Raw genomic sequence first — 40,404 nt, forward strand, 5'->3', positions numbered from 1 at the left:
TCGGTCACTCCGTACATCATCGCCGGGGCGATGGCGACGAGGGTAACGCCGGCGACGGTGCGCAGCCGGCGGGGAGTGGGCAGCGCGACCAGGGCGGCCAGGGCGGCACCGGCGGCGTAGCTCGGGCCGACGTCGAGCACGTGCAGCGCGCTGGACGGCAGGTCGCCGGTCACGACCCGAAGCCCCAGGATCCCCTCGGAGATCAGCGTCGCCGCGGTATGACCGCCGAACGCGACCGCGAGCGCCGCCACGCTCCCGACCGTGGCCTCCAAGCCGCCGACGGCCAGGGNGGCGAACGCCAGCCACGGCGCCACCGGCCCGTCGGTCACCCAGGGGATGCTGCCGGCGAGGACTCCGAGGGGGTGGTGCAGCATCTGGTGCAGCGTCGTGCTCGTCGCCCACTGCCAGCGGGTGGCGCGATCCGGGTCAACCCCGCGTAGCACGCGCGCCGCGAGGAGCACTGCGAGCAGGACGGTCGTCACCGGGAAGCGCCGCAGCTCCGAATGCAGCCACGACGTCGCCCTCGCCGCAGTCCGGCGGGCAGCCGACCCATGGCGCGATGCCGGTCGCGGTGGCGATGCCGGTCGCGGTGGCAGGGCGGTGCTGCGCAGCGCAGCGACTCTCAGGTGCTGAGCGCCATGGCATCCACCCGGCAGCATCACGGAACACCCCCGCCCCACGAGGATCACTGTCACCTTCATGACATCGTGACCTGCCACGGCATTCCCCGCCACGTGTTGCGGCCGCGTGGATGTGCCCACCGCCACACCTCGCCCGCGGCAGACGACGGGCGACAGACCGCGCCGTCCGCCTGGCCGGTCCGCGCCGACGACGCCCGCGCGCCAGTCCAGTCCGCCGGCCGCGTCCGAGGTCAGGCCGCCGTGGCGACCCGGATGCCCGGGCGGAGTGCCGTGGGGCGACGAATCGTCGACCGCCGTCCGGGTTCGACCGCCGTCCGAGTCTGCTCGCCAGCTGCGGTCAGGGCGCGCCCGGCGCCTGCGTCCGGTCCTCCTCAGGCAGGTGGCACTCACGGCGGGGGCGGCGGGCGGCGGCGAGCAGCGCGCCGGGGCGAGGAAGATGATCGCGCCAGCGGGGCCAGACGAGGAACGCCTCGGCCTCGAGCATCGCCAGGGCGATCCGCGGCAGTTCGGCCGTCGCCGGATAGCAGACGAAGCGGGGCTGCCAGGTGGGCTGGAACTTGGCGTTGAACCGGTAGAGGCTGTCGATCTGGAACCAGCGCGACAGGAACAGCAGCATGCCGCGCCAGGAGCGGACCACCGGCCCCGCGCCCAGGCGCTCGCCGCGTTCGAGGGCGGAACGGAAGAACGCGAAGTTCAACGACACCCGCGTCACGCCGAGCTGCGGCGCCTGGCGCAGGGTGCTGACGATGAGGAACTCGTTCAGACCGTTGTCGGCCGAACGGTCGCGCTGCATGGCGTCGAGGGACAGCCCGTCGCGCCCCCACGGCACGAAGTGCAGCAGCGCACGCAGCCGCGACTCGGCGTCGGACGGGAGCCCCCCGCCGGACGACGCCGACCCGTCGGGCGAAGCCGCGGCGCCGCTGTCCTGCGCCGTGTTCTCGTAGGCGAGGACGACGACGCAGTCACCGTCCTCGGCATCGCCCAGCCGGCCGAGTGCCATCGAGAAGCCGCGTTCGGTCTCGCTGCCGCGCCACGCCGCCGCCTGCGCCTTCAGCCGCGCGACGTCGGGCGGGGCAAGATCGCGGACCCGGCGGGCGACGGCCGTGTACCCGGCGCGTTCCACCCGCGCGACGGCCTGCCGGACGTTGCGCATCGCCCGGCCGTCCAGGGTGAAGGTGGCCGCGTCGACCACAGCCTCGTCGCCGAACTCCAGCGCGCTCAGTCCGGCGCGGGTCCACGCCGTGCCGCCGGCCTCCGAGCAGCCGATCACCGCCGGAGTCCAGGCATGATCGGCGGCCTCGCGCAGGAACTCGCGGATCGCCCCCGGCCACGCCTCCCGGTCCCCGAGCGGATCGCCGCTGGCGAGCATCACGCCGGAGACCACCCGGTAGGCCACGCACGCCTTGCCGGACGGCGACCAGATCACCGACTTGTCGGAACGCAGCACGAAGTAGCCGAGCGAGTCGGCGTCGCCGTGCCGGCCGAGCAGCGTCCGCACCCGCGCCCGGTCCTCCTCGGTCAGCCGCGGCTGCGGCCGGGGTGGACGCAGCGCCAGGTAGCCGGTGGTCCCGATGGTCACCACGCCCAGGGTGAGCAAGACCCGGTCGGCAAGGTCGGCGAACCGGTCGGAGGTGAAGTGCAACGGGCCGGGGACGCCGACGAGCCCCAGCACGATCTGTTCGAGCTGGGCCGACCAGGCGTGCGGGCCGGCGATGCGGTGCTCGCGCAGGTGCAGCAGCAGGAAGCCGATCGCGATCGAGACGACAGTGAGCAGCAGGCCGGCGCCGAGTGNCCGCCAGCGGGTCGTCGGGTCGCCTTTGGCTCGAAACTCCCCGCGCACCAGCACGAGCGCGCCGAGCAGGGCGGCCGACGCCGCCGCCTCGTCGTAGTCGAGCCCCTTGGCGACGTGCAGCAGGACGCCCAGCCCGAGCAGGACGACGACGGCTCGCCACGCCCGCCGCTTGCGCCGACGCAGCCCGGCGGCGAGCAGGACGAGCAGCATGCCGACGACGACGGTGAAGGCCGCCGCCTGCCGGGAGGCCGCCGCCGGCAGCAGAACCCGCAGATCCGCCAGTCGGCTCCGCCATTCGGGGGTCAGCGCGGACACCACGTCGCCCAGCCCGACGGTCAGGGTGAGCAGCGCCGCGACCCGCGGCACCCACGGCCGGCCCCACGCCGGCAGACCCGGACGCCGGCGCCTGCGGGCGTCCCGCGGACCCGGCCGGACGGCGCCGGGGAGCCCGCCGGTGTCGCCGGCGGCGTCCGGGCCCGGCTGGGCCGCACGGGCCACGGCCGACCCGGGCACCCGGGCGGTGAGCGGCGTGCGCCCCCGCGCACGCCGTCGGCCGAGTTCCGTGCCGGGTCCGGCCCCGCTGGAGCTACTCATGTATGGCATCGTCCCCCGAGGTGGTGACAGTAACGGCACATGGTCGCCGAGACGATAAACCGCCGCTCGATTGCTCCCGCGACGAACCACCCGAACGTGACCGTCCGGTACTGGAAAGCGGGCAGGACGACGCTGGAGACCTGCGACTTCCGCGACGGTGGTAGCGCCAACATCACCCACCGTGCCCCCAATACGGGGTGGAACGCACCACTACCGGTCAAGGTGTACGCATCGCGGCCACCCGGCACGGATCCACGCTCAGGCCGCCCGAGCATCTCGTGATGTGCTGTCCGGCATCCCCGCCGGCACGGGTCACGCAGGGCGCGGGAACGGGTGGCACCGCAGCGACGGGGGAGACGGATGGCCCGGTCAACGACGGAGCACGGGAGCGGATCGCCGTGCGGGTGATCTCGGTCGTGAACTACAAGGGCGGCGTCGGGAAGACCACGCTGACCGCGAACATCGGCGCACAGATCGCCGCCTGGGGGAAGCGGGTCCTGCTCCTCGACCTGGATCCGCAGGCCAGCCTGACCTTCTCGTTCTACCGACCCGAACAGTGGCGGGCTGGGCTCGCCGACAACCGGACGATCAAGCAGTGGTTCGAGGCGTGGCGGATGGACGGCCCGGTGCCGCCGCTCGCCCCGCTGATCACGTCGCCGGCGGTGGTGAACTCCCGGATCGCGCAGGGCAGCGGGGCGCTCGATCTGATCGCCTCCCATCTCTCCCTCGGCGACGTCGAGATGAACCTCGCCGCGCGCCTCGGCGGCGCGGAGGTGCACCGTTCGACCCGCCACTACTTCGACGTCTACCTGCGGCTCGCCGCCGGGCTGGCGACCCTCCCCCCGACCACCTACGACCTGGTCCTGCTGGACTGCCCGCCGAACTTCGGCGTCATCACCCGCGCGGCGGTCGCGGCCAGCGACCAGTTGCTGATCCCCGCCCGCCCGGACGAGCTGTCGACCCTGGGCATCGAGCACCTGCAGTCCCGGCTGCGCCGGTTCATCTGGGAGTTCAACCGGATCGTCGACCTGCAGTCGGATCTGCATCCGGCGGTGAAGAAGCTGGAGCCGATCATCCTCGGGGTCGTCTTCACGATGGTGCAGTACTACTCGGGCAAGCCGATCGCGGCCCTGCGCCCCTACATCGCGCAGACCCGGCAGCTCGGGCTGCCGGTCTTCGAGGCGATGGTCCGCGAGAGCAATCACCACTTCGCCGGCGCGGCGCGCACCCAGCTTCCCGTCATCCTCTCCGACCAGGTCACCCCCGCTCTCGCCTGGGAGCTGCACCGCCTCGTCGAGGAGTTCCTCAAGCGGATCAGGACGCCTCAGCCATGACCGACGCCCGCAACGCCCCCGAAACCCCCGAAACCCCCCACGCCCCCGAAACCCCCGGAGCCCCGGAGGCCCCCGAAGCCGCCCGACTGAGCACACTGCTCCTGCGCCAACTCGCCGACCTGGTGGCCGGACTCGACGAGCAGCAGATCGGCGAACTGCTGGCCGGGCGGGCGCGGCTGACCGTCACGGCCGCGCCCGGTCGCCCGGCGAGATCGACGCCGACACGGGCGACGCCAACGCAGCAGACGCCGGCGAGGCAGACGCCGGCGTCGAAAGCAACACCGGCGACGCGGCGGCGGACGACTCGCCCGGAGGCGGGCTCGAAGACGGAGACGGGCCCGAAGACGGGGGCGGCGCCTCCGGCCTCGGTGGACGTCGAGGCTCTGCGGGCGGCGCTGCTCGGCGCGGCGAGTCGGGAGGAGGCCGCCGAGCGCCTGGCCGCCCTCGGCCGGGTGTCGGTGCCGCAGTTGCGGGCGCTGGCCGGCGCCCTCGGAGTCGACGGGGTCGGCGGAAAGGACCCGAAGGCGACCGTCATCCGCAAGATCGTCGACGGGACCGTCGGCTTCCGGCTCAGCTCACAGGCGATGCTGAGTGAGGAGGCCGACCTCTGAACGAGAGGAGACCGGCCTCAGCGCGAGCAGGCCACTCGGAGGTCACGCCGGACCGGTGCGAGCCCGTCCGGGGGCCCGCACCGGCGACCGGCGGGATCAGCCGACGTGTGCCGGGGCACCCTCCACGTTCACCGCGGACTCCCGCCCGGCGCGGATGAACACGAAGATCACCACCGCGGCGATCGCGATGAGGATCGCGCCCCAGAGGAACGCCGTGGTGTATCCCTCGATCTGCGACTGCGCGAGGGCGGCCGGACCGTGGCCGTGGCCGTCGAGGTAGCTGCCGACAGCGGTCGCGTAGACCGTGTTGAGCAGGGCGGTGCCCAGCGAGCCGCCGATCTGCTGGGTGGTGTTGACCAGGGCGCTCGCGACCCCGGCGTCGTGCGCGGCGACGCCGACGAGGGCCAGGTTCGACAGCGGGACGAACGAGAAACCCATGCCGAAGCTGATGAGCAGCTCCGACGGCAGCACGTGGGCGACGTAGCTGGAGTCGACCCCGATGGACATGAGCAGCGCCATGCCGACCGCGGCCATCGCCGTCCCGACGCCGGCGAGCACCCGCGGACCGATCCGCGGCAGGAGCTGGCTGGCCGTGCCCGCGGAGAAGATGATCCCGGCACTGAACGGCAGGAAGGCGAACCCGGTCTTCAACGCACTGTAACGCAGGGTCTGCTGGAAGTAGTAGGTCAGGAACAGGAACATCGCGAACAGCCCGGCGCCGATCAGCAGCGAGGCCAGGAACGACCCGCCGCGGTTACGTTCCCAGGCGACCCGCAGCGGCAGCAGCGGCGCGGTGGAGCGCGCCTCGATGACGACGAACGCGGCGAGCAGCGCCACCGAGCCGATGAGCAGCCCGAGGGTGCGGACGTCGCTCCAGCCGTCCTCGGCGGCCACCGTGAAGCCGTAGACGAGGGCGACGAGGCCGGCGGTGACCGTCACCGCGCCGGGAAGGTCGTAGCGGGCCTCGCCCTGCGCGCGGCTCTCCCGCACCACAGGCACCGCGAAGGACGCGGCCACGAGCGCGATCGGCACGTTCACCAGCAGGCACCAACGCCAGGAGGTGTACTCGGTGAGCAGGCCGCCGACGATGAGCCCGATCGCCGCACCGCCGCCGGAGATCGCGCCATACACCCCGAACGCCTTGGCCCGCTCGCGGCTCTCCGTGAACGCGACGGTGATCAGGGACAACGCGGCCGGCGCGAGCAGCGCGGCGAACGCCCCCTGCAGGGCCCGGGCGGCGAACAGCATGGCGGCGTTCGGCGCCAGCCCGCCGAGCGCCGAGGCGAGCGCGAAGCCGATCAGCCCCCAGACGAAGGCCCGCTTGCGGCCCAGGTAGTCGGCGATGCGCCCGCCCAGCAGCAGCAGGCCGCCGAAGGCGAGGGTGTACGCGGTGACCATCCACTGCCGGTTGGCGGTGGAGATGCCCAGGTCTGCCTGGGCGTGCGGCATCGCGATGTTCACGATCGAGGCGTCGAGCACGACCATGAGCTGCGCGACGGCGATGATGCACAGCGCCAGCCACCGCCGGGGATCGGGCTCGCCGTCGGCCACGCCCACCGGGGGATCCCCAGCCTTGCGGTCGACAGTTGTGGTCACAGGAGGCTCCTTGCCGAGGAAGACGAGCTGCCGGGACATCGAGCGAGACATTCACATCAAGCGGGGCGTTCACATCGAGCGGGCGTTGACGAGCGGGACGTCAGTCCCGCGCGGGCAGGGGCGACCGGCGCGCGGGACAGCGACGCGGCGGCGAGCGGACGCGGATGCAGGCCGCCCACATCGGGCCGGCAGCAGGTGATGGAACCCGCACAGGGTGGGACGCGGCGGGGTGGGGCGGGTGTGACACGCGGGCTGGGTCGGCGCCATCTTCGCCGCCCCTGGTCGATCTCTCCACTCGTTTTCAGGTCCGCTGGGCGGCACGCCCAGACCACTCCACCTTCGCTCGGGTGTTCGAGACAATATTAGCTCAGACGTTCGATCCCCATCGCGGGCNGGGTCGATCGACCGGCGAGCAGCGGAAGCACCACGTCATCGACGACGTGGNCGGCGAACGCCTCGTCCAGCGGCTCCCCCGTGACGAGCAGACGGGTGAAGATCATGGCGAGGATGACCTCGACGAGCACCTCGGGTTCGGTCTTCGCGAGCAGTTCTCCCCGCTGCGCCGCCCGCTCGAGCAGGCAGCGGCCGAGCTCCACCTTGCGTTGCAGGATGTTGGCCTGGATCACCGCGGCCAGCCGAGGGGACTCGCTGGCCGCCCGCAGGACGCCGACGAGCAGCGCCCCGTCCTGACCCGAAACGGTATCGATCATGAGGCGGACCTCGGCGGCCACGTCGTCTCGCAGGCAGCCGGTATCCGCGGGGACGTGATCGGCGGGACCATGCCGACGCAGCGCCTCCACGACCATCTCGTCCTTACAGGACCACCGACGATAGATCGTCGCCTTGCTGGCCCGGGCCCGGGCCGCGACAGCAACCATGCTCATCCGCTCGTAGCCGACCTCGATGAGCAGCTCCAGCGCCGCGTCCAGGATCGCCTGCTCGCGGGACTCGTCCCGGGGCCGACCCCGACCGGCGGCGGCCGGCGGCGAAATAACTCGCCACCCCCTTCCTTCGGATCAACGCCCGGCGGACACTCCGGGGCGGGTCGCAGGCCCCACCAGGGACTTCCGCGCGACCATGAAAACAGTACCGTACTGTACCGAAAAAGTCGTCCCACGAACTCGCATGGCGTCGCTCACATCCCGCCGGNACCTCGAGCTCTCATCCCGGGTCGGACTGGCGGCAATCGCGCATATCCGGGCAGGCATGATGGCACGCGACCAGCCAGTCGCCGGGACCGCCAGCCGCCGCCCGGCCCCCGAGAGGACCGCCGCCATCCACCACGTCCCGCACCGCCTCATGGCCGCGGCCACGGGCGGCCTGCTCGTCCTGGGCCTCGCCGTCGCTGCCTGCTCCCGGTCTGACACCACCCAACCGGCAACGTCGACGCCGACCAGCGGCCCCGTCCGGCTGGACGGCCCGGCGGGGACGCCCGACAAGGTTGACGGGATGTGGGTGCTGCGGGATGTGCCCTACGCGCCGGTCTCGCCCGCCCAGCGTCTGGATCTCTACCTGCCCGAGGAACCACCCGCCACCGACGCACCGTCCGCCGCCGACGCATCCCGCGCCGGGACGGGGCTGCCGGTGGTCATCACCATCCACGGCGGCGCGTTCGCGCTCGGCGACAAGCACGACGACCTGCCCGTGGTTCGCGCTCTGGTGCGCGCCGGCTATGCCGTCGCCAGCCTGAACTACCGGCTCTCCGGTGAGGCCCGTTTCCCCGCCGCGGTCCAGGACGTCAAGGCCGCGGTGCGCTGGGTGCGCGCGCACGCCGCCGACCACGGTCTCGACCCGGACCGGATCGCGGCGAGCGGGGCGTCGGCCGGGGCGTACCTCGCGGTCATGCTGGGGACGACGCCGGGGGTCACGATGTACGACGACCCGGCGCTGGGCAACCCCGGCGTCTCCAGCGCCGTGCAGGCCGTCGTCGACTTCTACGGCCCGGTCAACTTCAGCTCCATGGACGACCAGCTCCGCGCGAACGAGCGCTGCGCCGCGTCCGACGCCGGGCACGGCCGCCCCGACTCGCCGGAGTCCCGTTTCCTCGGCCGCACGGTGGCCGCCGTGCCCCAGCTCGTCCGGGTCGCGAGCCCCCTGAACTACCTCGGCCGCGCCCCCCTGCCGCCGTTCCTCATCGAGCACGGCGACGCCGACTGCACCGTGCCGCACCGCCAGTCCCTCGAGCTCGCCGACGCGCTGCGGGCCGCCGGCGCGCCGGCCGTCGAGGTCACGATCGTGCCCGGCGCCGGCCACGGCGGCGCGTTTCCGACCGCCGAGCGGATGCCCGCCGTCCTCGCCTTCCTCTCCCGCGCTCTCGGTCACTGACCTGCCCCTGCTCACCACCTCACGCCCTCGGTCACCGGCCACCACCCGTGGTCCCCGCTGTCCTTCCCCAGCAAGGCAAGGACCGGGACCGGGTCAAGGGCCCTCCGGNCCTGTCCGGCCCGGCCACCCGGCCGTCCCTCGGATGGCGTTCGGCGTGTCGCCGCAGGTCACCGCACGGGCATGGTGGACGGTGTCGGGAATCACGGTGGCGAGAAGGGTGACAACGATGGCGCAGACCACAGGCCGCACGGACGGGGCGGACCAGTCGAACGTCACCGGCCAGTCGGACACTGCGGGCCAGTCGGGCACCGCCGCGGCTCAGCCGGGCGTGGTTCGGTCAGACGCGGTTCAGCCGGACGCGGCCGGCACGGGCGGCATCGTGGTGGGGGTCGACGGCTCCCCGGAGTCGATCGCCGCCCTGCGCTGGGCCGTCGACGAGGGTGCGCGGCGCCGGCTGCCGGTGACGGCGGCGCTGGTCTGGGACGCCGTCGGGGAACCTCGCGCGGTCTTCGACAGGGCGGCCGGCGCCGACCGCGCGGGGCTGGAGCAGGCGGCACGGCGGGTCCTGGCGGACACGGTGGCGGCGGTGCGCGTCCACGACCCGGCGGTCACGGTGACCGAACGCGTCGAGGAGGGCAGCCCGGTGCCCGAGCTCCTGGGGATCGCGACCGGCGCGCAGCTCGTCGTCGTCGGCGAGCGCGGGCCCGGCGCGCTGCACCGGCTGGTGGCCGGGTCGGTGTGCCAGGGAGTCGTCCACCACGCGCCACTGCCGGTCGTCGTGGTGCGCGGCGGCGCCGACCGGTCCGGCGGGGCAACAGGGGCGACAGACGCGGTGGGCGCGGACACGACGTCGGTGGACGAACGCCCGGTCGTCGTCGGCGTCGACGGGTCGGCCGGCTCGCTGCGGGCACTGCGCTGGGCGGTGGAGGCCGCCGCCGCGCGCAAGACCGCCCTGCGCGCCGTGCATGCCTGGCATCTCGACGTGCCGGTGTACCCGGGGATCTACGCGGACTTCGGCTCCGCGCTCGCCGAGCAGGCGCAACGCACCCTCGACGACGCCGTGAACACGATCATCGCCGAGCATGGCGGCGGGCTGCCGGTCCCGGTGGTCAAGGAGGCCGTCGCCGACGGCGCCGCCCGGGCACTGCTGCGCAGCGCCACGGACGCGCAGTTGCTCGTCGTCGGCAGCCGCGGCCACGGCGGGTTCGCCGAGCTGCTGCTGGGCTCGGTCAGCCACCAGTGCGTGGCGCACGCCCCCTGCCCGGTGGCCGTGATCCGCTAGCAGCCGGCTACGTCACTCGCGCCAGCAGGATCGTTCTGATACAGATATTCTCTGTACCAGAACTAATTTTCTGACCTGTGAGGCGCCGTGAGCCCGTTGGCCGAGATCGTCGCCATCACCGCCGTCTGCGTGGCGTCCGGCTGCCTGGGCAGCCTGCTGGGACTCGGCGGCGGCACCTTCGTCGTCCCGATCCTGACGCTGGCCTTCGGTCTCGACGTGCGGCTGGCGATCGGCGCCTCGGTGATCTCGGTGGTCGCCGGCAGCGCCGCGGCGTCACCGCGCTACCTCGACGAGGGCTTCGCGAACCTGCGCGTCGCGGTCACCCTGGAGGTGGCGACGGTGATCGGTGCCGTCGCCGGGGCGCTGCTCGCCGGGCACCTCAGCGCCCGCACGCTCTACACGGTGTTCGGTGTCGTGCTGGTGTTCAGCGCGGTGCAGATGCTGCGCAACCGGCAGGACCGCGCCGGCACGGCCGTGCCGGCCGACCGCATCGCCGACACCCTGAGCCTGCACGGCACCGGCACCCACACAGCCGCCGGCACGGCCGTCCGCGACGTCCGGCCCTACCGAGTCACTCGCACCGCGACCGGCCTGACCATGATGACCGCCGCCGGGGCGGTCAGTGGCCTGCTCGGCATCGGCTCGGGGGCGATGAAGGTGCCGGCCATGGACCTCGCGATGCGGCTACCACTCAAGGTGTCGACGGCGACGAGCAACCTCATGATCGGGGTGACCGGCGCGGCGAGCGCCGTCGTCTACCTGCAGCGGGGCGACGTCGTGCCGGCTCTGGCCGGCGCGGTGGCGCTCGGGACCGTCGTGGGCGCGCGCCTCGGGTCGCGGCTGCTGGCCGTGGTGCCCGTGGGGGCGCTGCGGGTGATCTTCCTCGTCGTCCTGCTCGTCATCAGCGTCCAGATGCTGCTGCGGGGCCTCGCGTGAGGGCGGTCCGGTGGCCCGGCCGGCGGTCCGGCCAACGGTTCACCGCCCCCGGGCCCCACCCCCCGGGCCGCGGCCCCTCGCCGGCAGTTCCCGGAGAGGCAGTTCCCGGAGAGGCAGTTCCCGCCATGGTCCCGGCGCCGACATCCCCGACGTCGACATCCCCGACAGGGGCATCCGAGACGGGGGCATCCGAGACGGGGGCCCGTCAGGTCGCGCTGGTGCTGCGGATCGGTGGGGCGCTCGGTGCCGCCCTGGTGCTCGCCGGGCTCGCGGTCGCCGTCGCCCAGGGCGGCGCGGGCTGGCTGCACGGCGCGGGCGGGGATCCGCTCGGCGGCGGCGCGGCGATGCGGCTGTCCGACCTGGGTGGCGGGCTGCGCCACGGGCGGGCCGGCGCCGTCATCCTGCTCGGCATGCTCGTCCTGGCGGCGACGCCGGCCGCCGGCGTCGCCGCGGCCGGATGCGCCTGGCTGCGAGCGCGCCGGGCGTGGCTGGCGGGTGTGGCCGTTATCGTGCTGCTGCTGCTCGTCCTCGCCAGCGTCCTCGGCGCCGCCGAGTAGCGCGACATCACCGAGCGCCCTGAGCCGACCGAGCACCCTGACCCGACGNAGCGCCCTGACCCGACGGAGCACCCTGAGCCGACCGGGGACGCAGGGCACGTAGCAGATCGAGGGCACGCTCGGTGAACTCCTCGGAGCGCCACGTCAACCCGCCGCCTGCCCCGGCCTGCGTCGTCCCCCGGACGAACGACGGCTCCAGCCGGACGTAGAGCTGGACCGCGGTGACGCCCGGCTGAACGAAGGCGGCGATCTGGTCGCGGCACTGCTGCGGCGTGCCGTGGATGAACAGCCGATCGATGACGTCGTCGGGCAGGGCCGCGGCTGCGCCGTGCTGGTCGCCGGCGCGCCAGCGTTCGTGGGAGGCGGCGAGCAGGTCCCCGTTGCCGAGCCATGCGTGGAAGGCGTGGTACGGCGTCTGGTTGAGGATCCAGGCGAGGAACGGGCGGCTGCCGCGGCGGGCCGCGTCGGCGTCCGCGGTCGGGCTGACGAACACCTTGACGACCAGTTCCTTGCCGGCCGGCTGCGGGCCCACGGTGGCGCGCACCGTGGCCAGGTCCTCGGCGGACAGGAGGTTGGTGACCGCACCATCTCCCTCGGTGAAGCCGAGACGGAGCATNCCCGGCCGCAGCGCACCGAGGATGACCTTGGGGGTTTCGGCCGGCGGTTCGGGCAGCGCGAAGCCGCGAACGGTGAACGTGTCGAACGCGCCCGACACCACCTCCCCCCGCAGGGCTCGGGTGAGGAAACGCAGCGTGTCCCGGGTCCGGCGGAACGGCTCGTCGAACGGGATGCCATTGAGGTCGGTCACGTGGGCGGGCACGGACGAGCCGATGCCGAGGACCAGCCCGCCGGCGGTGAGATCGGCCAGCGTCGTCGCGGTCTGGGCGAGCACCGCCGGCCCGCGGGTGTGCACGGGCACGATGGCACTGGCCAGGCGCAGCCGAGGATCCCACGCCGCGGCGGCCGCGAGCGGGGTGAAGGCGTCCGCTCCCCCGCCCTCGGCCGTCCACACGTCGCTGTAGCCGGCGTCGACGAGTCCGGTGACGATGCGGCGGTGCTCCCGCAACGGAATGCCGGGCAACGGCAGGGTGACGCCGAAACGAACCTCGGTCATGGAGACACCTCGTGGATGCTGGTCGGAACCCGGCGGCACCGCCGGGGGCGGGTGGTGGGGGTCGCGGATGGGGGCCGACGCAACGGCCACCCCGGACCGCGTTACGCTCATCATCGACTTCCCTGCGCTCGTGCCTGAGGACCATTCCAGGCGGCTCGCCGCGGACCGTCCAGAGGCATCCCGATGCTGCTACCGGCGCCTACCGGATGATGACGCCCGACGGGTAACACCGTCTTGACCGTCGTCGAACATGACACCCAATCTGAGCATGAGTTCTTTCTCGCCGCATTCCAGCCGGCGCCGACGCCAGCCGGCCAATCCCACCCGCATGAATTCCCGGACGGCCCCATTCCCCGGGGCACATCCAGCCCGCGATACGCGGGGGCATGGCGACCAGGCAGCCGTCCCCCGATCCCTATCGACCGCCGGGGCCACCAATACCGCCGCACCCGCCAACGGCGGAACCGATTGTCGGCTTGCCGCCGCCCGCGACCACGGCTTCCACCGAGGCGTTACCATGCCATCTCGCCGGTGGTTCCACCGCCGTAGGCGCATTTGGGGCGGTGCAGGTGGCACAGGTTTTCATCAGTCACGCCAGCGTCGATTTCGCCATCGCGGAGCGGCTGTCGGCCTGGTTGCGGGCAGCTGGTCACCGGACGTTTCTCGATCACGACCTGGAAAGCGGTCTCGGAGTCGGTGACATCTGGGCCAGACGACTGTTCGAGGAGCTGTACGAGGCGGACGCGCTCGTCGCCGTCGTCACCGACGCCTTCGGGCAGTCGCCCTGGTGCGCGGCGGAGGTGGGCATCGCCCTGGCCAACCGGCTGCGGCTGCTACCGGTCCGGGTCGACACGCACGTCGACCACCGGCTGATCTCCAACGAGATCCAGTGGACCGATCTCGACGGCGATGGGGAGTCGGCGCGCGCGGCCCTCCTCGAAGCCCTGCGGCGACTCGACGGTGTGGACAGCGGGCCGTGGTCGGCGGACCTGACCGTGTACCCGGGCCTGGCCGCGTTCACGGCGGGCCAGGCTCGGATCTTCTTCGGCCGGGCGGCGGAAAGCCGCCAGCTCGCCGAACGGGTCCGTGCGCAGGCCGGGCCGCGCACGGACGAGCTTGTCCTGGTCATCGGCCCGTCCGGCTGCGGGAAGTCGTCGCTCGTCCGGGCCGGGCTGGCGCCGCACCTGGCCGCGGATCCACAGTGGCTCGTCCTGCCGCCGCTGGTCCCCGCCGCGCGCGAGAAGGCGACGGCACTGTCCTCCCTCGCCAGCCTGCTCGCCGTCGAAGGCCGCCGTGGCCTGGCCTGGCGGACCGACGCCCTCGTCGATGCGCTCGACGACCCGGGGGAGATCACGCGCCTGCTGGAGGTCCTCCTNGACGCCGCCGGGGCGCGCCGGCTGCTGCTCATCGTCGACCAGGCGGAGGAACTGCTGGTCGAGACCAGCGAGGAGCAGCAGATCCTGTTCGCCTCGGTGCTGCGGGAGGCGGTGCGGGGACCGGCTCGGGTGGTCGCAACCGCCCGGTCGGAGTTCGTCCACCCGCTGATGTCGCTGGCCTCCCGTACCCGCCTTCCCGTCGACACCTTCTCGGTCAGGCCGCTGAGCCCGCAGACGCTCCCGCTGATCGTCACCGGACCCGCCCGGCATGCCGGCATCGAGGTCGACGACGAGCTGGTGGCCCGCCTGGTCGCGGACACCGGAAGCGGCGACGCCCTGCCCCTGCTCGCCTTCGTCCTGGGGGAACTCGCCGCCGGCGTGCCCCGCGGCGGGGCCCTGTCCGCCCAGCACTACGAGCGGCTCGGCGGGGTTCGGGGCGCCCTCGTCCAGCAGGCGAACAGGGCGCTGTCCGACGCGGCCCGGGAGGGCGGGCGCACCCGCCGGGAGGTCCTCGACAGCCTGCTGCAGCTCATCACCATCGACGACCACGGCCAGTTCACCCGTCGACGGGTCCCTCTTGACGACCTTCCCCCTCTGATCAGGGCTGACCTGCGATTCTTCGTCAACCGGCGGTTGCTCACCATCCACCGACCGGCCAGCGACCCACCCGGCGGCGAGGCCAGGTCCGGCGGCGAGGCCGGAGAGGACGGCCGGCCCGGCCGAGGCGATGACGGGGGGAGCGCCATCGGCGCCGGGCCCGGTCGAGGGCTGCAAACCGGGACCACGGGGTGGCGTGCTCGGGGCATCCTCGGTCGACGGCGGGCACCCGGGGCCGGCGCGGCGCAGCCGACCGGCGACGCCGCGGACACCGGGCAGGTCATCGCCATCGCCCACGAGCAGATCGTCACGGCGTGGCCGCCGCTGGCCGACGTCATCCAGGCATCCACCGCCCGGCTCCGGCTGGGCGCGCAGGCACTCGACGCCGCCGGTCACTGGGCGCAGGAAGGCCACCCGGCCAGCCACCTGTGGGACGCCGACCGGGCCCGACGAGCCGAACACACCCTCGGCGGCCGCGCGACGTTCCCGAACTCACCCGGATGTTCCTGGCCGCGAGCCGGCGGCGCAGGCGGATTCAACGGCGACGGGTCGCCCTCGTTCTCGCCGCGACACTCCTCGCGGCGGGCCTGATCGCGGCCGAACAGCACGGCGTCGCCCTCGCCCGCGAGCGGTCCGCCATGACCCGCCTGCTGGCCGCTCGCGCCGAGCAGGTGGACGACGGCGACCTGCCTCGAGCGCTGCGCCTGGGACTCGCCGCCATCGCGCTACAGGACACCCCGGAGAACCGACAGAGCCTCGCGGGTACGGTCGCGGGCACGTCCTGGGCAGCCAGCGTCGACGCCGGCATGGGCGACGAGGTGACCGCCACGGCGGCAGTCGTCAGCCCGCACGGCGACGTCCTCGCCACCGGCGGCCGGTACCGCTCCGATCTCAGCGAGCCGCGACGACGCGGGCGGATCTGCTGGATGCCCGCGGCCCGACTGTCCTCCCCCGCCGTTGCCGCACCTGGCGGGTCGATCGGAGTCGACGTCCCGGTCACCGCCGGCTGCGTCGACGATGACCAGGAACCCGCCGCGCTGGCGTTCCGCCCCGACGGCCGGATGCTCGCCGTCCTCAGCCGAAACGTCGACCGGCCCGGCGGCTGGCTGCGGCTGTGGAACCTCGCCCACACCCGCCCGCCCGCCCTCGCCGCCAAGGTCGAGATCCCCAGGGAGACACCCGCCGCCCTGACGTTCGGCCCCGACGGTCGCCTCCTGTCTGCCGGCCAACTCCCCGACGGCGGCGGCAGCCGGCTTCGCCTGTGGTCCTTCACCAGCCCCGGCACCCTGCGCCTGGCAGTCTCCGCCGACGACGGCAGGGAGTTCCTCACCTCGGTCGCCAGCGACCCCGACGGACGCTTCCTCGCCACCACGGGCCGCCGCCGCGACGGCCGGGGCGGACTGCTGCGCCTGTGGGCCATCTCCGGGGCCGACCGCCTCCGTCCCGGCTCCACTGTCCGCCTCGATCCGCTCGCCTCGGTCGACGACGACCAGGCTCTGATCGGCGTCAGCTTCGGCGGCGGCCGGCTCGCCACCGTCGGCCGAGGCGACGCCGCCGGCGGCGGACGGTTACGAATCTGGGACACCACCGGCCAGCGCCGCCCGTCTCTGCTGGCCGAGGTCGACGACGACCAGCCCCCGACCGCGGTCGCGGTCAGCCCCGACGGACAGACCGTCGCGACCGCCGGCGACATCGGCAATGGCACCGGCGGCCGGCTGCGGCTGTGGGACCTCGCCGATCCAGGCCGTCCCAGACCCGTCGCCAGCCTTGACGACGACCAGCTCCTGACCACCCTGACGTTCAGTCAGGACGGCCACCACCTGATCACCGCCGGTGCCTACCCGCCGGGCACGGGCGACGGCGGGCGCTGGCGACGCTGGGATCTCACCGACCTCGGCCGGCCGGGGCGCGTTCTGGACATGGGAACCGACGGCGGCATCAACGCGGTCGCGTACGGCCCCGACGGCTACACCCTGGCCACCGCCGGCCGCACCGGCTGGATCACGCTCTGGAACGCCGCCAACGTCCGCCATCCGGTCCGGACCAGCACCGTCAACGCCGGCGGGGCGACGACAACGACCGTGACGTTCAGCCCGGACGGCCGGCTGCTCGCCACCGTGGCTGTTCAAGGCACGGCCGGAACTCGGGGACGGCTGTGGGACGTCACATCGCCGCGCTCGCCCCGCTGGCTCGTCGACCTGCCCGAAGAGCAGAAGCTCACCGCGCTCGCGTTCAGCCCCGACAGCCGCACCCTCGTCACCGCGAGTGCCATGGCTGACGGTGGCATCGGTGGCCGGGTGCGGCTGTGGGACGTCACCCGTGCCCGGACCCCCCGTCTGCTTGCCGACCTGGCCGACGACCAGCGGGTCGCCGCGGTCGCCGTCAGCCCCGACGGACACACCCTCGCCATCGCCAGCGGCCGGCCGTACCCTGTGCCCGGTCCCACCCCCGCCGCGACGGACGTCAGCGGCCGGCTCCGGCTGCTCGACGTCACGGACCCCGGGCGTCCCGTTCCGCTCGCCGCGGTGCGAGTCGCGGACAACCTCTCTGCGGTCGCGTTCAGCCCCGCCGGTGACACCCTGGCCGCCACCAGCCGTCCCGCCGACGGCGGGGACGGGCACCTACGCCTGTGGAAGATCGCGGACCGCCGGGTTCCCGCCCTGCTCGCCGACGACCGGCATCACGCCAGCCCCCACGACGAGGGCGACACCGTGCCCGCCCCCATCTCCGCGGCGGCGTTCAGCCCCGACGGACGCGTCCTCGCCACCAGCAACTTTGCCGACGACAAGCGCCGACCCGAGGACTGGTTACGACCGGCTCGGCCGGGGTCGGACCCGCGCGTCCGGGCCTGTGCGGCCGCAGGTGGCGGGCTGTCGCGGTCGCAGTGGGCCCGCGAGGTGCCGGGCATCGCGTTCCGGCGAAGCTGCGGCTGAGCCGCGTCAGACGACACCCGCCCGCGGGAATTCGGGTTTTGCTAAAGTTCCTCCCACGTCTTGAGCGCCAGCGTTCAGCCCCGGCTTGCTGGCCGGCAACCCTCCTTATGCAGCGGGGTGCCCCGGGTGGTGACGAGGCCGCGGCAACCCCGCCGACGGCAAGTGCCGACCCTTCGTGGGTCCTACCAGGAGCGATGATGACGTCGATCATCTCTGCCGTGCCCCCGTCCCTCGCCCGGCAGGCCTGCCCCGCCCGGCCGACCGGACGGCAGGCCGGCCGGGCGCCCACCGGCGACGAGGCCGCCGGCGCCGAGCCCACCGGCGACGAGCCCACCGGCGCCGCCGCGCCCGGCCTTCCGAACCCGCACCAGAGGCAGCACCCCGCGCCCGGCGCGCTGCTGGCGGTGCAGGGAGCGGGGCTGGGCGTGCCGCTGGTCGGCGGCGGGTGGGCAGAATACGCCAACCTCGACCACGCGGCGAGCGCACCGTGCCTGACCGCGGTGGCCGAGCACNTCGCCCGCGTGCTGCCCTACTCGGCGAGCGTGCACCGCGGCGCCGGATTCGCCTCCCAGGTGTGCACGACCCTCTACGAGGGCGCCCGGCGCGACGTCGCCCGATTCGTCGGCGCCCGCGACGGTGACCTCACNGTGTTCACCCGCAACACCACCGATGCAGTGAACCTGCTCGCCCGGTGCCTGCCCGCCGCCGACGCGGCCGGCGGGGTCGTCGTGTTCGACGTGGAGCATCACGCGAACCTGTTGCCCTGGCGCGCCCGCGCGGGCTACCGATCCGTCGCCGCCCGATCGACCCTGGCCGAGAGTCTCGCCGCGCTCGAGGCCGAGCTGACCGCGGCACCGACGGCTCTTCTCGCGGTGACCGGTGCCTCCAACGTCACCGGGGAGACGCCCCCGCTGGCCCGGCTGGCCCGGCTGGCACACCGCGCCGGCGCACGGATCTTCGTCGACGCCGCCCAGCTCGCCCCGCACCGCCACCTCGACATGGCCGCCGACGACGTCGACTACCTGGCGTTCTCCGGGCACAAGCTGTACGCGCCGTTCGGCGCGGGAGTGCTGGTCGGCCGGGCCGACTGGCTCGACGCCGCACCCCCCTACCTGGCCGGCGGCGGGGCCGTCCGCGAGGTGAGCACCGACGCCGTCGACTGGGCCACCGGCGCGGCCCGCCACGAGGCCGGCACCCCCAACCTCGCCGGCGCGACCGCGATCGCCGCCGCGTGCCGCACGCTTGCCGCGCTCCCCCCGGGCGCCTGGGAACGCCACGAGTCGGACCTGCGCACGCGGCTGCTGGGCGGGCTCGCCGGGCTGGACGGCGTCGTGATCCACCGCATCTGGTCCGACCCCGAGGCCACCCCGAACAGCGCTGGCGGCCCGAGCACGGACGGCGGCCGGCGTACCCGCGACGGCGCCGGAGCCTGGCAGGACGCGGTCGGCGTCGTCACGTTCTCGCTGCCCGGGCACGACCCGGCCCGGGTGTCGGCGTACCTGTCCGCCGAGCACGGCATCGGGGTGCGCGCCGGCCGGTTCTGCGCGCACCCGCTGCTGGCCCGGCTGGGGGCGCCGGGCGGGGCGCTGCGGGCCAGCATCGGGGTGGGCACGACGGACGATCATGTCGACCGCCTGATCGCCGCGGTGGCGCGATACCTGCGGGTCGGGCCCGGCTGGGACTACGCCCTGCGCGACGGGCAGTGGCAGCCGACCCCGGACGATCGGCGTCTTCCGGACTGGGCCGAACAGTACGCGGCCGCGGCCGCCCACGACCTCCCCGCCGCTCCCTGCGGGACCTGACGATCCCGGTGACCCGGCGGGCGGGCTGCGGCTCGCCCGCCGCCCGCTCCACCGGGTCACGCCAGGGCCGGGCCCGCCGGGTTGCGTTCCTGGGTGACCGCCACCAGCAGCTCCTCTGCGCTGGACGGGGCAAGCCCGTCCGACCTGCCGGCGAAGTAGCGGCGGGCAAGGCTCGTGGCCGACACGTGCCGTGCCGCGCCAAGGCCGGCGTCGCGGGCCAGCGCCAGCATGTCCTGCGGGGCGTAGAAGCTGACGAAGGGCGTGCCGGCGGCCCGCGCGGCGCGTTCGGTCGCCTCCCGTAGGGGGCGCTCCGCCGGTTCGACGAGCTCCAGCGGCAGCATGAACGTCATGGCCAGGGTGGAGCCGGGAGCAAGGGCCGCGACCTGGCCAAGCGTGGCCGCGATGGCGTCCCCGGTGAGGTACATGGAGACGCCGGCGGAGGCGATGACGGCCGGGCGGCCCGCGTCGAAACCGGCGGCCACCAGCCCCTGCCGCCAGGAGCCGCCCGCCTCGAAGTCCACGGGCACGAACCGCAGCCAGGGCGGGGCGCCGAGACCGAGCTCGGTCAGGCGCCGCCGCTTCCACTCCTGCGGACCCGGCTGGTCGACCTCGAACACCCGCATGCCGGCGGCGAGCTGCGGCCGACGCTGGGCGAAGGTGTCCAGGCCGGCGCCGAGGATGACGTACTGGTCGACACCGAGGCCGGCCTGTTCGACGACCAGATCCTCGATGAGGCGTGCACGCGCCACGATGGACGCCCGGATGCGGCTCGTGGCGGAGGGGNCCATGTCCGGACGGCGCAGCCATCCGCCGTCCGGGGCCGCCAGCCGCAGCCCGATCTCGTCCTCGAACACGTGCGGCGGCGGGTCGACCTGGACGTGGACGGCCCGCCACAGCGCGACCCGCACCGCCGTGTTGTCCGGCTCCGCGGTTCGCAGCCCGTTGATCATTTTGCCGTTCCTCTCGACGATTCCATCTGCGGCGGCGCCCGCTTCACCGCTTCACCGCGCGGATGGGCATCGGCGCGCAGGCGCACGTCGATCACTCCGGGCTGCCGCTAGGTAGGATGCTAGCATCCTAGATTGACGTGACGAGTCTTTTCTCGAGACGAGGGGGGCAACCGACCGCCGGAAGGCACCTGGGATGCACGCCGGGCCCGGCACAGGGTGATCAACCGATGACGGAACGTAGCAGTCGCCGGCGATACCTTGACGATCACGACTGAGGGTTACGTAAACCTGGATCCAGGGTCACCATGGTCGAAACTCATCTTTTATCGAGCGGAAATCGCCCGTAGACCGCCGGGCTGGACAGTGTTGGCGTGATGAACATCGGAGCGGCTGCGGACGCCACCTGGCGTNGCGCGGTCGCCCGGTGTCCCAAGTCGCCCGGTGTCCCAACAGGATGGACCACGGCCCCTGTGGAGGAGTCCAGTCCGACGGTCGCTGCGAGGTCCCGGAACTCGGCCCGTGCCCCTTCCTGGACGCCCTCGACGCCTGGCCGTACCTCGACCAGCCCGCCATCGCCGGCCGATCGGTCCGGCCAGCATCGGCCCGCTCCGCGGCGGCCGCGGCGTTCCTCGCGGCCGCGGGGGTACGACCGGTGATCGTGGCCGACCTGCCGGCGGCGGCGATGTCCGCGAACAGCCTGCGCGCGTGCGGCGCGGAGCTCGCACCGGTGGCCGACGCCTGCCTCCTCGGCGATCACGGCGGTGCCCGCGTCCAGTTCCCGCCGTCCTACCGGGCCAGGCTGCTGACCGACGCCGGCGTGTCCGTCCGGGCCGGGGTCAACTGCCGGGACCGCAACCGGGTGGCGATCGAGGGCGAGATCGCCCACCGGATCCTCGGCACGCGGGCGCGGACGTCATGAGCTGGCTTCGGGGCGCGATGACCGCGCACGGCGACGTGGTGGACGTGGAGCTGTCGGACGGCGTCATCGGGCGGGTCGTCCCGAGCGGCGCGGGCGTCGACGTCGCCCGGGTCGGCCCGGGCGACGTCGACCTCACCGGCCAGGTGCTGCTGGCGTCGTTCGTCGAGCCGCACGCGCACCTGGACAAGGCGCTCACCGCGTCACTGGCCCGCAATGTCACCGGCGATCTCGCCGGCGCGATCGAGGCGATCCAGACCCTGCTGCCCGGCTCGACGGTCGAGGACTTCACGACCCGGGCCGAGGCGGCGCTGCGCATCCAGCTCGCGATGGGCACCACCCACATCCGCACGCACGTCAACGTCGGGGTGCAGTCGGGCATGCGGGCGCTGGAGGCACTCGTCGACGTGCGGGAACGCTGGCGCGGCCTGGTCGACCTGCAGCTCGTCGCTNTCNTGTCGAACCCGCTGGACGGCCAACCCGGCCGCGACCTGCGCCGCGCGCTGGCCGAGGGAGCCGACGTGGCCGGCGGCTGCCCACACCTCGACCCCGAGCCGCACCGCGCGGTCGCGATCTGCCTGGACGCGGCCGGCNAGGCCGGCCGCCCGCTGGACCTGCACACCGACGAGACCCTCGACCCGCGGCTGCTCACCCTCGCCACGCTCGCCGACCTGGTCGGCCGCACCGGTTTCCCGCACGGCGTGACGGCCAGCCACTGCGTCAGCCTCGCGATGCAGCCCCCGGACGTGCAGGACAGGGTCAGCGAGCAGGTCGCCGCCGCCGGCATCGCCGTCGTCGCGCTACCCCAGACCAACCTGTTCCTCCAGGGGCGCAACCATGCGGTCGGCACCCCGCGCGGGCTGACCGCCGTCGCGCCGCTGCGCCGCGCCGGGGTGACCGTGGCGGCGGGCGGCGACAACCTGCGTGACCCGTTCAACCTCGTCGGCCGCGGCGACGCGCTGGAGACCGCGTCGCTGATGGTCACCTGCGGGCACCTCGCCCCGGACGAGGCGCTGGTGGCGGTGAGTGGCGCGCCGCGGCGCGCCCTCGGGCTGCCGGCCGTCTCGATCACCTCGGGCAGCCCGGCCGATCTTGTCGCGCTGCCGGCGGCGAACGCCCTCGAGGCGCTGGCCGCGGCCGGCGAGCAGCGGACCGTGTGGCGGGCCGGCCGGGTCGTGGCCCGCACCACGGTGCACTCGGAACTCACCGAACCGCGCCGACCGGCCCCGCGCGCCGAGCCGGTCCGGCGCCCCGGGACCGAGCCGTACGACGCCCAACCGGACCAGTGGGAGGCCGCCTCATGACGATCGCCGACACCGCCGCCGGCGCCACCGCCGACGCCACCGGATCCGGCGCGCCGGCCCTGTCCGGCGCGCCGGCCCTGCACTTCGCGGGGGTGCGCAAGCGGTTCCGGGACGGCACCGTCGCGCTCACCGACACCGACCTGACGATCCGCCCCGGCGAGTTCGTCTCGATCGTNGGACCGTCGGGGTGTGGCAAGAGCACCCTGCTGCGCATCGCCAGCGGGCTGGACGAGGCCACCGACGGAACCGTCGACGTGGCCTCGAAGAACGTCGGCTACGTCTTCCAGGACGCCACTCTGCTGCCCTGGCGCAACGTCCGCGACAACGTGCGGCTGTTCGCGGAGCTGGAGCACCTCGACTCCGTCGAGCGGGGGCGTCGCGTCGCCGACGCGATCAGCCTCGTCGGGCTCGCCGGCTTCGAGGAACATCTGCCCCACGAGCTGTCTGGCGGCATGCGGATGCGCACGTCGCTGGCCCGCTCGCTCGTGCTCGACCCCTCGATCTTCCTGTTCGACGAGCCGTTCGGCGCGCTCGACGAGATCACCCGCGAACGACTCAACGACGAGCTGCTGCGGATGTTCATGCTGCGCCGGTTCGCCGCGCTGTTCATCACCCACTCGGTGGCGGAGGCGGTGTTCCTGTCCACCCGGGTGGTGGTGATGAGCGGTCGGCCGGGACGGGTGAAGGCGGATCTCGCCGTCCCGTTCGACTACCCACGCTCGCCGCACCTGCGTTACAGCGCCGAGTTCGCCGCCCTGTGNGGCGAGGTCTCGCACCATCTCAGGAGCGAGTCTTGAGCGTGACGGTGCCTTCCGCGGTCGAGACGGACGCGACCGGCGACGCGGCCGCGGCGACGCCGGCGATCGGCGCGACACCGCCCCGCCCCCGATCTCGCCGGCGCGGCGCCGGGCTGGTCAGCTTCGTGCTGCTGCCCGGGGCGGTGTTCGCGGTGTTCATCGGCATCTGGTACGCGGTGTCCGACGGGGTGCTCAACGACCAGCAGCGGTTCATGCTGCCGCCGCCGCACGAGGTCGTCCGGGTCGNCTTTCTCGACTGGTCGAACTTCACGACGATGATGAGCGCGCTGCGGTTGACCTGTGAGGTCACCTTCGCCGGCCTGGCCATCTCGATCGTCATCGGGGTCACCGTCGCGGTGGCGATGAGCCAGGCCAGGTGGATAGAGAACTCGCTGTACCCGTGGGCCGTCGTGATCCAGACGGTGCCGATCCTGGCGCTCACTCCGGTGCTGAGCTTCTTCTTCGGTTTCGCCCTGACCAGCCGGATCATCGTCTGTGTCATCATCGCGTTCTTCCCCATCGTGTCGAACACGCTGTTCGGGCTGCAGTCGGTCGACCGGGGCATGCACGAGTTGTTCAGCCTGCACCACACCAGCCGGCTGACCCGGCTGTGGAAGCTGCAGTTGCCAGCGGCGCTGCCGTCGATGTTCACCGGGTTCCGCAACGCGGCCGGACTGTCGGTCATCGGGGCGATCGTCGGCGAGTTCTTCTTCAAGCAGGGTGAGCCGGGGCTCGGCACGAACCTGTCGGTGTTCACCTCCCGGTTGGAGGGCGAGCGCCTGTGGGCGACCACGCTCACCGCGAGCCTGCTCGGCGTCGCGGTCTTCGTCTTCTTCGGCTGGCTGGCGCGGCGCGTGGTCGGCCGCTGGTACCAGCCGAAGCGCGGCTGACCCCCTCGGCGCGACCCACGCGACGGCGCACCCTGCGCGCCGCCGCTCCCTGCCGCCGCGCCCCCACTGCACCGCACCCTCCGGCCCGAACGGCCGATGAACTCGGGGAGACCTAGTTGACCAGATCTCGGCGACGGCCCGCGCGGCTCGTTGCGCTGACCGCGACCGCACTCGCCCTCACCGCCGCCGCCTGCGGCAGCAGCGACGGGGGGGCCACCGGCGCGGCGGCCCCGTCCGCGGCGGGCGCGGCCCCGGCGGCGCTCAACCTCAAGGCCGCCGGCTGCCCGTCGACGATCGTGCTGCAGACCGACTGGAACCCGGAGTCCGAGCACGGCGGCCAGTACAAGCTGCTCGGGCCGAACCCGAAGATCGACGCGGGCAAGAAGTCGGTCACCGGTGAGCTGACGGCCCACGGCGGCGTCGACACCGGGGTGAAGCTGGAGATCCGCGCCGGTGGCCCGGCGATCGGCTTCCAGACGGTGACCTCCCAGCTCTACAAGGATTCCGGGATCACGCTGGGCTACCTGGGCACCGATGAGCAGATCGCCCTGTCCAAGACGCAGCCGACCGTGGCGGTGCTGGCGGGTCTGGAGAAGAGCCCGCAGGTCATTCAGTGGTCGCCGGACAAGCACCCGGGCTGGAAGACGATCGCCGACATCGGCAGGACCGACACAAAGGTCCTGTACTTCCAGGGCGCGTCCTACATGGACTACTTCACCGGCTCCGGCATCCTGAAGAAGGGTCAGGTCGACGGCAGCTACGACGGCACGCCGACCAACTTCGTGGCCTCCGGCGGCGCCGACGCCGTGCAGGGCTTCGCGACGTCGGAGCCCTACACCTGGTCCCACGAGGTGCGCTCCTGGGACAAGCCGTTGAAGTACCAGCTCATCGCGGACGCGGGCTTCGACTTCTACCAGCAGGCGATCGGCGTCCGCAAGGACAAGCTCGACGCGCTCAAGCCCTGCCTGAGCAAGCTCGTCCCGATCATGCAGCAGGGCGTCGTCGACTTCATGGCCGACCCGGCCGCGACCAACACGCTGATCCTCGACCTGGTCGACAAGTACAACAACGGCTGGGTCTACTCCCAGGGCGTCGCGGACTACGCGGTGCAGACGATGAAGTCGCTGGGCATCGTCGGCGACGGCGCCAACAGCACCCTCGGCGACTTCGACGACGCGCGGCTGCGGAAGCTCATCGAGATCCTCGACCCGATCTACCAGTCGCAGGGCAAGCCGGTCCTGTCCGGGCTCAGGCCGGCGGACCTCGTCGACAACAGCTTCCTCGACACCAAGATCGGGCTTGGTACCTGAGCGATGTCGGATTCGACCCTCGCGGCGTCGCACGGCCGGGCCGGGGAACGCGCGCTCCCCGGCTTCGGCCGGGCGGCGCTGCCCGCCGTGACCCCTCTCGACCCGGCTGTGCTCGACGCGCTGACCGCCGAGCTCGCCACCCTGGTCGGCGCCGACGCCGTGCTGCGCGACGAACCGGCCCGCCTGGCGGCCTCGACGGACTGGGCGCACATGAGCCCGGTGCTGGCGCCGCTGCTGCCCGGCGGTGTCGCCGACGTGGTGATCCGCCCGCCCGACGCCGCCGGGATCGCGGCGGCGGTCGGGGCCGCGCACCGCCACCGGGTGCCGGTGACCGTGCGCGGCCAGGGCACCGGCAACTACGGGCAGGGCATCCCGCTGTTCGGCGGGCTCGTCATCGACACCACGGCGGCCGCCCGGATCCTCGCGGTGGAGAACGGCTGGCTGACCGCGGAGGCCGGCGCGTCGTTCGTGCTGATGGAGAAGGCTGCCCTGGCCACCGGGCAGGAGCTGGCAATCCTGCCGTCGACCGTGGGCAGCACGGTCGCCGGATTCATCGCCGGCGGCTCCGGCGGCACCGGCTCGATCGCCAACGGCGCGATCTGGGACGGCTACCTGCGCTCGCTGCTCGTCGTGCCGTGCACCGACGATGCCATCCCGGTGGAGGTGCCCTTCCCGGACGACACCGCGATGGCGCACGCGTTCGGGGTCAACGGGGTGATCGCGCAGGCGACCGTGGCGCTGCGCCCCGCGCGCCGCTGGACCGGGCTGTTCGCGTCCTTCCCGGAGCTGGCCGGCGCGGTCGCCGCGGGCGAGGAGCTGTTCGACCTGGAGCCGACCCCGCGGCTGCTCTCCCTCGACGAGGCCGGGATCATCGCGACCTACCGGCCGGTCGACCCGGCGATGCCCGCCGGCCGGGTCAGCGTGCGCGGGATCGTCACCGAGGACAGCGTCGCCGCGGCGACCGCCGTCGTCGAGCGGCACGGCGGGCGGGTCGACGCCGTGCGCCCCAGGGGCCCGGCGCACATCGCCTCGCTGTCGTACAACCACACCACGTACCGCGTCCGCAAGGTCCGCCCGGAGCTCACCCACCTGCAGTGCATGGGCCCCGGTCTCACTCGGCGCCGCGCCGAGGTCGCCGCACTCGCCCCCGAGTCGCTCATCCACCTGGAGGGCTTCCTCACCGCGAACGGCCGCGACTGGGTCTCGATGCTGTTCCTGCGCTACGACGGGCCCGACGACCTGTACGAGCGGATGGCCCGCCTGGCCGACGTCGAGGTGTACGTCGACGACCCGCACACCTGGGAGCTGCACCACGGCCGCCTGGACCTGGTCCGCGAGGCCGCCGCCCGGCTCGACCCGGACGGCCTGCTCAACCCCGGCAAACTCCCCGCCCCCACCCCCGCCACACCGTCCTGAACCGTCACGCCGACGCACGGCAACGAGCGCCAGGGCGAACAACCACCGTGCGAGGGGCGGCCAAGGACGGGTGGCGAAGGTCATGCATCAACGCTAGAGCCGACACGGCCCGAATGTCGAACGTATGTTCGGATCCGTGACCGGCTGGCCGCGGGATCAGCCGAAGGTGTTGACCTTCGTCGGGGTCACGGCGATGCTGTAGCGGTGCTCACCGGGCGGGGTGAGCTTGCGGATGTCGTCGGCCGTGCGGCCACGGCTCTCGGCGATCTTCGCGGCCCAGGTGTAGTCGTCGTCGAGGATGACCTCGGCGGTGCCGCGAACCTCCACCGTGCGGTAGACGTTGGTGATGTCCAGCAGGAACAGCGAGCACTGCGGCGTGCGCTGCAGGTTCTTCAGCTTCTGCTTGTCCGAGCTGACGGAGATGCGGAAGACGCCGTCGTCGAGCAGGTAGCCCACGGCCGTGGTCTGCGGGGCACCGTCGGGGCCGAGGGTGGTGAGGATCGCGACCTCGGCGTTCTGCGCGAGGTCGCGGTGGGTCTCTGGGATGAGGGTCACCGGAAAATCGTACGCACACCGCGCTTCAGTCCAGGCCTGGATGCACCGCGCGCTATGCCTGCCCGTTGGGGTTCCTGAACGCGAAAGTGCCCTCCGAGCTGGGAGGATGGGAGTTCTCTATGCTTCCGTCCACCGGATCGAGAGGGCACTTCGCAGGTGCGCTTGTTGCATGCGGCCTCGGGGACACACGCGCGGTTCGACAACGCTGATGCGTCGGCGCCTGAACAAGCTGATCACCACACATCTGCGCATCTGCGCATCTGCAGTACACCTTCGGACGCTGGCAAGCGAGATGGGAGCTGGTGCGTTGCGCGGAGTCACAGCATGACGCGCCCTCCCGAACGGCTGATCAGACCGCCCGAGCGAGCCCGGCGACGGCAGCGGGCCCCATCGCGGCCAGTGTCGCTGCGGCGGGACCAGCGCGACCAGCGCCGCTGCGACATGGCCGGCGAGATGGAGGAAGCCCGGCCGGGCCCGACCTACTGGGCGGTGAGCCCGCCGTCGACGATCTGCTCGGTGGCGGTGACGTACGACGACTCGTCGGACGCGAGGAACAGCACGACCTGGGATACCTCGTCGGGCTCGGCCATCCGTGCAAGGGGCACCAGGGCGGCGATGCCGCCACCCTGCTCGTCGGTGGCCGCAGCCATCATCGGCGTCTTGATGTAGCCGGGGTGCACCGAGTTGACGCGGATGTTGTCCTTCCCGTACTGCGCGGCGACGTGCTTCGTCATCCCTCGGGAAGCGAACTTNCTGCCGACGTAGGCGAGGTTCGGCGCGCCGACGATCGAGACGATACCCGCGATCGAGGAGACGTTGATGATCGAACCGCCTCCGGCCTTCTGCATCGCGGGGATGACCGACTTCATCCCGTAGAACTGGGAGTGCTGGTTGATCGCGCAGACCTTCAGGTACGCGTCCTCGTCGAGATCCACCGTGGAGACGATGGGCCCGAGGACGCCCGCGTTGTTCACCAGGACGGTGGGCGGGCCGAAGGTCGCCTCGGTCTCGTCGACGACGCGGCGCCAGTCGGCGAGGGACGCCACGTCGTGGACGACGAAGTGGGCGTTCTCTCCGAGCTCGACGGCGATCTGCTTCCCGCGCTCCTCGTTCAGGTCGGTCAGGACCACCTTGGCGCCCTCGGCCACGAACCGGCGCGCGTGCGCCTCGCCCATGCCCTGTGCAGCACCGGTCACGATCGCGATCTTGCCGTTCAGTCTGCTCATGTGCCCCTCTTCCTCCTCGTTGACCTGGGGGTCCGAGATCGGAAAGTCAGCGTCGAGCTCAGACCGAGCAATATGGTACTCGATACCGAAATTGGTGTGACCGCCGATGCACGGTCGTTTCGCCCTCCCGCGCGGCTGCGGACGACGGGTAGACTTGGCGGATGGCCGGCGCGAGCAACGGCTCACGCGGTGCCGGGCGGCCACGGGTCACGTCTCCCGAGGCCGTCGAGCAGGTGGCCATCCAGCTCCTGCTCCGCGAGGGCTACGCCAACGTCTCGGTCGACCAGATCGCGGCCGCGGCGGGCGTCGGCCGGACGACGTTCTTCCGCTACTTCCCCTCGAAGGCGGCCGTCGTGTGGAGCGCGTTCGACCACACCAACCGCCGCCTCGCCGAGCTGCTGGCCCGAGCCGACGGAGCCTGCCCGCCCATGACGGCTGTGCGAGAGGCGGTCGTGGGTTCCACACGCGACGCCGTGGACACGCGCGGTGTGTGGCTGGAGCGCTTCCAGCTTCTGGACACCTCAAGCGCCCTACGTGCCAGCGCCGCCGAGCACTGGGAGACGTGGCGGGCAACCGTGGCTGCGTTCATCGCGCAGCGAATCGGCGCGGCGTCCCAGGATGTCGTGCCGGCCGCGATCGCCGGTGCCATCCAGGGCGCATACATCGCCGAGCTACGAGGCTGGCTGCTCCTGACAACCACGACCGACGACCTGCTGGAGCGCTTGCGGCGCAGCCTGACCACGGTCGGCGACGCCCTCGAGGCGCTGACGGCACCCCCGCCCATTCCGTCGGCCGGCTGACCGAGGTGCTGACCTGAAAAACCTGGAGCACCGTCAACCGAGCCATCCTGGCCCGCGCTTCAGAGAACCGGGATGAAAAAGGATCAATGATGTGCAGGAGTGGGCATCCCCCGTCTTCAGCAGCAGGCGGGGGAGGACGTCAACGCGTCGATCGCGGGTCGAACCGGGCGATCTCGGCGAGCGACTGGCCCGCCGCGACCACCATCGCCTCGTAGAGTCGTGTGCCGCNCTCCGCGGTGGCCCCGGTCGGGTCGCCGATGGTTCCGTCGGTGCCGAAGTCGTCACTGAGCCACCCGAACGAGACCGCACCGCCGAAACGGACCCGATCGAACGAGGCGAGCTGCTCGGGGACGCTGCGCACCCCCAGATCGAGGCGGACCAGGTCGGGACGCAGATGNAGCAGCAGCGAGGTCTCGTCGATGCCGGCGTGGATGCCCATGCCGAGCTCGGCGGCCGGCGAGGTGCCGCCATGGTCCGCCGGCAGGGACGGGTGCATGACGAACGTGCGCAGCCCGTGCGCAAGACGGATGTCGCGGCTGGCGACCTGCAGCAGCGCGCTGTTGCCGCCGTGGCCGTTGAGGAACACCAGCCGACGCACCGGGGTGGTCGCGAGGCAGCGGGCCAGATCGTCGAGGACCGCGAGCAGCGTCGTCGCCGACAGCCACATCGTGCCCGGCGACCAAGCGTGCTCGTTGGACTTCGTGTAGGCCAGCGCCGGCAGCAGCCACAGGTCACAGGCGTCACCGAAGGCGTCGACGGCGTCCCGGGCGAGCGTCTCGGCGACCACCAGGTCGGTCGACAGCGGCAGGTGGGGGCCGTGCTGCTCGATCGACCCGACGGGCAGCACGGCGACCGCGTCCGGCGAGAGCCCGGCGGCCTCGGGGGCCCGCAGGTCGGCGAAGTACCGGGTCATCCTGGCTCCTCAGCGGTCACGGTCACGGTCCCGGCCGCGGCCGGCAGCAGGGGCACCACGTCGCGGACGAAGCGCTCCATCTGCTCGCGGGCCCGGTCGTAGGGGTCCCCGGGCATGGCCGGGAAGATCACCAGATCGGTGAGGCCAAGCAGGTCGTCGAGGGCGGCGATGTGCGCGGCGACGTCGTCGGCGGTGCCGACCGCCCACGGCCCCTGCGCCATCGAGTCCTCCAGAGTGGGGATGAACGAGCCGTCGGCGGGCCGCCCGTCCGGGCCCACGTAGCCCCGCCCCCAGCCGTAGGGGGCCAGGAAGCGCCAGAACTCGTCGTGGCCCGCGCGGACGGTGGCCATCGCCTGCGCGCGGGTGTCGCCGACGGCGACGTTGAGCACGAGCATCCGGCGTTCTCCGCGTTCCAGCGGGCGGCCGTGGACCTGCTCGAAGGTCTCGGCGAACGCCCGCCAGTCGGCGGCGAGCCGGTGGCGTTCGCGCAGCCAGAAGACGCCGCCGAAGCCGCGGGTCGGCGCGGCGCGCAGCGTCGGCGGGCTGGTCACCGCCTGCCAGGTCTGGAACGGATAGCGCGGACGGGGGACCAGGGTGAGCTCGCGGACCTCACCGCCGCGGTCCGGGATCCCCGGCGGCGGCAAACAGAAGTGCCGGCCCGAGTAGCTGAACCGCTCGTGGGTGAACGCGGCGTGCAGGACGTCGAGGCTCTCCTCGGTGATCTCCCGGTTGAGCCGGTCGGCCGCCGCCGCCGACGGGTTGTCGTAGGAGCCGACGGACACCGTGCCCGCCGTCAGCGGCAGCATCTCGCGGGGCACGGTCCCGCGACCGACACCGAGGATGCCGCGCCCGCCGCTGAGGTTGTGCAGCAGCGCGAANTCCTCGGCGAGGCGCAGCGGATGCCACTGGCCGACCACGTTGAACATCGTCCCGATCCGAATCCGGCCGGTGCGGGCGGCGAGGAAGGCGGAGAACATCAGCCCGTTCGGCACGACCTCGTAGCCCTCGTGCTGGAAGTGGTGCTCGGTCAGCCAGAAGCTGTCGTAGCCCAGCCGGTCGGCCAGCTCACCGCAGACCAGCAGCTCCCGGTGGGCGTGCTCGATCGCCGCCTGGTCGTAGCGGCGCTCGGTGGGCTCGGTGCCGCCGATCCCGGCGTCGGCCATCTCGACGCCACCGAAGAGGAACACGCCGATCCGCACGCTGCCTCCGAATGTTGACGGGATCAACATCGTCGCGCGGGTGCGTGACGGGACCGTCAGAGCCGAATGTCGGCGGCGCTAAACCTGACCCCGCAGGTGGGACGGTCAGGCGTTCTGCTGGACGACGACGAGGCGCACCTGCTCGCCGTCCAGGCCGCGCCAGCGGTGGCGCACTCCCCCGGCGTAGTAGACGCTCTCGCCCGCGGCCACGGTGTGCAGCACGCCGTCGACGTCGACCTCGATGCAACCGGAGACGACGTAGACGAACTCCTCGCCGTCGTGCTGGAAGTAGTCGTGGAACGACGCCGGGGCGCCGGTGTACTNCGAGGGCAGCATCGCCCGGGCGCCGCGCACGAGGCTGCGCACCGACCCGCCGGGCGAGTCGACGGAGACGGTGTCGTGGCGCACCACGCTGACCGGTTCGACGAGGGGGACGCTCGCCTCCGCCGCGGCCATCAGGGCCTGAGCGCTGGTCCCGAGCGCGGAGGCGATCGCCGTCAGCGACCGCATGCTCGGCCGGGCCAGCCCCCGCTCGAGCTGACTGAGGAAGGGATGGCTCAGTCCCGCCCGGCCTGCCACGTCGACGAGGGTGAGGCCGAGGGCATGCCGCTGCGCGCGAACCGCCCCGCCGAGCCGGACGCCGACATCCTCGGCGAAGGCGGTCACGACGCGGCCGTGCCGGCAGCGGCCACCGCCGCGTCGAGCAGCGCCCGGTCCGCACCGGGCGGGCCGACCAGGGCCAGTCCGACCGGAGCTGGTCCGACCGGGCGGCGCGGCGACCCGGCCGCTGCGGGAAGGGGGTCGCCGCCCTGGGTCATCCGGTCCGGCACGACACAGCTTGGCAGGCCGTACGCACTAGCCATAACTGTCCAGCCTAGCGTCGCCATACGCCAGGCGTCCCGATCACCTGTGCCGCTGCGACGAAGGTGCCCCGGGCCTCCGGCGGCGGGCAGCGCGAGCCAGGCGTCCGTGCCGAGCCGGTCCAGCAGCCGCTCCCGCCCGGCGGCGATCTCCCGCCGNGCGTCGCGTTCCACGTCGGCGTCGACCTCGGCGCCGAACCGGAATCGCGCCTCGACGTCGGCGCCCAATGCACCTGGGTGAGCGGTGATCCAGGCCCCGTGCAGCCGCCACGCCTCCGCGGCCTGCACCGCGCGAAACGCCGCCAGCAGCCGCGGGACGTCATCGAGTTCGCGCAGCGGCCCGAGGTCGAGCTCCGCGCCCAGCGCGTCGGCGAGCGAACATACGGCCTCCTCCGGCGGGTGCACGGCGACGAGCAGGCGCGCCACCGACCCCGCGGTCCCGGCCGGGCCCGCCGACCCGGACGATCCCGCCGGCAGCAGAATCTCCCCGACCGCGCGCAGCAGGCCCGGATCGGCGGTGAGCCAGCCGACCGTGTCGAAGGACGGGGCGAGCCCCAGCACGCCGCCCACCGCCACTGCGCCGTGCGTCGGCCGCAGCCCGTACAGCCCGCAGACCGAGGCGGGTACCCGAATCGACCCGGCTGTGTCGGTGCCGAGACCGACGTCGGCCTGCCCGGCGGCGACCGCCGACGCGGGCCCGCTGCTCGACCCGCCGGTCACCCGGTCCGGCGCCGCCGGATTGGGCGGGGTGCCGTAGTGCACGTTCACGCCGGACAGGGAGAAGGCAAGCTCGTCGGTCTGCGCGATCCCGACGATCGCGGCGCCCGCGGCCCGCAGCGCCCGGACGGCCTGCGCGTCAGCCGGTTCCACCGGCGCCTCGGCGAGCCAACGGGGATTGCCCGCACCGATCCGGTACCCGCCGACGGCGAACAGGTCCTTCACGGCCACGCGCAGCCCGTCGAGCGGGCCGCTGCCGGTCGGCGCGAGCAGCGGGTCGCCGCGTTCCCGCCAGACGGCCGGCGCCCACCCGCCCGTCGAGTTCACCGGCCACCCGCCGGGGAGAGGTCGTCCGTGGGATTCGGGTCGCTCATCGGTGCGACGCAGGCGGCGATCACCCGCCAGCCGTCGTCGGTGCGGGCCCACACCTGGGTCTGGGTACTCAGGCCGACGATCCGGCCGTCAGCTCCCAGCCGCTCATTCGTCGACACGGTAATGATGGTCTCCCCGGGGCTGCGCATCGTGTGCAGCGCGCGCAGCCGCCGCGGGCCGGGGGTGGGCCGGGCGGCCCGGTAGGCGGCGAGCGCCGACGGCCCGACGAGGGGCCCGTCCCCGTCGACGCGCACCACGTCCGCACTGGCGGAGAAGGACTCCTGCTGGGTCGCCACGTCCCCGGCCAGCAGGGCCCGCTCGTACCGCGCGAAGGCGGCGCCGAGCTCGGGGTCGATGGCGGCCAGCTCCGCCGGTGCCCCATCAGTCTCCGACGTGGCCGCCGCCGTCTCGATGCCAAGGGGACGCAGAATGCTGAAGTCGGCGAAGTCGTGCCGCAGCGCCGGGCGGCGCAGCAGGTCGGTACCCGGCCGGCCGGGCGCCTCCCCGGCGGCGACCGCCTCGAACGCGTCGGCGGCTCGGCGCAGGAAGTCCGGGCCCACCCGGTACCGCAGGGTGTGCGCGGGATAGATCTCCCGCACCGAGCCGGCCAGCCGCGACGCGAGGCCGCGCAGGGTCGCGGCGAACACGTCGATCTCGGCGTCGGGCAGGTGCACCCAGAAGTCGCCGGTGACGAGGGTGTCGCCGGCGAACAGCAGACCGTCCCGCTCGTCGAACAGGCACAGCGAGTCCGGCGAATGGCCGGGGGTGTGCAGCACGGTCAGCTCCCGGCCGCCCAGGTCGAGGCGCTCGCCGTCGACCAGTGCGGCCGGCGCGGGCCCCGCGGGCACGGTCCAGGCGTCGGCGGACGGCGGCAGCGGTCGGGGCGTCGTGTCCTCGGTGAGCAGGTGGAAGAACCGCTCGTCGTCGGCGCGCAGCCGTTCGTAGGCGGCGTACTGCTCGCGGGCGACGGCGAGGTAGGCGGCCAGCCGCTCGGCGGGCACCGGTGTCCTCAGCGACGGCGCCGCCAGCGGGTGCGCCGCGACGTCGCGGAACAGCCAGTTGCCGCCGCGATGGTCGTCATGCCCGTGGGAGTTGACGGCGAGGATCGGCCGGCCGGTCAGGGACCGGGCCGCCGCGTGCACGTCGGCGAGGCCCAGCCCGGTGTCGACGAGCACCGCGCGCTCGTCGCCCTCGACCAGGAAGCAGTTGACGTGGCCGGGCTCGGCGACCAGCCAGGTCCGGGCCGCCACGGGCCGCAGCGCGAACCAGTCCGCCGCCATGGCCACCGCGTCGCCGCCGGTCATGGCGCGGCGGACGGCGCGGCGGCCAGGACGGCGCGGTCCTCGTCGTCGGTCCCGGCGAGGGGCCCGCGGCGCACCATCGCCGCGAACCCGTCGTCCGGGCTCATCAGGGTCAGCGCGTACAGCCGGCCCGGTCCCGTGTTGGTGATGTGGTGCACCGACGTGGGCGGGAGCACCAGCGTGCCGCCGGCGGCGACGGCGACCTCGGTGCCGTCGCAGACGGCCACCCCGCGCCCGCGCAGGAACACGAACAGCTCGGTGGACGCGGGATGGCTGTTGGGCGGCTGGGCTCCGCCGACGTCCCAGGACTCCAGGATGACGGTGACCGGCGAGGCCTCGGGGCCGGCGAGCACGCCGAGGCGCACGGTGTCCCCGGCGCTGATGTGGTGCATCTCCAGGGCGTCCGGGGTGATCAGGATCGGCGTCGTCGGCACGGCGTCACCCCTGCCCGGCGGGGTTGGCGGGGTCGGCGGGGTCGGCGACACCGGCCGCGGCCGCCGGATACCGCGCATCGGCGGTCCCGGCGAGGCCGTCGGTGAGCGCCGCGGAGGAGGCGACGAACCCGAAGCACTGGGCGACGTTGTAGACGGCGGCGTCGTGGCAGAACGGCGGTGACGTCGTCGCCGCGCAGTCCTCGAGCAGCACGACGTCGTAGCCGAGGCAGGCCGCGTCGGTGAGGGTCGCCAGCACGCACTGGTCGGAGTTCACCCCGGCGAACAGCAGCGTCGTCACCATGAGGTTGCGCAGCACGGCGTCCAGCGGCGTGTCGAAGAAGCCGCTCATCCGGTACTTGTCGACGCGCACGTCGCCGAGGGGCACCGGCAGCTCGTCGACGATCGCCGCCGACCAGCTTCCGGCCTGCAGCGTCGGGCTGCCGCCGGGGCGGGCCGGCGCGCCGATGCCGCCGCTGGCCCCGTCCGGGTTGTAGACGTGCAGCACGCCGGGCGGCAGGTTCGCCGCGTCCGGCCGGTTGCCCCAGTTCAGCCAGACGACGGCGACGCCGGCGGCGCGCAGCACCGGCAGGGCGCGGCGCAGCGGTGCGATGGGGCGGCGCGCCGGGGTGATGTCGACGCCGATCGAGGCGAGCCAGCCGTCGGGATGGCAGAAGTCGTTCTGCATGTCGACGACGACGACGGCGGTGCGGGCCAGATCGAGGGTGAGCCGCTGCGGGCGGGCGTCGACGGTGACCGGCAGCGGCGCGACCGGGGCGCGGCGCAGATCGACGTGTTCGGACGACACCGCCCACGAGTTCCGGGGGCCGCCCAGCCGGATGTTGACCACGTGAACATCCTGCGGCCGGTCGTTTGCCTCGGCATTACCGGCCAGTTGCGTCGTGGTGGCGCCCGGGGTGGACCACGCCTCGCCGTTCGCGGGACGGACGCGCTGGTCACACCGCAGGCGGCGGGCCGGTGACCGCGTGGCGCGGTAACGAGACCGACACCGGGGTGTGGCAGCGTGCCGGCCCGTGACCGTTCTGCACAGCGGGGTCGGGATTACCGCGGGCGAGACGTACCTGCCGGCCCGGCCGGACGAGGTCTGGTGGGGGCTGCTGCCGAACGCGGCGAGCCGACCGGTGCTGACCGTGCCGTCCGGGCAGGCCATCCGGATCGACACGATCAGCCACGAGGGTCTGCTCGCCGACCAGGGCGGCGACCCGCGGACCTTCTTCGGCGCCGCGGGCATCCCGGCCGACGCGCTGCTCGACGACGTGCTGGCGCTGGCGGGCAGCGGCCGGCGCCACCAGCCCGACGTCGCCGGCCCGCACGTCGTCACCGGCCCGGTGGCCGTGCGCGGGGCCCGACCGGGCGATGTCCTGGAGGTCGAGGTGCTCGACCTGGTCCGCCGGGCTCCCTACGGGGCGATCAGCAACCGGCACGGGCGGGGGGCGCTGCCCGGCGAGATGCCGATCGCGCCGCCGGGCCTGCCGGCCGGGGCCGCGGTGCCGCCGGTGTGCCTGGTCGCGCACACCCGGGGCGAGTCCGGGGTGCTGCCCGTGGGCGACGGCCGACAGATCCGTTTCCCGCTGCGTCCCTTCCTCGGAATCATGGGGGTGGCGGCCGCGACGACCGACCCGGTCCACTCGGTGCCACCCGGCCCGCACGGCGGCAACCTCGACATCCGCCACCTCGGCGTCGGCGCCCGTCTCTACCTGCCCGTCCAGGTCCCGGACGCGCTGTTCTACGCCGGGGATCCGCACTTCGCCCAGGGCGACGGGGAGGTGGCGCTCACCGCGTTCGAGGCGCCGCTGCGTGCCCTGCTGCGGCTGACCGTGCGCTCCGACGAGACGGTGCGCCGCACCGCCCGCGCCCTGAGCGCACCGTGGGCGCAGACCGACGCGCTGCACATCGTCGCCGGGCTCGACCCGGACCTCGGCGCGGCGATGCGCGCGGCCACCCGCAACGCCGTGGCATTCCTGGGCGAACGGTTCGCGCTGCCGCCGCACGTCGCCCTCGCCTACCTCAGCGCCGCCGGCGACTTCGCGGTGAGCCAGGTGGTCGACCAAGTCGTCGGCGTGCACTGCTGCATTCGTCGCGACGACCTGCGCGGGCTGGACGAAGCGAACGGGCTGGACGAAGCGAACGGGCTGGGCGGGCCGGACGGGCCGGACGGGCCGGACGGGCCGGACGGGCCGGACGGGCTGGGCGGACCGGACGGCGACATCGGCGGATGAGACGACGCCGCAACGGATACCCTCGGCTTCTGAGCGGTTCCGCGGGCGTCGGAGGGTGGTCCGGGTGGCGATGGCCGAGCAGGTCGAGGTCCCGTTGCTACGCGGGCTGATCGGGCGGGCGCTGCGGCGCCGCCGGCTGGCCCAGCAGCGCACCCTGCGCGACGTCGCCGCGGCGGCGCTGGTGTCGATGCCGTACCTGTCCGAGATCGAGCGGGGTCGCAAGGAGGCCTCCTCGGAGATCCTCGCGGCGATCTGCCGCGCGCTTGGCGTGCGCCTGACGGACCTGCTCGACGAGGTGCGCCTCGAACTCGCCCGCATCGAGCCCGAGATCGCCCCCGCCGTGCCGGCCGCGCCGGCGTCCGAGGTCGCCGGGCCGGTCACGGCCCACCTCGGCGTCCCGGCCCCGACGGGGCTGGCGCGACCGTTCGAGCCCCGTGCCGCCACCGGCGGCCCCCTCGAAATTCGCGGCTCCATGGCAGTTGGCGGCTCCATGGCAGTTGGCGGCCCTGTCGCGGTTGGCGGCCCCATGGCAGTCGGCAGCCCGATCGCAATGGGCGGCGCCATGGGGGTGAGCGGCCCCATCGCGATGGGCGGCCGGCCCGCGGTGGACGTCTCGGCGGCCTGGGACGGCGCCGGTGCGCTCCCGGTGCTCGACTCCCCGGCGCACCAGCACGGCGTGTCCCCGAACCTGGGGTTCTCGGCGGGGTTCGAGGCGGTCCTCGGCGCCGGCCGGATCGTGGTCCCAGCCGGCGCGCGGTTCGCCCGCCGATCCTTCCACCAGCCCGCCGCCGGAGAGATCCGCGCCTCCCGCCGCGGTCGCCCCGCGCCGGCCGGCCGGACCTGCCCTACCGCGAGCCCGCGGTACCCCGCCGGGCGGGCCGGGCGGACCACCCGGCGATCAGTCTCGGTCGCCTCCACACGCTGACCGTCGACCACTCCCCGGGGAGGCACCATGCGGTTCCTGGTCATCACCCTGATCGTCCATCGGCCGGACCCGGTCACCGGCGTCACGCCGTCGACCCGGGACCGGTTGCGCGAGGTCGTCGACAGCGCGGTGCTCGCCGAGGAGCTGGGTTTCGACGGGTTCGGCGTCGGTGAGCGGCACGAGCGGCCGTTCATCTCCTCCTCGCCNCCGGTCGTGCTCAGCCACCTCGCGGCGCGTACCTCGCGCATCCGGCTGTTCACCGCGGTGACGACCCTGAGCCTGCTGGACCCGGTGCGCGCCTACGAGGACTACGCCACCCTCGACAACCTCTCCGACGGCCGCCTCGAACTGATCATCGGCAAGGGCAACGGCACGGCGCAGCGGGAACTGTTCGACGTCACCCCCGAGGACCAGTGGGATCGCAACGCCGAGTCCTACGAGCTGTTCCGGCAGATCTGGCGGCAGGACACGATCACCGCGCAGCCGCGCTACCGGCCCGCGCTGCACGAGGCCGAGGTCTGGCCGCGCCCGTTCCAGCAGCCGATCCGGGTCTGGCACGGCAGCGCCACCAGCCGGGAATCGGTCGACCTCGCCGCCCGCTACGGCGATCCCCTGTTCTCCGCCAACGTCACCAACCCGATCGAACCCTACGCCGAACTGGTCCACTACTACCGGCAGCGCTGGGCAGAGTACGGCCACGACCCGGCGCTGGCCGCGGTCGGCGCCGGCACGGCCGGTTTCCACGTGGCCCCCCGCTCCCAGGACGCCGTCGCCGCCTACGCGCCGGTGTTCGCCGGGCAGCTCGCCTTCCAGCGTTCGATGGGGATGGAACCGGTCTTCCCGACGCTCGAGGACTTCATCGAACGCAGCTCCGCGCTGATCGGCAGCCCCCAGCAGATCGTCGACAAGGTGCACCGCTACCACGAGCAGTTCGGCCACAGTGTGCTGCACCTGCACGCCGAGGCCGGCGGCCTGCCCGCCGCCGAGCACCGGGCGAGCCTGGAACTGTTCCAGTCNGAGGTCGCCCCGGCGCTGCGCCGGAGCATCCCCGACCCGCCGTGGCCCTGGGCGCCGGTCCTGCCCGGGGCCGCCGAGGCTGCGGTCGCCGGCTGACCAGCCTCCCGCAGCAGGATCCCGGTCCGCTGTCGAACTCGAAGCGGACATCCGCAAGTGGATCAACGACTCGGCACACTAGTGCAGCGCCTCGGAAGTCCGCTTCCCGTCCAGCCTTTCGCGCTGCGTGACGTCGCCGTGTGGCTGCGAGGGTCGCTATGGGGGCGACGGCTCGCGGTTCGGGGCGGATGCGTGGGAGAGCCGCCACCGTGGTCCTTCTATACGGTTCAGCGTCCGATTTATCCATACAGAACAACCACGTGGCTCCGCTCCCACGCACACCTCTCGCGAGGCGGTTCCGGCGAACCATCCGGCGGCGAGACGAACGCCGTCTGACATCACAGGCCGTCACCGCACACCGGAAAGGGACCTATGAGCGGCTGCACTAGTAGACCGTCGCCACTAATGTTTGGGGTATAGGTGGCGGAGTTTGGTGCGGGCGTNGGCGGTGGNGAAGTGCCAGTGGACTTGGCGCTGGTCGGNGTTGACGGCTGTCTGNCAGGCGGCGAGTTCGGTGTTGAGCACGTCGAGGTCGTCGATGCGGCGGTCGAGGCATTGGCGGGTCAGTGCGGCCAGTTCGATCTCGGCGATGTTGAGCCAGGAGCCGTGTTTGGGGGTGTGGTGGATCTCGAGGCGCCCGGCGAGAGCGAACGCGACGGCGGGGTCGAAGGCCTCGTAG

At 73.3% G+C, this 40,404-nt stretch carries 27 protein-coding genes, 24 pseudogenes and 1 riboswitch (1 of these 52 cut by a window edge); of the genes and pseudogenes, 25 read left to right on the forward strand and 26 right to left on the reverse strand.

The window, feature by feature from the left end:
* From FF86_RS67055 to FF86_RS67065, 4 genes and pseudogenes are all read right to left on the reverse strand, one after another.
* The coding region annotated (locus FF86_RS67055; protein WP_396229939.1) for a rhomboid-like protein crosses the window boundary (this coding region is incomplete at its 5' end): on the reverse strand, window positions 1-289 show 289 of its 734 nt. Its footprint begins 445 nt before the window's first position.
* A 1-nt stretch (window position 290) separates the two neighbouring features.
* A pseudogene (locus FF86_RS67060) lies at window positions 291-701 on the reverse strand (hypothetical protein); the annotation flags it as partial.
* 277 nt (window positions 702-978) lie between these two features.
* The coding region (locus tag FF86_RS18710) for a phosphatidylglycerol lysyltransferase domain-containing protein (RefSeq protein WP_242419034.1) at window positions 979-2,432 on the reverse strand (1,454 nt) is incomplete at its 5' end.
* Between the two features lies 1 nt (window position 2,433).
* A pseudogene (locus tag FF86_RS67065) lies at window positions 2,434-3,036 on the reverse strand (hypothetical protein); the annotation flags it as partial.
* Between the two features lie 389 nt (window positions 3,037-3,425).
* Between FF86_RS67065 and FF86_RS18715 the strand changes: the two are divergent.
* Together FF86_RS18715 and FF86_RS18720 are read left to right on the forward strand one after the other, a co-directional pair.
* The gene (locus FF86_RS18715) at window positions 3,426-4,361 is read left to right on the forward strand and encodes a ParA family protein (protein WP_044886134.1); all 936 of its coding nucleotides are present in this window, start codon (window positions 3,426-3,428) and stop codon (window positions 4,359-4,361) included.
* The gene (locus FF86_RS18720; RefSeq protein WP_055867864.1) at window positions 4,358-4,972 is read left to right on the forward strand and encodes a hypothetical protein; all 615 of its coding nucleotides are present in this window, start codon (window positions 4,358-4,360) and stop codon (window positions 4,970-4,972) included. The genes FF86_RS18715 and FF86_RS18720 overlap by 4 nt, the downstream gene beginning before the upstream one ends.
* A gap of 96 nt (window positions 4,973-5,068) precedes the next feature.
* On the opposite strand, the gene FF86_RS18725 is transcribed toward FF86_RS18720, so the two are convergent.
* Together FF86_RS18725 and FF86_RS18730 are read right to left on the reverse strand one after the other, a co-directional pair.
* The gene (locus FF86_RS18725; protein ID WP_044886175.1) at window positions 5,069-6,568 is read right to left on the reverse strand and encodes an MFS transporter; all 1,500 of its coding nucleotides are present in this window, start codon (window positions 6,566-6,568) and stop codon (window positions 5,069-5,071) included.
* Between the two features lie 445 nt (window positions 6,569-7,013).
* Window positions 7,014-7,560 (reverse strand): annotated as a pseudogene (locus FF86_RS18730) (TetR/AcrR family transcriptional regulator); the annotation flags it as partial.
* A gap of 457 nt (window positions 7,561-8,017) precedes the next feature.
* Between FF86_RS18730 and FF86_RS18735 the strand changes: the two are divergent.
* From FF86_RS18735 to FF86_RS18750, 4 genes are all read left to right on the forward strand, one after another.
* The gene (locus tag FF86_RS18735; protein ID WP_242419042.1) at window positions 8,018-8,893 is read left to right on the forward strand and encodes an alpha/beta hydrolase; all 876 of its coding nucleotides are present in this window, start codon (window positions 8,018-8,020) and stop codon (window positions 8,891-8,893) included.
* A 226-nt stretch (window positions 8,894-9,119) separates the two neighbouring features.
* Window positions 9,120-10,175: a universal stress protein gene (locus FF86_RS18740; RefSeq protein WP_236705837.1), complete on the forward strand. Its 1,056-nt coding sequence runs from the start codon at window positions 9,120-9,122 to the stop codon at window positions 10,173-10,175.
* An 87-nt stretch (window positions 10,176-10,262) separates the two neighbouring features.
* On the forward strand, window positions 10,263-11,111 hold the full coding sequence (locus tag FF86_RS18745) for a sulfite exporter TauE/SafE family protein (protein ID WP_044886131.1): 849 nt from the start codon (window positions 10,263-10,265) through the stop codon (window positions 11,109-11,111).
* A gap of 218 nt (window positions 11,112-11,329) precedes the next feature.
* Window positions 11,330-11,668, forward strand: coding sequence for a DUF1634 domain-containing protein (locus FF86_RS18750; protein ID WP_236705835.1), 339 nt, complete (start codon window positions 11,330-11,332; stop codon window positions 11,666-11,668).
* Between the two features lie 49 nt (window positions 11,669-11,717).
* Here FF86_RS18750 and FF86_RS51925 read toward each other — a convergent pair.
* A pseudogene (locus FF86_RS51925) lies at window positions 11,718-12,284 on the reverse strand (LLM class flavin-dependent oxidoreductase); the annotation flags it as partial.
* A 1-nt stretch (window position 12,285) separates the two neighbouring features.
* A pseudogene (locus FF86_RS51930) lies at window positions 12,286-12,896 on the reverse strand (LLM class flavin-dependent oxidoreductase); the annotation flags it as partial.
* A 272-nt stretch (window positions 12,897-13,168) separates the two neighbouring features.
* Between FF86_RS51930 and FF86_RS67070 the strand changes: the two are divergent.
* The 6 genes and pseudogenes from FF86_RS67070 to FF86_RS18770 form a co-directional block, all read left to right on the forward strand.
* On the forward strand, window positions 13,169-14,157 hold a 989-nt coding region (locus FF86_RS67070; protein WP_396229940.1), incomplete at its 3' end, for a toll/interleukin-1 receptor domain-containing protein.
* A gap of 1 nt (window position 14,158) precedes the next feature.
* A pseudogene (locus FF86_RS67075) lies at window positions 14,159-15,346 on the forward strand (hypothetical protein); the annotation flags it as partial.
* On the forward strand, window positions 15,256-17,688 hold the full coding sequence (locus FF86_RS18765) for a WD40 repeat domain-containing protein (RefSeq protein ID WP_055867870.1): 2,433 nt from the start codon (window positions 15,256-15,258) through the stop codon (window positions 17,686-17,688). The pseudogene FF86_RS67075 and the gene FF86_RS18765, both read left to right, overlap by 91 nt.
* 56 nt (window positions 17,689-17,744) lie before the next feature.
* Window positions 17,745-17,859: riboswitch (SAM riboswitch) on the forward strand.
* Window positions 17,860-17,885: 26 nt separating this feature from the next.
* Window positions 17,886-18,200, forward strand: a pseudogene (locus tag FF86_RS51935) (aminotransferase); the annotation flags it as partial.
* Window position 18,201: 1 nt separating this feature from the next.
* Window positions 18,202-18,334, forward strand: a pseudogene (locus FF86_RS51940) (hypothetical protein); the annotation flags it as partial.
* Window position 18,335: 1 nt separating this feature from the next.
* Window positions 18,336-19,490 (forward strand): annotated as a pseudogene (locus tag FF86_RS18770) (aminotransferase class V-fold PLP-dependent enzyme); the annotation flags it as partial.
* Between the two features lie 56 nt (window positions 19,491-19,546).
* Here FF86_RS18770 and FF86_RS18775 read toward each other — a convergent pair.
* The coding region (locus FF86_RS18775; RefSeq protein WP_242419037.1) for a class I SAM-dependent methyltransferase at window positions 19,547-20,273 on the reverse strand (727 nt) is incomplete at its 5' end.
* A 1-nt stretch (window position 20,274) separates the two neighbouring features.
* Window positions 20,275-20,440, reverse strand: a pseudogene (locus FF86_RS51945) (SAM-dependent methyltransferase); the annotation flags it as partial.
* A gap of 424 nt (window positions 20,441-20,864) precedes the next feature.
* Between FF86_RS51945 and FF86_RS34860 the strand changes: the two are divergent.
* From FF86_RS34860 to FF86_RS18805, 8 genes and pseudogenes are all read left to right on the forward strand, one after another.
* Window positions 20,865-21,359, forward strand: coding sequence for a methylenetetrahydrofolate reductase C-terminal domain-containing protein (locus tag FF86_RS34860; RefSeq protein ID WP_242419043.1), 495 nt, complete (start codon window positions 20,865-20,867; stop codon window positions 21,357-21,359).
* A gap of 377 nt (window positions 21,360-21,736) precedes the next feature.
* The coding region (locus FF86_RS51950) for a hypothetical protein (RefSeq protein ID WP_242419044.1) at window positions 21,737-21,811 on the forward strand (75 nt) is incomplete at its 3' end.
* A 1-nt stretch (window position 21,812) separates the two neighbouring features.
* Window positions 21,813-21,949: pseudogene (locus FF86_RS51955) on the forward strand (hydrolase); the annotation flags it as partial.
* Between the two features lies 1 nt (window position 21,950).
* A pseudogene (locus FF86_RS51960) lies at window positions 21,951-22,660 on the forward strand (amidohydrolase family protein); the annotation flags it as partial.
* A gap of 176 nt (window positions 22,661-22,836) precedes the next feature.
* Window positions 22,837-23,420 (forward strand): annotated as a pseudogene (locus FF86_RS18790) (ABC transporter ATP-binding protein); the annotation flags it as partial.
* A 284-nt stretch (window positions 23,421-23,704) separates the two neighbouring features.
* Window positions 23,705-24,347 (forward strand): annotated as a pseudogene (locus FF86_RS51970) (ABC transporter permease); the annotation flags it as partial.
* Between the two features lie 116 nt (window positions 24,348-24,463).
* Window positions 24,464-25,657 (forward strand): hypothetical protein, encoded by a 1,194-nt coding sequence (locus FF86_RS18800; protein WP_044886125.1) that lies wholly within the window; start codon window positions 24,464-24,466, stop codon window positions 25,655-25,657.
* A 3-nt stretch (window positions 25,658-25,660) separates the two neighbouring features.
* Window positions 25,661-27,073, forward strand: coding sequence for an FAD-binding oxidoreductase (locus tag FF86_RS18805; RefSeq protein WP_052681187.1), 1,413 nt, complete (start codon window positions 25,661-25,663; stop codon window positions 27,071-27,073).
* Between the two features lie 156 nt (window positions 27,074-27,229).
* Here FF86_RS18805 and FF86_RS18810 read toward each other — a convergent pair whose 3' ends face one another.
* The 3 genes and pseudogenes from FF86_RS18810 to FF86_RS63710 all read right to left on the reverse strand — a co-directional run.
* Window positions 27,230-27,628 carry a PPOX class F420-dependent oxidoreductase gene (locus tag FF86_RS18810; protein ID WP_011605381.1) on the reverse strand — a complete coding sequence of 133 codons (399 nt, stop codon included), beginning with the start codon at window positions 27,626-27,628 and terminating at the stop codon, window positions 27,230-27,232.
* Between the two features lie 479 nt (window positions 27,629-28,107).
* A partial coding sequence (locus FF86_RS51975; protein WP_242419039.1) for an SDR family oxidoreductase occupies window positions 28,108-28,380 on the reverse strand: 273 nt, incomplete at its 5' end.
* A gap of 1 nt (window position 28,381) precedes the next feature.
* A pseudogene (locus FF86_RS63710) lies at window positions 28,382-28,854 on the reverse strand (SDR family NAD(P)-dependent oxidoreductase); the annotation flags it as partial.
* A 161-nt stretch (window positions 28,855-29,015) separates the two neighbouring features.
* Here FF86_RS63710 and FF86_RS18820 point away from each other — a divergent pair.
* On the forward strand, window positions 29,016-29,654 hold the full coding sequence (locus tag FF86_RS18820; protein ID WP_052681186.1) for a TetR family transcriptional regulator: 639 nt from the start codon (window positions 29,016-29,018) through the stop codon (window positions 29,652-29,654).
* Between the two features lie 139 nt (window positions 29,655-29,793).
* Here the strand turns inward: FF86_RS18820 and FF86_RS62725 are convergent.
* The 12 genes and pseudogenes from FF86_RS62725 to FF86_RS18855 form a co-directional block, all read right to left on the reverse strand.
* Window positions 29,794-29,882: pseudogene (locus tag FF86_RS62725) on the reverse strand (creatininase family protein); the annotation flags it as partial.
* Window position 29,883: 1 nt separating this feature from the next.
* Window positions 29,884-30,051, reverse strand: a pseudogene (locus tag FF86_RS51980) (creatininase family protein); the annotation flags it as partial.
* Between the two features lies 1 nt (window position 30,052).
* Window positions 30,053-30,567: pseudogene (locus FF86_RS18825) on the reverse strand (creatininase family protein); the annotation flags it as partial.
* The coding region (locus tag FF86_RS18830) for an LLM class flavin-dependent oxidoreductase (RefSeq protein WP_242419040.1) at window positions 30,564-31,445 on the reverse strand (882 nt) is incomplete at its 5' end. The pseudogene FF86_RS18825 and the gene FF86_RS18830, both read right to left, overlap by 4 nt.
* Window position 31,446: 1 nt before the next feature.
* Window positions 31,447-31,796: pseudogene (locus FF86_RS51985) on the reverse strand (LLM class flavin-dependent oxidoreductase); the annotation flags it as partial.
* Between the two features lie 75 nt (window positions 31,797-31,871).
* On the reverse strand, window positions 31,872-32,089 hold a 218-nt coding region (locus tag FF86_RS62730; RefSeq protein ID WP_255355840.1), incomplete at its 5' end, for a cupin domain-containing protein.
* Window position 32,090: 1 nt separating this feature from the next.
* Window positions 32,091-32,432, reverse strand: a pseudogene (locus tag FF86_RS51995) (helix-turn-helix domain-containing protein); the annotation flags it as partial.
* Window positions 32,429-32,785 (reverse strand): annotated as a pseudogene (locus FF86_RS52000) (glutamyl-tRNA amidotransferase); the annotation flags it as partial. The pseudogenes FF86_RS51995 and FF86_RS52000, both read right to left, overlap by 4 nt.
* Window position 32,786: 1 nt before the next feature.
* Window positions 32,787-33,769, reverse strand: a pseudogene (locus FF86_RS52005) (amidase family protein); the annotation flags it as partial.
* Window positions 33,667-35,019 (reverse strand): AtzH-like domain-containing protein, encoded by a 1,353-nt coding sequence (locus tag FF86_RS18845; protein WP_044886119.1) that lies wholly within the window; start codon window positions 35,017-35,019, stop codon window positions 33,667-33,669. The pseudogene FF86_RS52005 and the gene FF86_RS18845, both read right to left, overlap by 103 nt.
* Window positions 35,016-35,450: a cupin domain-containing protein gene (locus FF86_RS18850; RefSeq protein WP_052681196.1), complete on the reverse strand. Its 435-nt coding sequence runs from the start codon at window positions 35,448-35,450 to the stop codon at window positions 35,016-35,018. Before FF86_RS18850 ends, FF86_RS18845 begins: the two co-directional genes overlap by 4 nt.
* 4 nt (window positions 35,451-35,454) lie before the next feature.
* Window positions 35,455-36,297: a cysteine hydrolase family protein gene (locus FF86_RS18855; protein ID WP_044886118.1), complete on the reverse strand. Its 843-nt coding sequence runs from the start codon at window positions 36,295-36,297 to the stop codon at window positions 35,455-35,457.
* 184 nt (window positions 36,298-36,481) lie between these two features.
* On the opposite strand from FF86_RS18855, the gene FF86_RS18860 reads away from it, so the two are divergent.
* From FF86_RS18860 to FF86_RS18870, 4 genes and pseudogenes are all read left to right on the forward strand, one after another.
* Complete coding sequence (locus FF86_RS18860; protein WP_044886117.1) at window positions 36,482-37,687, forward strand: acetamidase/formamidase family protein; 1,206 nt, start codon at window positions 36,482-36,484, stop codon at window positions 37,685-37,687.
* Between the two features lie 70 nt (window positions 37,688-37,757).
* Window positions 37,758-38,612 (forward strand): helix-turn-helix domain-containing protein, encoded by an 855-nt coding sequence (locus tag FF86_RS67080; protein WP_095212238.1) that lies wholly within the window; start codon window positions 37,758-37,760, stop codon window positions 38,610-38,612.
* Window positions 38,613-38,639: 27 nt separating this feature from the next.
* A partial coding sequence (locus FF86_RS52010) for an LLM class flavin-dependent oxidoreductase (RefSeq protein WP_242419047.1) occupies window positions 38,640-38,818 on the forward strand: 179 nt, incomplete at its 3' end.
* Between the two features lies 1 nt (window position 38,819).
* A pseudogene (locus FF86_RS18870) lies at window positions 38,820-39,628 on the forward strand (LLM class flavin-dependent oxidoreductase); the annotation flags it as partial.
* Window positions 39,629-40,224: 596 nt separating this feature from the next.
* Here FF86_RS18870 and FF86_RS62735 read toward each other — a convergent pair.
* Window positions 40,225-40,404, reverse strand: a pseudogene (locus FF86_RS62735) (IS630 family transposase); the annotation flags it as partial.

The sequence above is a fragment of the Frankia sp. CpI1-P genome (genome assembly GCF_001421075.1).
Lineage (GTDB): Bacteria > Actinomycetota > Actinomycetes > Frankiales > Frankiaceae > Frankia > Frankia torreyi.

Bases quoted from the DNA above. Each gene is read 5' to 3' on its own strand.
- FF86_RS18720 (WP_055867864.1), top strand. From the start codon at position 4,358: ATGACCGACGCCCGCAACGCCCCCGAAACCCCCGAAACCCCCCACGCC.
- FF86_RS18735 (WP_242419042.1), top strand. From the start codon at position 8,018: ATGTGGGTGCTGCGGGATGTGCCCTACGCGCCGGTCTCGCCCGCCCAG.
- FF86_RS18740 (WP_236705837.1), top strand. From the start codon at position 9,120: ATGGCGCAGACCACAGGCCGCACGGACGGGGCGGACCAGTCGAACGTC.
- FF86_RS18765 (WP_055867870.1), top strand. From the start codon at position 15,256: ATGTTCCTGGCCGCGAGCCGGCGGCGCAGGCGGATTCAACGGCGACGG.
- FF86_RS18805 (WP_052681187.1), top strand. From the start codon at position 25,661: ATGTCGGATTCGACCCTCGCGGCGTCGCACGGCCGGGCCGGGGAACGC.
- FF86_RS18820 (WP_052681186.1), top strand. From the start codon at position 29,016: ATGGCCGGCGCGAGCAACGGCTCACGCGGTGCCGGGCGGCCACGGGTC.
- FF86_RS18845 (WP_044886119.1), bottom strand. From the start codon at position 35,019: ATGACCGGCGGCGACGCGGTGGCCATGGCGGCGGACTGGTTCGCGCTG.
- FF86_RS67080 (WP_095212238.1), top strand. From the start codon at position 37,758: ATGGCCGAGCAGGTCGAGGTCCCGTTGCTACGCGGGCTGATCGGGCGG.